Source organism: Streptomyces sp. NPDC055243 (assembly GCF_044544025.1).
Classification (GTDB): domain Bacteria; phylum Actinomycetota; class Actinomycetes; order Streptomycetales; family Streptomycetaceae; genus Streptomyces.
The window spans coordinates 555,038-610,923 of sequence record NZ_JBITWR010000001.1; the positions used below are offsets into that span (position 1 = coordinate 555,038).

Here is a 55,886-nt window from a genome sequence, read left to right on the forward strand (position 1 = left end):
GCCGCGGCGGCGGGCCAGGAACCCGTGCTCGATCCCGTGGGCACATCGTTCAGGCGCTGGGCGAACCTCCTGGCCGCACAGGCGACGGAACCGGACCGGGTGGCGGAGCTCGACGCGTGGACGGCCCTGCTCGACGGCGTGGAACCGCTCCTCGGCCGACGTGCGCTCGACCCGGCGGTGGACACCGCCGGGACCACGCGCCGCGCGTCCTGGCAGGTCCCGCGAGAAGAGGCGGCCACGCTGGCGGGCCGGACCCCCGCGCTGTTCCACTGCGGGGTCCACGAGGTGCTCCTGGCGACGCTCGCGGCAGCCGTCACGCGCTGGCGCGGCACGGGCGGGCACGTCCTGCTCGACGTGGAGGGCCACGGCCGGGAACCGGTCGAAGGCGCCGAACTCTCGCGCACGATGGGCTGGTTCACCAGCACCCACCCGCTCCGCCTCGCCGTCGCCGCCGTGGATCTGACCGAAGCGGCGGACGGCGGTCCGGCGGCCGGAGCACTCCTGAAGGCGGTCAAGGAACAGGCGCGGGAGGTCCCGGGCGACGGACTCGGCCACGGCTTGCTGCGCCACCTGAACCCCGAGACGGGCCCGGTGCTCGCCGCCCTGCCCGGCCCGCAGATCGGCTTCAACTACCTGGGCCGATTCACGGCGGGCAACGCGGGTGACGCGGACGCGGGTGACGTGGGTGACCCGCCCGCCGGCCGCACCGTCACGGCGTGGCAGCTGGCCAAAGACACGGCGATCGGCGGGTCGGCCGACCCGGACATGCCGTCCATGCACGCCCTGGAGGCGGGCGCGGCCATCGTGGACACTGCTGACGGGCCCGAGCTGACCATCTCGCTCAGCTGGGCGGGCCAGGTCGTCGACGGCGCCGCGGCCGAACGCATCGGCCGGCTCTGGCTGGACATGCTCGGCGGCCTCGCCGCCCACACCACCGATCCCACGGCCGGTGGACACACACCCTCCGACTTCCCCCTCCTCGGCCTCGCGCAGAGCCAGATCGAGGAGCTCGAAGCCGGATTCAACCCGCTCTGAAGCCCTGAAGCCTGAAGCCCCGGCCAAGAGGCGCCGAGGCCCAGAGGCTCCGAAGCTCCGAAGCTCCGAGGAGAGAAGAGATGACCCGATCACCGGTCGAGGACGTGTGGCCGCTGTCGCCGCTACAGGAAGGACTGCTCTTCCACGCCGCCTTCGACGACCAGGGTCCGGACGTGTACACCGTGCAGTCCGCGTTGGACATCGAAGGCACGGTGGACGCGGACCGGTTACGGGCATCGTGGCAGGCGCTCCTCACCCGGCACGCCGCGCTGCGCGCCTGCTTCCGGCAGGTGAGCGGGGCGCAGATGGTGCAGGTCATCGCGCGTGACGTGGTGCTGCCCTGGCGTACGGAGGACGTGTCGGGCCTGGCCGAGTCCGATGAGCCCGCCGCGCTGGAACGCCTGGCGGTGAGCGAGCGCTCGGAGCCCTTCGACCTGGCTGTGCCGCCCCTGCTGCGCCTCCTCCTGATCCGGCGCAGCGAGCACCGGCACCGCCTGGTCGTCACCAGCCACCACATCCTCATGGACGGCTGGTCGGCCCCGATCCTCATCGGCGAACTCTCCGAGATCTACGCGGCGGGAGGAGACGCCTCCCGACTCGCGCGCACGACCTCCTACAGTGCGTACCTGAAGTGGCTCGGCCGCCAGGACAGGGAAGCCGCACGGACCGCCTGGCAGGCGGAACTCTCCGGCACGGACGAACCGACGCTGGTGGCACCGGCCGTCCCGGACCGGCTCCCCGTCTTCCCCGACAACGTGAGCTCGGACCTTCCCGAGGAGGTCACGCGGGGCGTGGTGGAACTCGCCCGCGCGGGCGGCCTCACCGTGAACACCGTGGTGCAGGGCGCCTGGGCGCTGGTCCTGGCACGGCTCGCCGGGCGCACGGACGTGGTGTTCGGCGCGACGGTGGCGGGACGGCCTCCCGAGCTGCCGGGCGTGGAATCGATGGTGGGGCTGCTCATCAACACGCTGCCGGTGCGGGTCCGACTCGACGGCGATCAGCCGGTGCTGGAGATGCTCCGTGAGCTGCAGGAGCGCCAGTCCGCGCTGATGGCCCATCAGCACCTGGGTCTCCCGCAGATACAGAAGGCCGCGGGCCCGGGGGCGGGCTTCGACACGCTCCTCGTGTACGAGAGCTTCCCCCAGCCCCCGGCCGACTCCGCGTCTCCGGACCGCGAGAGCCTCGCGCTCAGGCCCGCGGGGTTCACACGCGAGGCGGCGCACTATCCGCTGACGCTGGTGGTCGGCCCCGGCGCACGCATGCACCTGAAGCTGGAGTACCGGCCGGACCTGTTCGACCGCGGTGTCGCCGCATCGGCGCTCGACGCGCTTGCGGGGGTGCTGGAGCGGGTCGCCGTCGATCCCGCGGTCGTGGCGGGACGCCTCGGGGCGATGACGACGGCCGACCGTGAGGCGGCTGTTGCACCGCCGCGCGAGGTCGTGTCCGAGCTGATCGCGGGGCGGGTGGTGTCCGCGCCGGGCGCGGTGGCCGTCCAGGGTGCACGGACTCTCTCGTACGGGGAGTTGTGGGCCGAGTCCGGCCGCTGGGCCCAGTACCTGGCGGGCCTGGGGGTGCGGCGGGGTGACCGTGTCGCGGTGGTGATGGAACGTTCGCCGGACCTGGTGGCGCTGCTCCTGGGGATCTGGCGGGCGGGCGCCGCCTACGTGCCGGTGGATGCGGGCTGGCCGGGGGAGCGGGTCGCCTTCGTGCTGGAGGACGCGGCTCCGGTGCGGGTGGTGTGCACGTCGGAGAGCCGTGGCGTGGTGCCGGACGGAGCTGCCGGGCGCCTGGTGAACCTGGACGATCCGCAGGTGCGGGCGGCGCTGGAGGCGTGCGGCACCGACAAGCCGATCGTGCCGGTGGCGGCGCAGGGCCCCGTGGCGGCGCAGGATCCCGTGGCGGCCCAGGACGTGGCGTACGTGATGTACACATCGGGCTCGACGGGCGTGCCCAAGGGCGTCGCTGTGCCGCACGGGAGTGTGGCGGCGCTGGTGGGGGAGCGCGGCTGGTCGGTCGGCCCGACGGACGCGGTATTGACGCACGCCCCGCACGCCTTCGACGCGTCGCTCTTCGAGGTGTGGGTCCCGCTGGTCGCGGGTGGCCGGGTGGTGATCGCCGAGCCCGGCGTGGTCGACGCCCCGCAGGTGCGCGAGCAGGTGAAGGGCGGCGTGACGGCGGTGCACCTGACCGCCGGTTCCTTCCGGGTGATGGCCGAGGAGTCGCCCGACTGCTTCACCGGACTGCGTGAGGTGCTGACCGGCGGCGACGTCGTCCCCGCCGGGGCGGTGGCCCGCGTGCGCGAGGCCTGCCCGGACGTGGCCGTCCGCCATCTGTACGGGCCGACCGAGACGACGCTCTGCGCGACCTGGCACGTGCTGGAGCCGGGCGACGCGATGGGCTCCGTATTGCCGATCGGGCGTCCGCTGCCCCAGCGGCAGGCTTTCGTCCTGGACGCTTTCCTGCAGCCGGTTCCGCCGGGTGTGACCGGCGAACTGTACGTCGCGGGCGCCGGGTTGGCGCACGGCTACTGGAACGGGCAAGGGCTGACCGCCGAGCGGTTCGTGGCCTGCCCGTACGTGCCGGGCGAGCGGATGTACCGCACCGGAGACCTGGTGCGCCGGATCGAGAACGGCGAGCTGCTCTTCCTCGGCCGTGCGGACGACCAGGTCAAGATCCGGGGCTTCCGTGTGGAGCTGGGCGAGGTGGAAGCCGCCTTGGCCGCTCACCCCTCCGTGGCCCAGGCCGTGGTCGTCGCCCGCGACGACGGCCCGGGTGAACGTCGCCTCGTCGGCTACGTCGTCCCCGAGGGAGCGGAGGTCATAGACCCCCAACTCGTCCGCGCCCACGCCGCCGAGGCCCTGCCCGACTACATGGTCCCGGCCGCCGTACTGGCCCTGGGAGCCCTGCCCGTGACCCGCAACGGCAAGGTCGACCGCAAGGCCCTGCCCGCCCCCGACTTCGCCGACCGCGTCTCCGGTCGCAAGCCGCGGACAGCGGCCGAAGAGGTGCTGTGCCGCCTGTTCGCCGAGGTGCTCGACCTGGAGCGGGTCGGGCCCGACGACAGCTTCTTCGACCTGGGCGGCGACTCGGGCCTCGCCATGCGCCTGGCGGGACGGGTCCGCGAGGAGTTCGACGCCGAGCTCGGCATCCGGCAATTCTTCGGCTCGCCGACCCCGGTCGGAGTGGCCCGGCTGCTCGCCACGAAGGCGCGGCCCGTCCTCCAGCCGGTCGAGCGTCGCGATGAAATCCCTGTCACGACAGGGCAGTTCCGCACCTGGCTGATGTCCCGGCTCGACGACGAGGCGGGCACCGACCGCATCCCGGTGGCGCTGCGGCTCGGCGGCGAGCTGGACCAGGAAGCCCTGCGGGCCGCCCTCGGCGATGTCGCCGCGCGACACGAGATCCTGCGCACCACCTTCGACGGCGTGCGGGGCGGCGTCATGCGCCAGCGTGTCCTGGACACCGCCGCGTCCCGTCCGGAGCCCGCGGTGGTGCGGGCGACCGAGGCGGAGCTGCCGGGCCTGCTGGCCGCCCGCACCGGGCAGGCCTTCGACCTCGGCCGGGAGGCGCCGTGGACGCAGACGCTCGTCCGCCTCTCGGAAACCGAGCACGTGCTGCTCCTCGTGGTGCACCGGATCGTCGCCGACGACGCGTCGCTGGACGTCCTGGTCCGCGACCTGGCGACCGCGTACGGCGCGCGGCGCGAGGGCAGGGTGCCGGAACGAGCGCCGCTGCCCCTCCAGTTCGCCGACTACGCCCTATGGGAACAGCAGCTGCTCCAGGGAGAGCGGGAGCCCGAGAGTCTGGTCAACGACCAGCTCGCCTACTGGCAGGACGCCTTGGCGGGCATCGACGCCGAGATCGAGCTGCCGGCGGACCGGACACGGCCGTCCGTCGCGTCGCACCGGGCCGGGACCGTACCGCTGCGCCTCGACACCGAAGCGCACGGCCGTCTCGCCGATCTGGCGGATCTGGCCGACGGCGACGGAACGACGACGTTCATGGTGGTGCAGACGGCCCTCGTGATGCTCCTCGCCCGGCTCGGCGCGGGCACCGACGTCACCATCGGCACGCGGATCCCGCGCCGGGACGAGCCCGGCCTCGAAACGCTGGTGGGACCTTTCGCCGGGGCTCTCGCGCTGCGTACGGACGCGTCCGGCGACCCCACGTTCCGGGAACTGCTCGGCCGCGTACTGAGGGCCGACCAGGAGGCGCACGAGCACCGTGACGTGCCGTTCGAACGCCTCGTGGACACGCTGGAGTTGCCGCCCTCGCTCGCACGCCACCCGGTGTTCCAGGTCCTCCTGGAGGTCGACGACAGCGTCGACGAGCCATGGGACCCCTGGGAGCTGCCCGGCCTGTCCACCACCCGCCTGGACCTCGGCGCCGAAGCCACCGAACTGGACCTGTCGTTCAGTCTCACCGAGCGGTACGAACCCGACGGCGACCTCGGCGGCATCGACGGTCAACTCCGCTACGCCACCGAGCTGTTCGACCGGCAGACCGCGGAGGCGCTCGCGCGGCGGCTCGTCCGCGTCCTCGAGCAGGTGACGGCCGATCCGCAGCTGCGCCTGAGCGAGGTCGACGTGCTGCTGGACGCGGACGAGCGCCGCCGGCTCGTGGCGGGCGTGAACGACAACGACACGACGGCGGAGCCGCCCACGCGCACCGTGGTGGAGCTGCTGGCCGCGCAGGCGGCACGTACGCCGGACGCGGTCGCCGTCACGGACCTGCACGGCCCCCTGACGTACGGGGCGTTGGACGCGGCGGCGGAGGGGCTCGCCCGTCGGCTGATCGGGCAGGGGGTGGGCCCGGAGAGCGTCGTCGTCGTGGCACAGCCGACCGGGAACGCCTGGGTCGTCGCGCTGCTCGGGGTGCTGAAATCCGGCGCGGCCTGCTCCTTCGCCGAAGATCCCGCACGCCCGCTGGAGGGCGTCGACCTCGCGTCCTGCGCGATGTTGGTCTGCTCCGAAGCAGTCGCCGCGGCCGTGCCCGACGGTGCCGGAATTCCGGTGGTGGTGCTCGACGGCCCGACGCAGGACGAGACCGACAAGACTTCGGCGGGACACCGGGCCCATCCGGGACACCCGGCGCTCGTCCTCGCGGGCGCCGTCATCGAACACCGCACGCTCGCCTCCCACGCGACGTACCGCAGGCATGCCTCCCCGGCGTTGGGAGCGGCACCGCTGTTGGACTCCAGGGCCCCGTTCGCGGCGCTCGCGACGCCCTTGCTCGCGGCGCTCTGCGCGGGAGGGAGCGTGCGGCTCGGCATCCCGGGCCAGGACCTCGCGGCCGAGGAGCCCGGGACGCTGGTGGTCACCACCCCGGAGCTGCTGGACTCCGCCCCCGAGGCCCTGGTCGTGGACCTGGCGGGCGAGCCGCAGGCGGTGGACCGGCTGCGCGACTGGCGGGCGCGGAATCCCTCGACCCCGCTGGTGAGCGGCTACGGATCACCGGAGACGGGCGGCGCCTGGCTGGAGGACAGGACGGGCGTTGAGGCGATGGACGCGTGGGAACCCCGGACCGGCGGCCCGGTCCAGGACACCCGCGCCTTCGTGCTCGACGAACGCCTGCGCCCGGTGCCGCCCGGCGTTCCGGGCGATCTCTACCTGGCGGGCGGCACCCTGGCGCGCGGCTACGCGGTCAGCCCAGGACGCACGGGCGAACGGTTCGTGGCGTGCCCCTTCGGCGCCGCCGGCGAGCGCATGTTCCGGACCGGCGAGCGGGCGAAGCGGACGTACGCGGGTCGCATCGCCGTACAGCCCGAGGGGCAGGGGCACAAGGGGGACGTCGGCGTGGGGCGCCGCCTTGGCAGGCACCGCGGCGACCTGGGCGTCCTGCTGCCCCTGCGGCGGGAAGGCAGCCGCTCCCCGCTGTTCTGCGTGCACACCGGCATGGGCCTGAGCTGGACCTACGCGGCCCTCCTGCCGCACCTCCCGCAGGACCAGCCGGTGTACGGCGTGCAGGCGCGCGGCATCGCGCAGCTCGGGCAACTGCCGGGCAGCATCGAGGAGATGGCGGCCGACTACGCGGACGAGATCCGCACCGTGCAGCCGGTCGGCCCCTATCGACTCCTGGGGTGGTCCGTCGGCGGAACCATCGCGCAGGCCGTCGCCGCCCGCCTGGAGGAACTCGGCGAAGAGGTCTCGCTCCTGGCGCTGCTCGACGCCTATCCCGGCAGCGGCGCCCCCAAGTCGCGCTTCCGCGGCGAGAAGGGGGAGGCGGGACAGGAGACGGAGGGCTACGGCGTGCTGCGGCCGGGGGAGCAGGGGCAGGGCGCCGACGTGGCCTCCCTCTACCGCTCGTCGGGCATGAGCGAGCAGGCCCTGTCGAACCTGGAGACAGTCGTTCGCAACATGTCCGGGTTCGTGCCGGACCACACGCCGCGCCCCTCCCATGGCGACCTGCTGCTCTTCGTGGCGACCGCCGAATCGGCCGGTAGGCGGCCCGTGGCGGATGCCGTCGCGAGCTGGCGGCCCTTCATCGGGGGCGACATCGAAACGCACGAAGTGCCCGTCGGTCATTACGACATGCTCAAGCCCGAAGCCCTGTCGCGCATTGTGCGCGTCGTCGCGCGCAAACTCGGCGCGACGAGGGAGAAGGCAATGGAAAAGAATCCCGAACACCGGAACAGCGGACAGCGGACATCAAACGAAAAGGACTGAACGATGACCAACCCGTTCGACAACGAAAACGGCACCTTCCTGGTTCTCGTCAACGACGAGGGACAGCACTCCTTGTGGCCCGCGTTCGCCGAGGTCCCCGAAGGCTGGACCACCGCGCACGGCGAAGGCACCCGGCAGGAATGCCTCGCGTACATCGAGGAGAACTGGACGGACATGCGCCCGAAGAGCCTCGTCGCGGACATGAACAGGAACGAGACGGCGGTGCCCTAGGTGGACACGGAATCACTGGTGACCGTGGCGATCGGCGATGTGGCCGTCATCGTCATCGTCTCCCGCCTCCTCGGAGCGCTGGCGCGCCGCTGCGGCCAGCCGGCGGTCATCGGCCAGATCGTCGCCGGTATCGCCCTGGGCCCTACCCTCCTGGGCCGGCTGCCCGGAGATCCGACCTCGCGGCTCTTCCCGCCGGAGGTGCTGCCGTTCCTGACCGTGCTCTCGCAGATCGCCATCGTGATCTTCATGTTCGTGGTGGGGTACGAGATGGACTGGCGGCAGCTGCGCCAGGGCGGCAGAGCGGCGGCCACCGTGGCCCTGTGCGCGTTCCTGGTGCCGGCGAGCCTCGGCGTGGGCGCGGTGGGGGTGTTCCACGGCGCGTTCGACGCGGTCCAGCCCGCTCACGCGGACGGCAGGACGTTCTGGCTGTTCATGGCCGTGGCGGTCTCCGTCACCGCGCTGCCCGTGCTCGCGGCCATCGTCCGTGAGCGGGGGCTCGCGGGCAGCGCCGAGGGCACCGTGGCCACCACCGCCGCCGGGCTCATGGACGTGGTGGCGTGGCTCGTCCTCGCCGCCGCTCTGGCCGGCACCGGGCATGCCACCGGCCGCTCGTGGCAGCTGACGCTGCTGCTGATCTCCCTGTTCGTGGCGGCCCTCTTCCTGGTGGTGCGCCCGGTGCTCGGATGGTGGCTGCGGCGCTCCCGGGTGGTGATGGCCAGCCAGCTCACGATCGCGCTCGGCCTCGCCCTGGGCAGTGCCTGGGTGACCGCGGAGCTCGGCCTGCACCCCGTGTTCGGCGGTCTGCTCGCGGGCCTCGCGATGCCCCGCAGGGACGGCGTGCCGGACGCCGACGTGCTGCGGCCGATGGAGCAGACATCCGATCTGCTGCTCCCGCTGTTCTTCGTGACGACGGGACTGTCCTTCAACATCGGCTCGCTGGACGGCGACGGCGGCATCCTGCTCCTGCTGATCCTCGCCGTCGCCATCCTGGGCAAGCTGGGACCGGCGTACGCGGCATCCCGGATCAGCGGCATGGACACGCACCGGTCGGCGACCGTGGCCGTGCTGGTGAACACCCGCGGGCTCACGGAACTGATCGTCCTGAACGTCGCGTTGGACGCCGGGATCATCGGCCCGGCGCTATTCACCGTTCTCGTACTCATGGCATTGGTCACCACCTTCATGACGGGACCTCTGCTGACTCTGATAGGGCGCAGGCAGAAACGGGAAACCCCGAGCGGTCCGGAAAAGGGGCCGAAAGAGAAGGTCGTTCCCGCGCTGACGGATGGACAACCTTGACGCTCGGGCAGTGCGATTTCAGACTCGATTGAGCAATGGGCTCCCTGGGCGGGCGCCGCACCTTTCGGTTTTCCCGTCCGGGAGAAAAGGGGAGGAGGGATGACCTTGCCGGATTCCGAGGAATTCGACGTGGTGGTGGTCGGCGGAGGGCCCGCCGGATCGACACTGGCCGCACTGGTGGCCATGCAGGGGCGGCGGGTGCTGGTCCTGGAGAAGGAGTTCTTCCCGCGCCACCAGATCGGTGAGTCGCTGCTGCCGTCCACCGTGCACGGCGTGTGCAGGCTGACCGGTGTCGCGGACGACCTGGCCGAGGCGGGCTTCCCGCGCAAGCGCGGCGGCACCTTCCGGTGGGGCGCCAATCCGGACCCCTGGACCTTCTCCTTCTCCGTCTCCCCGCGCATGAGCGGGCCGACGTCGTTCGCGTACCAGGTGGAGCGCTCCAAGTTCGACGACATCCTGCTCAAGCACGCCCGCAAGGTGGGCGCCGAGGTGCGCGAAGGCTGCGCGGTGCTCGACGTCGTCGCCGACGACGAGCGGGTCCGTGGCGTCACGTACACCGACGCCGACGGCAACGAACGCCGGGCGCTCGCCACGTTCGTCGTGGACGCCTCGGGCAACAAGAGCCGCGTGTACCAGCGGGTGGGCGGCAGGCGCGAGTACTCGGAGTTCTTCCGCAGCCTCGCCCTGTTCGGCTACTTCGAGGGCGGAAAGCGGCTGCCGGAACCCAACTCGGGCAACATCCTCTCGGTCGCCTTCCCGAGCGGCTGGTTCTGGTACATCCCCCTGAGCGACACCCTGACGAGCGTCGGCGCCGTGGTGCGGCGCGAGATGGCCGAGAAGATCCAGGGAGACCAGGAGAAGGCGCTCATGGCGCTCGTCGACGAGTGCCCCCTGATCGGCGAGTATCTCGCGAACGCCAAGCGGGTCACCACCGGGCAGTACGGCCAACTGCGGGTCCGCAAGGACTACTCGTACCACCAGACGACGTTCTCGCGCCCCGGCCTGGTCCTCATCGGCGACGCGGCGTGCTTCGTCGACCCGGTGTTCTCGTCCGGCGTCCACCTGGCGACCTACAGCGCGCTGCTCGCGGCACGCTCCATCAACAGCGTCCTGTCCGAACGTGTCGACGAGGAGCGGGCGTTGAAGGAGTTCGAGTCCCGCTACCGGCGCGAGTACGGCGTCTTTTACGAGTTCCTCCTCTCCTTCTACGAGATGCACCACGACGAGGACTCCTACTTCTGGCAGGCCAAGAAGGTCACCAAGACCGAGCGTCCCGAACTCCAGTCGTTCGTCGAGCTCATCGGCGGTGTCTCCTCCGGCGATCGCGTCCTGACGGACGCCGAGATCCTCGCCAAGCGGTTCTCGTCGGACTCCGCGGAGTTCGCCGCCGCGGTCGACGACCTGGCCGGCAGCGAGGACGGCAGCATGGTGCCGCTCTTCAAGTCCTCGGTGGTGCGCGAAGTCATGCAGGAGGGCGGCCAGGTCCAGATGCGGGCGCTGCTCGGGGAGGACGCCGAGGACGAGGCGCCCCTGTTCAGCGGCGGTCTGGTGCCGTCGCCGGACGGCATGTTCTGGCAGCTGCCCGTGTCCGCCGCCCAGAGCCCGGCCGAGTAGGCCGACCGAAAGCCGGTAGAAGCCGAGCAGAAGGAGGTCCGCGCATGGCGCGGCCGTCAGACCTCTCCATGCACAACCGCAGGGACCGCCTGGACCCGTTGCCCGAGCTCAGCGAACTCAGCGCGCGGGCGCCGCTCTCCGAGGTCGAACTCGGCGACGGGCCCGGCTCGTCGACGGGCTGGCTCGTCACGGGCCACGACGAGGTGCGCGCGGTCCTGGGCGACGCGGAGCGGTTCAGCACGGCCCCGCCCGCGGGCGGCAGCAGGCCGGTCCAGGCGGGCAACCTCATCCAGTACGACCCGCCCGACCACGCCCGGCTGCGGCTGCTGCTCACACCGGAGTTCACGGTCCGCCGGATGCGCGGCCTTCAGCCCGCCGTCGCATCCGTCGTCGCGGACTGCCTGGACTCCCTGGAGAAGGCAGGTCAGCCCGCCGACTTCATGCGGCACGTGGCCTGGCCCGTGCCGGGCCTGGTCATGTGTGAGCTGTTCGGCGTGGAGCGCGACGACCGGGCGGAGCTCGCGCGGCTGCTCAAGGTCAGCAGGCCCGCCTTCCGCGGCCGGCGGTTGCAGATGACCGCGGGCGCGGCCTATCTCGCGTACGTCGACCAGCTCGTCGCCCGCAACCGGCGCGCACCGGGCGACGACCTGCTCGGCAGGCTGGTGCGCGAGCACGGCGACGACATCGACGACGACGAACTGGTCGGCCTCACCGCGTTCGTCATGGGCTCGGGCGTCGAGAACATGGCCAGCATGCTGGGCCTCGGCATCCTCGCGCTGCTCGAACACCCTGACCAGCTGGACCTGTTGAGGCAGTGCCCGCACCTGATCGACCAGGCGGTGGAGGAGTTCATCCGCTACCTGTCGATCATCCCGACGGCATCGCCGCGGACCGCCCGCGAGGACGTACCCCTCGCGGGCAGGGTGATCAAGGCCGGGGACCAGGTGGCCTGTTCGCTGTTCGCGGCCAACCGCGTCCGGCCGCCCGGCACACCGCCGGACGTCCTGGACATCACCCGTGAGCCCGCCGCCCACGTGGGGCTCGGCCACGGCATCCACTACTGCATCGGGGCGTCGCTGGTGCGGATGGAGCTCAGGAGCGCCTACCTGGCGGTCCTTCGCCGCTTTCCCGGGCTGCGCTGTGCCGTGCCGCCGGAGGAGATCCGCTTCCGGACGCAGGCGCCGTACGGCGTGGAGACACTGCCGGTCACCTGGTAGGGGAGCGATGACACCGACGACGGAGACGAACAATGCGCCCGGAGCGACCGACGCGACCGCGACCGGACTCGTGCACACCCGGCGCGCACGCTTCGGCCCGGCCGAGGAACTGCGCCGGCTCTCCGAGGGGCGCCCCGTCACCCGGATCGACGTGGGCCCCGGCACGGACGGGATGACCGTCTGGCTCGTCACGGGCCACGCGGAGGTGCGCCAGGTCCTCGGCGACCACCGGCGGTTCTCCACCCGGCGCCGCCTCGGACCGCGCCCGGCGGCGGGACGGGACGAGGGCAAGCGGCCCGACGAACTGATCGGGCAGCTCATGGACTACGACCCGCCCGAACACACCCGGCTCCGGCAGATCCTCACCCCCGAGTTCACCCTGCGCCGCATGCGCAGGATCGAGCCGGGCATCACCGGCATCGTCACCGAGCACCTCGACGCCATGGAGCGCACGGGCCCGCCCGCCGAACTGGTCGCGGCCTTCGCCTCGCCCGTCCCCGGCGCCGCCCTGTGCGAACTGATCGGGGTGCCCCGCGACGACCGCGGCGACTTCCTGCGCCGCTGCCACGCCTTCCTCGCGCCCGGCCGGGGACGGCAGCGGCGGGCGGCATCCGGAGAACTGCTCTCGCGGTACGTCGCAGCGATGGTCGCCCGGCAGCGCACCGACCCCGACGAGGGCTTCCTGGGCATGCTGATCCGCGACCATGGAGACGAGGTCACCGACAAGGAACTGCGGGGCGTCTGCGTCCTGTTGGTGCTGGCGGGCCTCGACAACATCTCGGGCATGCTGGGCCTGGGAGCCCTCCTGCTGCTCGACCACCCCGACCAGCTCGCCGCCGTGCGCGACGACCCCGCGGCGGTGGACGGCGCGGTCGAGGAACTGCTGCGCTACCTGACGGTGCCGCACGCCCCGACGCCCCGGACCGCCCTGGAGGACGTCACCGTCGGGGAGCAGTTCATCAAGGCCGGTGAGCACGTCCTGTGCTCGCTGCCGACGGCCAACCGCGACCCCGCGCTGCTCGCCCGGCCCGACCGCTTCGACATCACGCGCGAGCCCGTGCCCCATGTCGCCTTCGGCCACGGCATCCACCACTGCCTGGGCGCGGCACTGGCCCGGATGGAACTGCGGATCGCCTACCCGGCGCTGCTGCGGCGCTTCCCCGGCCTGCGCCTGGCCGTGCCCGAGCACGAGGTGCCGTTCCGCGTGCACGCGCTCGCCCACGGCGTGGACCGGCTGCCGGTCACCTGGTGAGCGGGTACCAGCGACCACTTGGTGCATCCAGTGAAAGAGAACGCGGAGGAGGAGCACATGCACGTACGGGTCGACCGCGATCGATGCGCGGGTTCCGGGCTCTGCACGGCCCAGGTCCCCGCCGTCTTCGACCAGTCGGATGAGGACGGCAAGGTCCTGCTCAACGCCCCGGCCCCCGGCCCCGAGCTGGCCGGTGCCGTGCGCGCGGCGGCCGCGCGGTGTCCGTCCGGCGCGATCACGCTGCACGAACACGACACCGCCGACCACTGACGCCCACTCAGGCGCTCACTCACGCCCCGCCGCCCGGCCGCCCTGCGGCAGACGCACCGTACGCAGCCGCCTGGCCGCCCCGACACCGGCGCAGCCCGCGAGCCCCAGCGCGTCGCGCAGTTCGTCGGCCAGCAGGTCGAGCACGTGGCGCACGCCGGCCTCCCCGGCGGCGGCGAGGCCCCACACGGGCGGGCGCCCCACCAGGACCCCGTCGGCCCCCGACGCCAGTGCCTTGAGCACGTCCGTGCCGCCGCGCACGCCGCCGTCCACCATGACCTCGCACGCGCCGCCGACCGCGTCGACCACATCGGGAAGGGCGTCGATGCCGGGCAGTGCGCCGTCCAGCTGACGGCCGCCGTGGTTCGACACGACGACGGCGTCCGCGCCGATGCCGGCCGCCCGCACCGCGTCCTCGGCGGCCAGGACGCCTTTGACCACCAGCGGGAGCCGGGTGGCGGCCCGCAGCTCCTCCACGCACGACCAGGTCACCGCCGGCGAGAACGCCTCGGCGGTGTGGGCGGCCACCGCCGAGCCGTTCCCGGCGGAGCGGTGCGCCGCCGATGCCGCACCGCCGTCCAGATGCGCGGCCCGCACATGGCCGGGCAGCGCGAAGCCGTTGCGCACGTCCCGCAGCCGGCGGCCCATCCAGGGCACGTCGACGGTGAGCATCAGCGCCTCGCAGCCGGCGTCGTCGGCCCGGCGCGCCAGGTCCAGGGTGCGCCGCCGCTCGCGCAGCCAGTAGAGCTGGAACCACACCGTGCCGCCGACCGCCGTGACCTCCTCGACCGGGACGCTGCTCAAGGTGGCCACCGTGAAGGGCACGCCCGCCGCCTTCGCCGCCCGCGCGGTGGCCAACTCTCCCTCGGGGTGCACCAGGCGGTGGTACGCCACCGGGGCGACCGCCACCGGCATCCGCACCGGACGCCCCAGAAGCGTCGCGTCCGTGGTGCACCCCGAGACGTCCCTGAGCACCCGGGAGGCGACGAAGACGCGGTCGAACGCCTCCCGGTTCGCGCCAAGCGACCGCTCGCGCCCGCTGCCACCCGCGACGAAGTCCCACACCTCGGGTGGCAGGGCCGCGGCCGCGGCTCTCTCGACGTCGCTCAGATCACGCGCGGCCGCGGGATCAGCGCGCCGCACGCTGCCCGGTCCGTTCCAGCTCCACGGCCTCGTACAGCGCCTTGATGTTGGAACTGCCGAAGGTCTGCGCGCCCTGGCGCTCGATGACCTCGAAGAAGATCGTGCCCCGTGGGTGCGTGGACGCGGTGAAGATCTGGAACAGCTGGCCGTCGTGGTCCTCGTCGACCAGCAGATTCGTCGCCCGCAGTTCGTGCAAGGTGTGCGACTTGAGCCCGATCCGTTCGGAGAGCAACTCGTAGTACGCCGACGGGGTCTGAAGGAATGCGACACCGCGCGCGGACAGCGTGCGCACCGAACGCACGGCGTCCTTGCTGGAGAAAGCCAGATGCTGCACACCGGCGCCGTGGTGGCTCTTGAGGAATTCGTCGATCTGACCGGGCTGCGCCAGCGGATCGGGCTCTATGAGCGTCAGCGTCACCGCCCCGGTCGACGCGCTCTGCACGACCTTGGAGTCCATTGCCTGGGCGCCGACGACGATGTGCTCCTCGAAGACCTCACGGAAACCCAGGGCCTGTTGATAGAAGAGGGCCGTCGATTCGAGATCACCCGCGTTCAGGCACACCGCGACGTGGTCGATGTCGAGAAGCCCCACCTCGCTGGTGCGCGCCTCGCGCGAGCCGAGCGCGGGAACGAATCCGGGCGGGAGCCCGGGGCCTTCCCCCGGCGTCCGCTCGACCAGCGTATGCACCACGTCGCCGAAGCCCGAAATGGCAGCTGTGACCGCCGGTCCTTCGCCCGCGTGCCGGGTCGGTTTCCGCAGGGGACGCGCGCCGCCCGCCACCGCGGCGGCGAAGGCCGCGGACACGTCCGCGGTGCGCAGGGCGATGTCGGCGACGCCGTCGCCGTGCGTGCTGACGTACGTGGTGGCGGGGTGGCGCCCCGCCGTCGCCTCGGTGAGCACCAGGGTCATCCGCCCCTGGCGCAGGGCGATGCTGCGGTGCTCGGCGGAGCCGCCGGTGCCGACCACCGTGAAGGCGTACTTGTCGACCCAGGCGAACACCGCCGCCTCCAGGCCGTCGACGTACATCTCGACATAGTCGATCGCGAGATCCGCGAGATCGTTGTTCGAAGCCGTTGCGGGTAAATCCGTCATCGGAGTCCTCGTGGGAAGAAGAATGCGGATTCATGCCCTCGCGCCGGATCGCGGAATGCCGGACCACAAAGGTGCTGCGGAAATCCGGGCCATTGCCGCCGGCCGCGAGGCAGAATTCTCTTTGCGGCCCCGATGGTACGACCGCCTTCGCGCTTCCCGCACCTGTCAAGCCATTGCTGTGGAGCTGCTCTCGGTGGACGCTGAAGCGATGGAAATCCTGCAAACGGAAATCGCCGTCGCCGAGTTGAACGCGGCCACGCTGCACGCGTCGCTCGCCGATGTGTCGATGGAGTCCATGAACCTCCTCAACCAGGTCGCCGACACCTATCCCGACGCGATCTCGTTCGCGGCGGGGCGTCCCTACGAGGGCTTCTACGACGTGGCCCAGATCCACGAACACCTCCAGGTCTTCTGCGACCACCTCCGCACCCGCCGCGGCCTGGGCGAGGCGGAGATCGCCCGCACGCTGTTCCAGTACGGCGCGACGAAGGGGATCATCGGCGACCTCGTGGCGCGCAGTCTCGCCGTGGACGAGGGCATCGACGCCGACCCCTCGTCCGTGGTCGTCACGGTCGGCTGCCAGGAGGCGATGTTCCTGCTGCTGCGCGCGCTGCGCGCCGACGACCGCGACGCCGTGCTCGCCCCGAGCCCGACCTATGTCGGCCTGACGGGCGCCGCGTTGCTCGCCGACATGCCCGTGCTCCCGGTGCGCACCGCGGCGCACGGCATCGACCTCGACGACCTGCTGCGCCGGCTGCGCACGGCACGCGCCGAGGGAAAGCGGGTCCGCGCCTGCTACGTCACGCCCGACTTCGCCAACCCGGTGGGCGTCAGTCTGCCGCTCGCCGACCGGCACCGCCTCCTGGACATCGCCGCCGGCGAGGACCTCCTGCTCCTGGAGGACAACGCGTACGGCCTCCTGAACAGCGCCGCCGACCGCCCGCCCACGCTGAAGTCCCTCGACCGGCACCGACGCGTCGTCTATCTCGGCTCGTTCGCCAAGACCGGGATGCCGGGCGCCCGCGTGGGCTACGTGGTCGCCGACCAGCGGGTGACCGGCCACGGCGGCGGTGACGTCCTGCTCGCCGACGAGCTGTCGAAGCTCAAGAGCATGCTCACCGTGAACACCTCACCGATCGCCCAGGCGGTGATCGGCGGCAAACTCCTCGCCCACGACTGCAGCCTGGTCGCCGCCAACCGCCAGGAGACGGAGGTCTACCGGCGCAATCTGCGCCAGGTGCTCGACGGCCTCGAACAGCGCCTGGGCGATCGCGCCGGAGTCACCTGGAACGCACCGACCGGCGGGTTCTTCATCGTGCTCACCGTGCCGTTCACGGTCGACGACGCCCTCCTGGAGCACGCGGCGCGCCACCACGGCGTGCTGTTCACGCCGATGCACCACTTCTACGGCGCGTCGGCCGGGTTCCGCCAACTCCGCCTTTCGATCAGTACGTTGACGTCCGACCGGATCGAGCAGGGCCTGGACCGCCTGGCCGCGCTGATCGAGGAGCGGCTCGACGAGGGGACGGGGGAGCGGCCGGGGGAGTTCGAGGCGCCTGGGGCGCAGGAGGGGGCCGGGGAGCCGCTCCCGGGTGAGGTCGCGTGACGCTCCGCACCCTGGCCGTCGTCGGCACCGGCCTGATCGGCACCTCCGTGGCCCTGGCGGCCCGCCTGCGCGGCGTGACCGTCTACCTCTCCGACCGCGACGAGTCCGCCGTCCGCGCCGCGGCGGTGCTCGGTGCCGGGCGGCCGGAGCTCCCCGCGGCGCCCGTGGACCTGGCGGTGCTCGCGGTCCCGCCGAGCCAGATCGCCCCGGTGCTCGCCGAACTACAGGCGCGCGGACTCGCGTTGAGCTACACGGATGTGGCGAGCGTGAAGGCGCACGCCGAGCGGGAGATCCTGGACACCGCCCCCGACCCCTCCCGCTACATCGGCGGACACCCCCTGGCGGGGCGCGAGCGCTCGGGCCCGCTGGCGGCCCGCGCGGAACTGTTCCGCGACCGGCCTTGGGTGCTCACTCCGACCCGCCTCACCTCCCGGGCCGCCTTCGGCCGCGCCCTGGACCTGATCGCGCTGTGCGGCGCGGTGCCGCGCGTGATGCGGGCCCGCGCCCACGACGACGCGGTGGCGCTGACCTCCCACGCCCCGCACCTGGTGGCCAGCCTGATGGCGGCGCGCCTGGGCGATGGCCCCGCGGAGGCGGCCCATCTCGCGGGGCAGGGGCTGCGCGACACCACCCGCATCGCGCGCGGCGACTCCCGGCTGTGGAGCGACATCGTCGAGTCCAACGCGGCGGCGGTCGCCGACATCCTCACCCGGCTCCAGGAGGACCTCGCCAGCATCGTCGCCGCCCTGTACGACCTCGCCGACCCCGAGCGGGGGCGGGAGCTGTCCGGCAAGAGCAGGCACACCCTGGTGGACCTCCTGGACCGCGGCGCCGCCGGGGTGGGGGAGCTGGACGAGCCCCGCCCGGCCGGTCCGCTTCCTGGACGGGCCGTCCCCTGCCGTCCGAGGTGAACTCCCCGTATCCGCAGGTTAGTTGGGGTGCCGTCCGTGTCGGCGTCCAGGGTCCGGGCGAGCCTGTACGGGCGGCGCCGCTTGTATCCGCCGTGTGACCGGTGCCCGCGTAGAACTTGGCCCCATGTCCACCACACACAAGCGAACCGCACAGACACTGATAGCGGCGTCGGCGCTCGTCGCCGGCGTCTTCCTCAGCGGCTGCTCCGACGACTCGTCGGACGCGTCGTCGGACGACGCGAAGAAACCGGACGCCTCACCCACCAGCCCCTTCGACCAGGCCCTCGCCTTCTCCGAGTGCATGCGCGAGAACGGCGTGACCGGATTCCCCGACCCGCAGAAGGACGCGGGCGGCGGTATCGCGCTCACCCCCGGCGGCGACGTCGACCCGAACTCGCCGGAGTTCCAGTCCGCCACGGAGGCCTGCCGCGACAAGATGCCCCAGGGCGGCCAGCTCGGCGGAGGCGGAGGCGGCGGTGAACCGCTGGACTCGGCCAAGGTCGCGGCATGGGCCAAGTGCATGCGCGAGAACGGCCTGCCCAAGCTGCCCGACCCGGAGATCAACGGCGGCAACATGTCGCTCGACTTCGGCGCGAGCGGCATCGACCCCGGCAGCGACGAGTTCCAGAAGGCCAGGATCGCCTGCCAGGACAAGTGGCCCGGCGGCGGCCTCACCGGCTCGGGCGGCGGCGCCTGATGACCGCACCGGACGAGACACGCGAGCGGGAACGGGACGAAGAGACAGGGGAGTTCGAGGAGACGGGAGAGCGTGAGGGGACAGGGCGGTTCGAGAAGACCCAGGAGTCGGCCCGCGGCTCAGGAGCCCTCGAACTGCACACCCCCGGAGAGGTCTCCGAGCGGACCCCCGACGGCCTGGAACCCGACCGCGAGGAGACCGCCCCCGAGCCGGGCGACGACGATGGCGGTGAGGGCGACGACGGCGGCGAAGGGGCCACACCCCCGCCCGCGGGCCCCCGCAGGCGCCGCCGCCCCCTGCGGATGTCGCTCATCGTCGTCGCCGCGATCGCCGTGGTCGCGGCCGCGGGCGCCGCCACTACCGGGGTCTTCGGGGACGACGGCTCCGGATCGGCGGGCGACGCCCCCTCGGCGCCCCCGAAGACCGCCGAGGTGGAGCGGACCACGCTGACGCGCACGGAAACCGTGGACGGGAACCTCGGCTACGGCGACGCGACGGCCGTACAGGCTTCGGCCGCCACCAAAGCGGGCGCGGGGATCATCACCTGGGTGCCGGGCGAGGGCGACACCGTCAAGCGCGGCGGGGCCGCCTACAAGGTGGAGGAGCAGAAGGTCCCGCTGCTCTACGGCTCCACCCCCTTCTACCGCCCGCTGAAGACGGGCTCCGAGGGCAAGGACGTCGAGATCCTGGAGAAGAACCTCTCCGCCCTCGGCTACACCGGCTTCACCGTCGACGACACGTACGACGTCGCGACCGCCGAGGCCGTACGGGACTGGCAGGACGACCTGGGCCGTGCGGAGACCGGCACCGTGCAGCCGTCGGACGCCGTGGTCGCCCCCGGCGCCAGGCGTGTCGCCGACGTGAAGGCCACGGCCGGCGCCCCGTCGAACGGACCCGTCCTCACCTGGACCGGCACCGAACGCACCGTCACCGTCGACCTCGACGTGCAGTACGAGGACATGGTCGAGAAGGGCACCAAGGCCACGGTCACCCTCCCCGACGACTCCACCGTCCAGGCCGAGGTGACCGACATCGGGACCCCCTCCACGCCTCCCCAGGAGGGCGGCTCCGAGGACGCCGGAGGCCAGGCGGGCGGCGACGACAAGCCCACCCTGCCCGTGGAGTTGAAGGTCGACGACCAGAAGGGCCTGGGCCGCTACCAGGCGGCGGCCGTGCAGATCTCCCTGAAGGCGGAGACCCGCAAGGACGTGCTCGTCGTCCCCGTCAACGCCCTGGTGGCACAGCGCGGAGGCGGCTACGCCGTGGAGGTCGTCGGAGCGGACGGCGACGTGACCTCGAGGACGGTCGAGGTCGGCATGTTCTCCGACAGCATGGTCGAGGTGTCCGGCACCGGTATCACCGACGGCACGGTCGTGGGGGTCCCCAAGTGACCCGAGCGCCCCAAGCGCCCCGAGCGCACCAAGTGACCACGGCGGCGCACCCGGTGGTCGAGCTCGCCGGAGTCTCCAAGACGTACGGAGAGGTCGAGGCGCTCAAGGGCGCCGATCTCGTCATCCGGCGTGGGGAACTGCTCGCCGTCGTCGGCCCCTCCGGCTCGGGCAAGTCCACGATGCTCAACATCATGGGCACCCTCGACCGCCCCACCACCGGCACCGTGCGCATCGACGGGCACGACGTCGACCGGCTCAGCGACCGGGAGCTGTCCGCGCTGCGGGCCGGGACGATCGGCTTCGTCTTCCAGCAGTTCCACCTCGCCCCCGGCGTCCCGGCGCTGGACAGCGTCGCGAACGGGCTGCTCTACAGCGGCAGGCCCCGGGGCGAGCGGCGCAGGCTCGCCGAGCGCGCCCTGCGCCGGGTCGGCCTCGGCCACCGGCTGTTCCACGAGCCGCATCAGCTCTCCGGCGGCGAGAAGCAGCGCGTGGCCATCGCCCGCGCGGTCCTCGGCGATCCGCCGCTGCTCCTCGCCGACGAGCCGACCGGCGCCCTCGACTCCCGTTCCGGGGCGGTGGTGATCGAGCTCCTGCACGAGCTGCACCGGGCCGGGACCACGGTGGTGGTCATCACCCACGACCGGGACATCGCGGGCTCGCTGCCGCGCGAGGTCCGCATCAAGGACGGCCGCATCGAAGAGGACGCGACCGGTGCGACCGGCACGGCCGGTGGGACCGGTGCGGCTGGTGCGATCGACGTGACCGACGCGTCCCACCTGCTCCCCGTCCCCGAGGAGGCCCTGCGATGAGCCCGACGAAGGAGCTGAGCACGACGGGGGAGCCGGGCGCGGCGCACGAGCTGCCCCGCCCCGCGCCGCCGCCGCGCCCCAAGCCGGCCCGGATGGGCCCGGCCGACGTGCTGCGGGTCGGTGGCTCGGGGCTGCGCTCGCGCCCGATGCGGGTCTTCCTCTCGGCGCTCGGCATCGCCATCGGCATCGCGGCGATGGTCGGCGTGGTGGGCATCTCCACCTCCAGCAGCGAGGACCTCGACCGGCGGCTCGCCGCCCTCGGCACCAACCTCCTCACCGTCTCGCCGGGCCAGTCCTTCGCCGGTGACGCGGCCCATCTGCCCGACGCGTCCGTCGACATGATCGGCAACATCAAGGACGTCGAGTCGGTCTCCGCCATCGGCAAGACGCAGGCCAAGGTCTACCGCAACGACCACATCAAGAAGGAGGAGACCGGCGGCCTCAACGTCTACGCGGCCCGCACCGACCTGCCGAGGACGGCGGGCGCACGGATCGTCGAAGGCCGCTGGCTGAACGCCGCGAACCAGCGCTACCCGGCCGTCGTGCTCGGCCCCAAGGCCGCCGAACAGCTGGGCGTCTTCCGGGCCGGTCCCGACACGAAGGTGTGGCTCGGCGGGCAGTGGTTCACCGTCGTGGGGCTGCTCGCGCCCAACGAGCTCGTGCCCGACCTGGACTCGGCCGCGCTGGTCGGCTGGCCCGTCGCGGAACAGGAGTTGGACTTCGACGGCTACCCGACGACGGTCTACACCCGTGCCGAGGAGGCCGCCGTGGGCGACGTCCAGTCCGTGCTCGGCGCCACCGCCAACCCGGAGAACCCCAGCGAGGCCAACGTCTCGCGCCCCTCCGACGTCCTGGAGGCCAAGGAGGCCACCGACGACACCCTCAGCGGTCTGCTCCTCGGCCTGGGCGCGGTCGCCCTGCTCGTCGGCGGGGTCGGGGTCGCCAACACCATGGTCATCTCGGTCCTGGAACGCCGCTCAGAGATAGGCCTGCGCCGCTCCCTCGGCGCCACCCGCGGCCAGATCCGTACGCAGTTCCTCTGCGAGGCACTGCTGCTGTCCGCGCTCGGCGGCCTGGGCGGCGTCCTGCTCGGCATCGCCGTCACCTCCGGCTACTCCACCTACCAGGGCTGGCCATCGGTGGTGCCGGTCTGGGCGATGGCGGGCGGCGTCGGCGCGACCCTGGTCATCGGCGGGCTCGCCGGCTTCTATCCCGCCGTCCGTGCGGCGCGGCTGCCTCCCACGGAGGCGCTGGCGACGACGTGACCCCACGAAGCTGTGACCCCACGAAGCTGTGACCCCATAGAAGGAGCTGCGAACCCAGAGAGCTGCAACGCCATCAGACGCGGTGCCTTCGTCAGCCTAAATCCCCCGCGGGCGACGAGGGCATCGCTTTGCGCCGCTCGCGATGCTTGCGCCCGTGTGCCCTGGCTCCGCCGCCTGGACGGCCCCCGCCTCTCGTATTCTCGCCGCATGACTGAGCACTTAGGGAAAGTCGACGAAAGTGCCCTGCTCGACCTGCTCCAAGAACAGCGCATCGGCACGCTCGTCACCCTCAAACGCGACGGCCGCCCGCAGCTCTCCAACGTCGGCTACGCCTACGACCCCGAGGAGCGCGTCATCCGCCTCATGGTCACCGACAGCCGGGCCAAGACCCGCAATCTGCGCCGCGATCCGCGCGCGAGCTTCCTCGTCACCGACGGCGCGGGATTCTCGTACATGATCGCCGAGGGCGACGCCGAGCTCACGCCGGTCGTGACCGACCCGCACGACGCGGTCGCCGACGAACTGGCCCTGGTCTTCCGGGGGTTCCAGGGCGAGCACCCCGACTGGGAGGGGTTCCGTGCCGCGATGGTGAAGGAGCGGCGCCTGGTGATACGGCTGCACGTCAAGCATCTGTACGGAGCCGCCGGGAAGCGCGTCCTCGTGGGCCCGGGCCCCCAGGGCCCCGGCCCCGCCGTGGCGGTGGCGGGGCGTCCCGGTCTTCAACTCGGCACGGACGGGCCGCCGCCTCACGTCCGGTAGAGGTCCGTCAGGAGCGCCACGGCCGCGTGCGTCACCGGATGCGGGTCGTGGCGGCGCCAGATGAGATGTACGGCGATGGGGTCGGCGTCCCGCAGCGGGCGGAACACGACGCCGTCGCGGCGGTACTGGTTGGCGGTGCTCTCCGGGGTGAGGCCGACGCAGCGGCCCGACGCGACGATGGCCAGCCAGTCGTCGATGTCCTGGGTGTACTCCACCGGTGGGCGGGCCTCTTCGGGCCACAGCTCGGCGCTGGTGGTGCCGGTGCGCCGGTCCACGAGGAGCGTCCGGTCCCGTATGTCGGCCAGCGGAATGGAGCGCCGCCTGGCCCACGGGTCGTCGCTCGCCAGCGCGCAGAAGCGCCGCTCATGACCGACGACGGCACTGGCGAAGCGTGCCTCGTTGAAGGTGGTGCGGACGACGGCGAGGTCGCAGAGGCCCTCGGCGAGGCCGCCGGACGCGGAGTTCGTCCGGATCAAGTACAGCTCCACGTCGGGGTGTCCCGCGGCCCAGCGGCGCTGGAACTCCGCGGTGTGGCGGCCCATCGCCGACCAGGCGTGGCCGATGCGCAGCCGGGTGTGTCCGGTGGTCGCCTCGCGGATGAGGTCCTCGGCCTCGGCGAGCAGCTGCCGGGCCCGCGCGAGCACCTGCACCCCGGCCGTCGTGGGCGTGACGCTCCGGCTGGTGCGGTGCAGGAGGCGCACCCCGAGCACCTCCTCGAGCCCGCCGAGGGTGCGCGAGACCGCAGCTTGCGAGACGCCCAGCTCGGCGGCGGCATCGGTGAAGCCGCCGGTGTCGACGATGGCGACCAGGCAGCGCAGATGCCGCAGTTCCAGATCCATGGCCACAGCGTAGGGACAACCGGAGCCAATGAATAACCAGAGCGTATAGATGAACGCCGGCATGCATTTTTCGTATGCCCGCGGGTGACGCATCCTGCGGTGCATGCGAACGTCTCGGAGCGAAGGCAGGACCACCGCGAACCTGGGGGAACCGGCGGAGAGTTCCCGAGGTCGGCTGCCGGGCATGGCGATGATGTTCGGCAGCGGCCTGTCCAATCAAGTCGGCGCCGCCACGGGCGCCTTGGCGTTCGAAGCCATCGGTCCCGCCGGTGTCGTGGCCGTGCGGCAATGGGTCGCGGGAGCCGTACTCCTCGCGGTCGGCAGGCCCAAGGTGCGCGCCTTCACCTGGCGCCAGTGGTGGCCGCTGCTGTGCCTGGCCGCTGTCTTCGCCACCATGAACCTCTCCCTGTACACCGCGATCGACCGCGTGGGCCTCGGCCTGGCGGTGACCCTGGAGTTCCTGGGCCCGCTGACGGTCGCCCTCGCCGCCTCCCGCCGTGCGGTGGACCTCGGCTGCGCGGTCGTGGCGGGGGCCGCGGTGGTCGCCCTGGCCCGCCCGCGACCCAGCGCGGATTACGTCGGCATCGGGCTCGGCCTGCTCGCCGCGGCCTGCTGGGCCTCGTACATCCTGCTCAACCGCACGGTCGGGGCCCGCCTCCCGGGCGTCGAGGGATCGGCCGCCGCCGCGGGAGTCTCCGGGCTCCTCTACGTGCCGGTCGGCATCGCGGTGCTGGCCCACCACCCGCCGACGGCGACGGCCCTGGCCTGCGCGGTGACCGCGGGCGTCCTCTCCTCAGCGGTCCCGTTCCTCGCCGACCTGCTCGCCCTGCGCCGGGTCGACGCCCGTTTCTTCGGGATCTTCATGAGCGTCAACCCGGTCCTCGCGGCGCTGGTGGGCATGGTCGTCCTGGGGCAGTCCCTGGAGGGGGTGGAGTGGCTGGCCATCGCGGCGATCGTCTCGGCCAACGGGGTCAGCGTCCTGAAGTAGGCGCGAGGCGCCCGCGATCAGTCCAGGCCGAGCTGCCGCTTCGCCGCCTCGACCGTCTGGGCGAGGAGCACGGCGATGGTCATGGGACCGACACCGCCGGGCACGGGAGTGATCAGGCTCGCGCGCTCCAGGGCGGAGTCGAAGTCGATGTCGCCGACGTTGCCCGGGTTGTAACCCGCGTCGATCACCACGGCGCCGGGCTTGATGTCCGCGCCGCCGATGAACCGCGGCCGGCCGACGGCGGCGATCAGGACGTCGGCCTGCCGGACGATCGAGGAGAGGTCGGCGGTGCGCGAGTGGCAGTACGTGACCGTGGCGTCCCTGCCCAGGAGCAGCATGCCGGCGGGCTTGCCGAGGATGGCGCTGCGGCCCACGACGACGGCGTGCTTGCCGGTGAGGTCGACGTCGTACGCGTCGAGCAGGCGCATGATGCCGCCGGGCGTGCAGGACACGAAGCCGGGCAGGCCGAAGCCCATCGCCGCGAAGGAATGCATGGTCACTCCGTCGACGTCCTTGGCCGGTGCGATCGCCTCGAAGGCGGCGCGCTCGTCGATGTGGGGCCCCACGGGGTGCTGCAGCAGGATGCCGTGCACGGTCGGGTCCTGGGAGAGGCCGGTGACCGTCGCGACCAGTTCCTCGGTGCCGACCGAAGTGGGCAGGGCCACGTGCCGTGACTCGATGCCCGCCTTTTCGCAGCGGGCGCGCTTCATGCGGACGTAGGTCACCGAGGCGGGGTCGTCGCCGACCAGGACGGTCGCCAGGCAGGGGGAGTTCCCGGTGCGACGGCGGATGTCCGCCGCGGTCGCGGAGGTGGTGTCGACGAGGCGGCGGGCGAGGCCGGTGCCGTCCATCAGGCGAGCAGTCTGAGTCTGGGGCATGTGCCACTCCTGGACTTCAGGGTGAGTCGCCCAGGCGCGCGGCATCGACACGATGTCAGGCCGCTCCCCGGTGGTACTCCACCTCAGCGCCAGTCACGGCCCGCCTCTCACCCTAAGGGACGGGGCGGGGCGGGAAGCGGCCGGCATTGAGGATGTAGCTGAGCTTAATGAAAGTTCAAAACTTGTTGCTTGTCCTTTCGTGTCGGCGACGGCATCGTTCCCTGACAACGGCCCGAGGGCGAGGGCCCGCCATCAAGGCCCCGACCAAGGAGAGCGACAGTGAACGGCGTCCCCGGACGAACGTGGGCAGCGGCCAGGGTGGGCGTACTCGCCCTCCTCTGGGGATCGACCTTCCTCTGGATCGAACTGGCCCTGGAGGGCCTGTCTCCCGTGCAGGTCACCCTCCTGCGCTGCACCCTGGGGGCCGCGACCCTGACGGTCGTGCTCTTCGGTACGCGCAACCGCCTGCCCCGCGGCCTCAAGACGTGGAAGCACGTCTTCGTCGCCGCCTTCTTCTGCAACGCCCTGCCCTTCGGCCTCTTCAGCGTCGGCCAGCAGACCGTCGACTCCGGAGTGGCGGGCGCGCTGAACGCCACGACCCCGCTGTGGTCGGTCCTGATCGGCCTCGCCATCGGCACGGAACGCGGACTGCGCCCCGTACGCCTCGCCGGACTCCTCATCGGTTTCGCGGGTACGTCGCTGATCTTCGCCCCGTGGCAGCAGTCGGGCATGACGAGTTGGGGCGCCCTCGCGATCGTGGGCGCGGCGGCGAGCTACGCCGTCGGCTTCGCGTACATGGGGCACCACCTCGTCGGGAAGGGCATGCCCACCCTCTCCCTCTCCGCGGCCCAGCTCATGGCGGCCACGGGCCTGACGTCGCTCGCCCTGCCGGTCGGCGGCCTGGAGGCGATCCACGTGGACCGCACCGCCCTGATCGCCGTCGTGGTCCTGGGCGTCTTCGCCACCGGTGTCACCTTCCACCTCACCTACCGGATCATCGCGGACGAGGGCGCGACCAACGCCGCGACCGTCGGCTATCTGCTGCCGGTGGTCTCCGTGGCGCTGGGCGCGGTCGTGCTCGACGAGGCCTTCAGTCTTCGGGTGGCCGCGGGCATGGCGGTCGTACTCGTCGGGGTCGCCATGACGCGACGGCAGAAGCGCGACCCGGCACCGACGCGCCAGGTGGCGGCGGCTCCGGCAGGCGCCGCGGAGGCCCGCAGGGCGTGAACGCCCCGTCCGAATCCCGCCAGCACGCGCGATCGCGACACCTCAGTGTGGGAGGTGGAAAGAAGCGAAGAAGCGCGGAACGGAAAGGGAAGAGGGTGGCCACGATGACCGTCCACACGACCGTCAGCAGCCCGCTCGGCGAACTGCTGCTGGTGGGGGAGCCGACATCGGACGGCGTCTCGCTGACGTCACTGTCCATGCCGGGCCAGCGGAACGCCCCAGCCGTGCACGGGAGTTGGATGCACGACCCGGATCGATTCCCGGAGATCGCACGGCAGCTCGCCGCCTACTTCGCCGGTGAACTCACCCGGTTCGACATGGAGTTCACCCCCGGCGGCACCGACTTCCAGCGGCGCGTCTGGAGCGCCCTGGAGGAGATCCCGTACGGCACGTCGACCACCTACGGCGCGCTCGCCGAGCGGCTCGGCATCGAGCGCGGGCGGGTCCAGGCCCTGGGCGCCGCGATCGGCGCGAACCCGTTGCTGCTGGTGCGCCCGTGCCACCGCGTGATCGGCGCGGACGGCTCGATGCGTGGGTACGCGGGCGGCGTGCGGCGCAAGGTCGAACTCCTCACCCATGAGGGCGCCCTCCAGCCCACCCTCGTCTGACCCGCACGACCGCGAAGGACCTCATCATGATCGACACCACTCACCCGGCGGACGCCCGCGTCGGCGAACGCGTGGCGGCCGGGGACTGGGACGCGCTGACCGCCGAGCTCGACGAGCACGGCAACGCTCTCACCGGCCGGCTCCTGACCCCCGGCGCCTGCCGCGACATCGCCGCCCTGTACGACGAGACCGACCGCTTCCGCACCACCATCGACATGGCCCGCTACCGCTTCGGTTCCGGCCAGTACCGCTACTTCACCCATGAACTGCCCGATGCCGTACGAGAGTTGCGCGAGGCGTTCTACCCTCGGCTGCTGCCCGTCGCCCGCGGCTGGGCCGCGAAGCTCGACAAGCCGGCCCCCTGGCCCGACAGCCTGGGGGAGTGGGTGGAGATGTGCCACGCGGCCGGGCAGGCCAAGTCCGCGCAGATCCTGCTCCGTTACGGACCCGGCGACTGGAACGCCCTGCACCGTGACGTCTTCGGCGACATGCTCTTCCCGCTCCAGGTCGTCGTCGGTCTCGACGCCCCTGGAACCGACTTCACCGGCGGCGAGTTCATCATGACCGAGCAGCGCCCCCGCGCCCAGTCGCGCGGATCGTCCACGACGCTGCCGCAGGGCCACGGGCTCGTCTTCACGACCCGCGACCGGCCCGTGGCCTCCAAGCGCGGCTGGTCGAACGCGCCGATGCGGCACGGCGTGAGCACCGTGCGCTCCGGGCGGCGGCACACGCTCGGCCTGGTCTTCCACGACGCGGCGTGAACCCCGCCCCGGCCGGGCGGCCGGACCCGCGCAGGTACACGCTGTGCGGCCCGGACGGAGAGCCGTACCCCAGCGGCACACCGGGCACCCTGGGCGGACACCGCCGCGGACGGCTGTACGGCCGCCTCGACTGCCCCTCGGCGCTGCGGGCCGTCGCCCGCGGCGGCTACGCCACCCACCGGGTGTTCTTCCCCGACGAGGCCACCGCGCTCGCCGCCGGATACCGCCCCTGTGCGGTCTGCCTGCCCGATCAGTACGCTCGCTGGAAGGCAGACCCAGAAAGCACCGGCACACCATGAGCATCCTGACGGAGCGGGAGTCATCCCGCTCGCCCCTGATCGGCGCCGCCGAGCAGGCCGCCCACGCGGACCTGCCCGCGCCCGCCCCGCACACCGACGCCGAACTCGCCGCCCTCATCGGCCTGTTGACGCTCCCGAAGGCGCGGATCGAGACCGTCACCATCGGCCACGGCCGCGACACGGCCTCCCGAGCCGCCGCCGAAGCCTTCACCGCGGCATGGACGGCCCGCGGCGGCACGGTCCTGACCACGGTGAGCTGGCCCGAGACGGCCGCGTCCTGGCTGCGCCCCGCGATCCGCCTGACCGCGGCGGCGCCGGACGCCTGGGTCCTGGCCGCGGCCCCGCTCGGCCTCGCCCAGCTGGCCCGCCGTCTGCGCCACTCCACCGACTGGGACCCGGCCCGCAGCTACGCCTTCGCCTCCCTCCAGGACTCCCGCGTCCCCGCGCTCGCCGGGGACGACGTGCTCCACGGCCTGCGGGGCGCCACCGCCGACGGCGCCACCTGGGACGTACGCCACCGCTGGGTCACCACCTGTCCGCCCGCCGAGGTGACCGCGTGAGCGCCCTGATTCCCCGCCCCACCACGGAGATCGCGCCCGGCGCGGTGCACGTGCCGCAGTGGCTCACCCCGGACCAGCAGCGCGCACTCGTCACGGCGTGCCGGGAGTGGGCCACCGGGCCGGTGCCGATCCGCCACACCGAGCTGCCGCGCGGCGGGGTCATGTCGGTGCAGACGGTGTGCGTCGGCTGGCACTGGCGGCCCTACCAGTACACGCGCACCGCCGGTGACGTGAACGGCCGGCGGGTCGCCGCGTTCCCGGACTGGATGGTCGACCTGGGCCGCCGGGCGCTGACGGCGGCGTACGGGGACGTCTCGTCCGCGGCCGACTACACCCCGGACACGGCGCTGATCAACTTCTATGACGGGCAGGCCAAGATGGGCATGCACCAGGACAAGGACGAGCGGTCGTCGGCCCCGGTGGTCTCCCTGTCCATCGGCGACAGCTGCGTCTTTCGCGTGGGCAACACCCAGACCCGCACCAAGCCCTACACCGACATCGAACTGGCCTCCGGCGACCTGTTCGTCTTCGGCGGGCCTTCGCGCTACGTCTTCCACGGCGTGCCCAAGGTCCACGAGGGCACCGCGGACCCCGCCACCGGCCTGACCTCGGGCCGCCTGAACATCACGATGCGGGTCACCGGCCTCACCGGCTGAGCCCACGCCTGGCCGGAGGGGCTACTCGAACCGCGAGGTGTCGCCCGCTCCGTGGCGCACGATCTGGGCCTCGCCGTCGGAGAAGTCGATGACCGTGGTGGGGCTGGTGCCGCAGTCGCCCGAGTCGACCACGGCGTCCACCACGTGGTCGAGCCGTTCCTTGATCTCCCAGCCCTGCGTCAGCGGCTCCTCCTCGTCGGGCAGGAGCAGTGTGCTGGAGAGCAGCGGCTCGCCGAGCTCGGTGAGCAGGGCCTGCGTGACGACGTGGTCGGGGATGCGGACGCCGACGGTCTTCTTCTTCGGGTGCAGGAGCTGGCGCGGCACCTCCTTCGTCGCGGGAAGGATGAAGGTGTAGCTGCCCGGCGTCGCGGCCTTGATCGCACGGAACACGTCGTTGTCGATGTGCACGAACTGACCCAGCTGCGCGAAGTTCTGGCACACCAGGGTGAAGTGGTGGCGATCGTCCAGGTTCCGGATCTTCCGGATGCGGTCGAGGCCGTCGCGGTTGCCCAGCTGGCAGCCCAGCGCGAAACAGGAGTCCGTCGGATACGCGATCAGCGCGCCGGAGCGGATGCTGTCGGCCACGGTGCTGATGCTGCGGGGCTGGGGGTTGTCGGGGTGCACGTCAAAATACTTCGCCATCCGCCGAGCGTACGTGATCGCACCAGTGGTCCCCGGCTTCTCGGTGGGCACGACCGGCCGGGCGGCTAGTCGTCGTCGACGACGCTGATCAGCGCGAGCGTGATGTTGTCGGGGCCACCGGCGTCGATGGCGGCCTTCCATAGTTCGAAGACCGCCCGGCCGCCGTCGTGGGCCGTGAGGATCTCGTCGAGGGTGTCCTCGGGCACGGGGTCGGTCAAGCCGTCGGAGCAGACCAGGAAGCGTTCACCCCCGACGAGCGGCACCGTGCTGACGTGCGGTGTGACCGCGCTGAACCGGAGGGCACCGCCGAGCGCCTGCGTGACGATCGACGTGGTGCGCCGGCCCGGAGCGGGCGGCGGGCTGTCGTCGACGCTCATCCGGCGAAGCGTGTCGCGGGCGCCGCCGCGGCTCACGTCGAGCACCCTGCTGTCACCGACGTTGAACACCAGGAGTTCCTTGCCGATGACCACGACACCCGCGACCGTCGTCCCCATGGTGGTCAGCTCCGGGTCGATCTCGGCGGCCGCGTACACGGCGTGATTGCAGACGTCCAGCGCGTCACGAACGGCTTGTTCGCCGTCCAGCGAGGCGCCGAGCGACGCCAGCTGCCGTACGACGATGCCGCTGGCCACCTCGCCGCCGGGCTGGCCGCCGATGCCGTCGGCGACCGCGACGACGAGGGGGTTGCCGAGCGGGAACCCCAGCGTCTGCGGGTTCTCGGTCGTGGTCCCGCACAGCGTCCACGGGCCGACGGCCAGACTGTCCTCGTTGTGATCGCGCACGAGCCCGGGGTGGCTCAGAGCCGTGACTGTTATGTAGGGCATTCCTGTCCCGCCTCTCCGCAACGGCAGGCGTGCTCCGCACCACCATTGTCACGCCGGGAGCCCCTCTCGGCTCAGTGGCGGACCGTGGTCACCCCCTGCCCACCGGTGACCCGCGCATGCCATGGTGGGGGATTCGGCTGGTCTGGACCAGCCGCCGGTCGTGGTGGGGAGCGTACGCATGCGCGGCACAACGGTCTTGCCCGGCGAGGGGAACAGCGGGTTACCGGGCAGCGGGCCACCCGGTGAGGAGGACATGCCGACGCATCGTCTTGAAGTGCCGATGCCCAACGCGCTGCCGTTCGCCATCGGCACCTTCGACACCATCGGGCCGATGTCCCGCGCGGCGTTCCCGCACCGGCACACCTTCCACGAGATCGTCCACGTCACCGGCGGCACCGGCAGCCATGTCGTCGATCTGACCCGCTTCGCGCTGCGGCCGCCCGCCCTGTGCTTCATCGCGCCCGGCCAGGTCCACCACTGGGAGAACGCCGACGGCCTGGACGGGCACGTCATCCTCTTCACCGACGACTTCCTCCTGGACCACCCCGCGGACCGCCACGCGCTGCGGGGGCTCGGCCGGCGCTCCTGTCTCGAACTCCCCGCCGACGCGGCCGACCGGACCGCGCGCCTGGTCGCCGAGCTGGACGCCGAGTACCGAACGGGCGCCGACGGATTCCAGAGCGTGCTGCGGGCCCTGCTGCACGTCCTGGTGGTGCGGGCGGCGCGGCTGCCCGCACACCACCCGGTACCGGACGCGCCCGCCCCGCGCTCGCGGCCCGGCTCGGTCGCCGCGGAGTTCGTGCTGCTGCTCGGCACTCCAGAGGGGGCTCTGCGGTCCGTGCGCGGGTGCGCGCAGCACCTGGGCGTCTCCGTGAGCTACCTCAGCGAGGCGGTGAAGGTGTCCACGGGCCGCACGCCCGGCGAACTGATCCGGCAGGCCCGGGTGCACGAGGCCAAGCGCCTGCTGCTGCGTACGGAGTTGTCGGTCCGTCAGATAGCGGCCCGGGTCGGCTTCGGCGACCCGGCCTATTTCTGCCGCTTCTTCCGCCGCGAGACCGGCGCAAGTCCCGGGGACTTCCGGCGCGGCGGTGGCGATATTCACCACGACCACCGCCTTGAGTCCATCGCCCGCGCCGGGCCCTCCGCATAGCTTCGGAGCCGATCCGGAACCCACCCCACCCCCCCAGGAGGAGCGATGGAGCGCGAGATCGGCACGACCGGAGACGGCATACCTGACGACGGCTCACGTGCCGACGGCTCACGTGCCGACGGTGAGGGCGGCGGCGGCCCCAGCCGCAAGACCGTCCTGAGAGCGGCCGCCGCGGTGGGCATGTCCCTGCCCGTGGCCCTCATGGGCGTCCCCGCCCTGGCCAGGACCGCGGGCGACCGGGGCGTGGCCCCGGAGGCGACCCCGGCCTGTGACGACGGCGACGACCCGACGCCCCCGCAGATGGAGGGGCCCTACTTCAAACCCAACTCCCCCCGGCGCACCTCGCTCCTCCAGCCCGGCACACCGGGCGTACGGCTCACCGTCACCGGCTACGTCTTCGGGCGGGCCTGTCGGCCGATTCCCCGGGTCCTGATGGACTTCTGGCAGGCCGACACCTACGGGACGTACGACAACACGGGATTCCGCTTCCGCGGGCACCAGTTCACCGACGCCAACGGCGCGTTCAGGCTCACCACCATCGTGCCCGGCCTCTATCCGGGCCGCACCCGGCACCTGCACGTCAAGGTGCAGGCCCCGGGGCGCCCGGTGCTCACGACCCAGCTGTACTTCCCCGGTGAGCCGCGCAACAACACGGACCCGATCTTCGACGCCCGGCTGCTCATGAACGTACGCACCGTCGGCAACACGAAGGAGGCGGACTTCGACTTCGTCCTGAACGTGCCGCAGTAGTCCCGGCGGGTGGGGCGGCTGAGCGGCGTGGGGCGGCATACAACCTTTGGTGGCCGTGGAGGGTCAAGTGATCGGCCGTCATGAACCGGCGGTGAACTCCGCCGGGCGGCCGACCGGCCGAACTCTGAACCAAAGGGAACCCGTATGTCGCGAGCCAGTCGCTCAGCCCGTCGCACCCTGCCCCTGATGGCCGCCTCGCTGCTCGTGGGCAGCGGCCTCTCGGCCCTGGCCATCGGGGCGGGCAGCGCCCAGGCGGCCACCCCGGCCGCCGACGCGGGCCGCGCGAGCGCCGCCGCGGAGAAGGCGACCGACGACTTCAACGGCGACGGCTACGCCGACCTCGTGGTCGGCGCCCCGGGCGGCACCGTCTCCGGCCAGGCCAAGGCCGGGTACGTCGTGGTGACCTACGGCTCCAAGGACGGTCTCGACCCCGCCAACAAGAAGATCATCAGCCGCTCCACGAGCGGGGTGCCCGGCGCGGCCACCGCCAAGCAGGAGTTCGGCAGGCACTTCACCAAGGCCGACCTGGACGCGGACGGGTACACGGACGTGGTGATCGGCACGCGGCCCGCCGGCGTCGGCTCGGTGATCCTGTGGGGCTCTCCGAGCGGCTTGACCGGCGGCACCGGCATCAGCACCTTCGGATTCTCCCCGCGGGCCGGGGACTTCGACGGCGACGGCACCACCGACCTGGCCCTGTTCGACCTGGTGGGCTCGCACGGCGACGACCCGGTCGAGCAGAAGGCCCGCCTGTGGAAGGGCCCCATCGCGCGCACCGGCGCCCCGGCCGCGACCCTCGACTTCATGGACAAGTCGCAGTGGTGGAGCTACGACAGCGACGAGCGCCCCAACCCCGTCTGCCGGGAGAAGCCCGAGACGTGCGTCGACGGACCGCTCTCCGTCCAGGGCCCGGTGATCCCGGAGGCCGTCGGCGACATCAACGGCGACGGCCGCACCGACATCGCCGTCAACGACTACGCGGGCGACGGCGAGTGGGGCAACAGCATCCTGTACGGCAGCCCCACCGGCTTCAAGCGCGGTGACGCGCCGGGATCCAGGGGAGCACTCGGCGTCGGCGACGTCAACGGCGACCACTACGACGACCTGGTCGTCGGCGACGGAGACTACGAGTCCAAGGTCATGGTCGCCTACGGCTCGGCGGACGGCCTGAAGGCGGGCGTCCAGAAGTTCGACCAGGACCTGCCCGGCATTCCCGGCGCCGAGGAAGAGGGCGACCGCTTCGGCAGTTCTCTCTCCGTCGCCGACGTGACGGGTGACGGCTACGCGGACATCGCCCTCGGTGTCGTCGGCGAGGACGTCAAGGCCGTCGGCGACGCGGGCGCCGTCGTCCTCGTGCACGGAAGCGCGAACGGCGTGACGGGCTCCGGAGCCCAGGCCTTCCACCAGGACACGGCAGGCGTTCCCGGAGTCGCCGAGGCGGACGACCAGTTCGGGCAGGCCGCGGCGCTGCTCGACGTCACCGGCGACGGACACCGCGACCTGGCGGTGTCCTCCGCCCGGGAGAACGCCCAGGCGGGCGCCCTCTGGTCGCTGCGCGGCACCTCCACCGGCCTGACCGCCACGGACTCCGTCGCCTTCGGCCCCAAGGACGTCGGGGCCCCGGACGTCGCGGCGATCTTCGGCACCACCCTGCGCTAGGAGCCGAGCGGGTCACGCGCGAGCCCGCGCCCGGGGACGATGGATCGTCGCCCCTACGGGCGCGGGCTCGCGCGTTCCTCCTCAGTCGTTTCCGCTCAGTCGCTCCCGCCGCCTCCGCCCCCACAGCCGAAGCCGGAGTCAAAGTGGTCGGAGTCGTGCTCCAGGGCTTTGCCCATCCGGATCAGGGTCCGGCCCAGGGTGGACGGGACCAACTGCGCCTCCGTGACGCTGCGTTGGACCGTCCCCTTCGGGAGGACCTCGGGTCCGCCGAACACGTAGTCCGGCAGGCTCCCGTCCTCCTCGGCCGTCTGGAGCCGCTGCCTGCCGACCCGGGTCGGCAGGTGCCGGGCCCTGGTCACCAGGCCCCACTCCGCGAGCCGTTCACCGATCTCCTCCACCTCGGGAGACTCCCGCAACTCCGCGCACACGGCCGCCGCGCCGCGGCTGCGCAGGCACGCCGTGACCAGGGCGCGCTCGACCGGGTGCTCGGGCAGCTCCCCGTCCACGGCCTGCACCCGCGAAGCCCTGAGCCTGAGCAGCCCGCCCTCGGCCAGCGCGATCATGGCGCACTCCACCACCCGTCGCGCCCCACCCGCCAGATAGGCGACGTCGTGCACCCCAAGGGCCCGTCGCCCGGCCACCGCCGTCGTGGCCCGCCTGAAGTACATCCGCATGCCCCCACCCCCTTCGGACACCCCGTCCTTCGGCTGTGGTGCCCGACGGCAGGAGTGCACATCCCTCCAACTCGCCTCTTCAGAGCTAAACTTGAGGGTCCCCGCCCCATTGGTGCCGCCAGGCCCCGCGGTCATCATGAGGGCATGCGGGAATACGAGGACGTCGATGCTGCCGGCACGGACGGCGAGGCCCTCTGGAGCGCCGCGGACGGGGAAACGCATCTGCGCCGGCTGCTGGGCGCCGTCGCCACGACAATGGCGGGGCTCGGCTTCGGCGGGCTGCTGCTCGCCGCCGACGAGCCCGTCGCCGCCGCCGTGATCGCGGGCTTCCTTCTGCTCATCGGGCTGCCCATGATCGTCCACTGGCTGCGCGAGAGCCGCTCCGTCGTCGAGGTGCGCGTGGTGCCCGGCGACCGGTCGGCCTTGCGGCTGCGCCGCGCCGGCGGAGGGACCGTGGAACTCCCGGCGGCCTCGGTCAGCCGTGTGCACATGGTGACCACGCCGTTCCAGGAGCCCGACACTCCCGGCGACGGGTCGGTGGTACTGCACCTGTACATCCGTCACGACCCGCACAGTCGTCAAGGCCGCCGCTACCGGTGCCGATTCGCGGGGATGGACACACAGAGGCGTGCCCGCTCCCAGGAGGCGTGGAGCAGGGTGTGCCCCGCCGCTTCCTTCACCACGGGAGTGCGGAGCTGGCCGCTGCCGTCCGGCGACTACGACTGATCAGTGACGCGGCGGGCAGAAGAAGGCCGGTTACGGGGGACAGGGGGAGAGACAGGCCATGTTGCGGGTGCACTTCACGGCCGAGGACCTGGCGCGGGTGCGGGTCGCATCGGGGCCGGACTTCCTGTGGGAGATCAGCAACAGCGTACAGACGCTGCAACGGCGCGACGGGGCGCGGGTGTTCGGTGAATGGAGGCGGTGGGCGAGACCGCGACTGTCGGACAGCTGCCGCCTCCTCTCGCCCCTCCTGCCGCCGCACGGCTGCTCTCCCGACTTCCTCACCCCCACCCACGGGGAAGACGAGACGCTCCGCGCGGCGGTCGACACGCTCGTGCGCACGCCCCGCCCGCGGTTGCGCACCGATCTGACGCGGGTGGCCGCGTCGCGTCGCCTTCCGGGCTGGACGGAGTCCCTCGCGCGCGGTGACGCCGCCGCGCTGCGGCAGTTGGGGCAAGCTCTCCACACGTACCACCTGGAGGCGCTCGCGCCGTTCTGGTCGCGCATCCACGCCCAGATCGACGCCGACCGCATCATCCGGCTGCACAGCCTCCTGGACGGCGGGACCGACGGGCTGCTGGCGGGTCTGGGGCATCAACTCCGCTGGCGCCCACCGGTGTTGGAGGTCGACTATCCCGTGGACCAGGACCTGCGGCTCGACGGCCGGGGGCTCACCCTGCAGCCCTCCTTCTTCTGCTGGCCCACGCCCGTCACGCTCGCCGACGGTGAACTGCCCCCCGTCCTGGTGTATCCCATCGACCACGCGATGGACTGGACCCATCCCACGCCTCCCGACCGCCCGGACGACGGCGCGCTGGGGCCGCTCATCGGGCAGACGCGCGCCGCCGTCCTCAAGGCGGCCCGCACCGGGGCGTCCACGGTCGAGCTCGCCCGTCAGCTCGCGGTCACCCACCCGGCCATAAGCCAGCACGTCAAAGTCCTGCGCGCGGCAGGTCTTGTGACCACGGTCCGCAGAGCGGGACGCTCGCTGCATGTCGCGACCGCGGAAGGGCGAGCGCTGCTGCGCAGTTGCGGGTCGTAAGTCTGGGCTTTCATCGATTGCGCCTGGCATGGCCATGCCAGGAAGCTGGCCGCGCTGTTGTTGCCCACGCATCCCCCCACCGCGTTGCGTCCCGACATCCCGCCCTGCGCTTCCTAGGTCAACGCGCGTCCACCTGTGGACCCGTGCGCACGGCACGAGGGACGCATCGACGATCCGATGAAGGAGTGGCGTTGCGCACTACTACTCGTATCCTCACCCGCCGCGCGGCCGTGGCCGCCTCGCTCGCCGTGCTCGGCACCCTCTGCGCCGTGCCCGGCGCCGCAGGGGCCTCCGAACCCCCCAGGGCCTCCGCGGAGGCCTCCGGGCACGGCCTGAAGTGGTTCCAGGAACGCCACGGGCTGCCCCGGACCGGCTCGGTCGACGGCGCGACGGCCAGGGCCCTTCAGCGGGCCTCCGATGCCGAACTGCACCGGACGTTCCGGACCGCGGCCGACCTCGGCCCCGAGGAACTCGCCAACGCTCGCACCGTCATCGGTGTCGGCAAGGGCGCGCAGATCCCCGAACAGGGCCTGGTCATCGCGCTGATGACCGCCATGCAGGAGTCGAAGTTCGTCAACTACCTGACGCCCGTCGACCACGACTCCCTGGGGATCTTCCAGCAGCGCCCCAGCACCGGCTGGGGCACCCCCGAGCAGATCACCGACGTCGCCACCTCGTCCAAGTCCTTCTACGGAGTGGCGCCCTACGGCAGCAACCCGGGGCTGATCCAGATCGACGGCTGGCAGACGATGCCCCCGGGCGACGTCTGCCAGGCCGTCCAGGTCTCGGCCTACCCCGACCGTTACGCCCAGTGGGAGCAGTTCGCCCGCGACCTGCTCGCCCAGGAAGGCCCCTCGGTCCCGCCGATCCCCTGACCCCCGGGCGCCGGGTCTCGCATCCCGCACGCCCCCGCACTCTTCACGCCCCCCACACCAGGAGCCCGTATGCGCAAGAGACTTGTCTCCACAGCGATCGCCGCAGCCGCGGTCGGCGCCCTCGTCACCCCGGCCGCCGCCCAGGCCGAACCAGCGCACCCGCACAGCGTCTCCGTGCTCGGCCACGGCTCCAAGGCCGGGACCGCGGTCGTCAGCGGTCAGAACGAGCCCGGCACCCGCCTGCGCGTCGGCGGTGCGAGGACGGCGAGCGCCCACACGCTCCCGGTCGACTACCAGGTCCAGGAGACCGGCTACTGGTGCGGACCCGCCGCCACCCGCATCGCCCTGTCCGCACGGATCGCCCCGCCGAGCCAGGGCGCCCTGGCCGCGCAGCTCGGCACCACCGAGGCGGGCACCGACCACATCGGCCAGGTGACCGGCGTGCTCAACGCCAACCTCGGCACCGGTTGGTACGAGACCAAGGAGATGCCGAACGATCCGCCCACCCAGGCCCAGAAGGACCTGTTGTGGAACGACATCGTCCTGGACATCGACAACAACTACCCGCTGGTGACCAACATCGTGGCCCCGCCCGGCAACCAGCCGCCCGGCTATCCGTCGGACCAGACGATCTACCACTACTTCACGGTCATCGGCTACGACGACGCGAACCGCACGGTTCTCATCGCCGACCCCGCCTCTTTCGGCGGCAACCAGATCTACTGGCTCTCTTTCGCCCAGCTCGCCACCCTCATCCCGCCGAAGGGCTACGCAGCCTGAGACGCGGCCGTGGGCGGCGCCGCACGACACGTGCGCCGCCCACGGCCCGCTCGGTCGCCGTTTCGGGGGCAACGACGACGACAAGCCTCAGCGGCACCGACTCCGCTGAGGCCGAACAGGAAGCAGGGTCCGGGCGATCCTGCCGACCTCAAGCTCACAGCGGATATGACGAGCTGAGCTACCCCTTGCTTCCGTCCGCACGGGCCGCGCGGATGCACCCGCGCGAGGAATTCTTCATTCGTCGTCCTGCGCGCCCTCAAGGCGGAGGCGCAGACTGCGCATGCCGCGCCGCGCATGGCTCTTGACCGTGCCCAGCGGCCACCCCGTGCACTCGGCGATCTGCGGATGCGTGAGGTCCTCGTAGAACGCCAGGCGCAGCACCGTCCGCTGCGGGCCCGGGAGCCTCGCCAGCTCCTGTTTCATCAGGGTCCGGTCGACCGTCGAGTCCATGCCCTCCTGGGCGCGGTGATCCATGGCGGCGTACTGCACCCCGGCACCCTCGACGAGAGCCGCCCGGCGGCTGCGCGCCGCCAGCGCGTCCGCGATCCTGTGCCGCGTGATGCCGGTCAACCAGGCCGCCAGGCTGCCGAGTTCGGGACGGTACCCCGCCCCGCCGCGCCACGCGGCCAGGAACACCTGCTGCGTGATGTCCTCCGCCTCCCGGCTGTCGCCGAGCGCGCGCTGGGCCAGGGCGTGCACCAGCGGCCCCCACCGGCGGTACACCACCGCGAGGCTCGCCTCGTCCCCGCCGGCCAGGCCCCTGGCCAGATCCGGGGCCCGCTCACCGGCGGGGACTCGCATCGGCTGTTGCACCGGTGTGCTCATCGACGCTTCGTCAGCTCCTCGTGGCGATCACACTCGCCGTACGACCGATCGGAAACGGGCAGTCGCGCCTTCGCCGTAGCCGCGATCCGGTCATCCTGGAAACAGCCGCTCACGCTCTGCAACTCGCATCGGTTGTGCGTCGTATCGTGGCCGGATGAGCGAGGGGCAACACCACGGTCAGGACGGCGAGTCGGCGAGCACGGGAGTCACCACCGGTGCTCTGGCGCGACGGCTGGGGGTGTCACCGACGACGTTGCGCACCTGGGACCGCAGGTACGGTCTGGGCCCCGCCCGGCGCGACCCCGGTCACCACCGGCGCTGGTCCACGCGGGACATCGCCATGGTGGAGGAGATGGGCCGCCTCACCTCGGCGGGGGTGCCGCCGGCCGAGGCCGCCCAGGAGGCGCTCAAGCTGCTCGACCCCGAAGCCGCCGCCGAGACCGCCGCAGGGCCGGCCGCCGTGCCGCGGCCCAGGCGGACTCGGCGCCCGGCGCCGGCGGGGTCACCCGACGCGTTCGTGCGCCAACGACGGGGACTTTCGCGCGCCGCCGTACGGCTCGATGCCCCCACCATGGAGGATCTGCTGACCGACGCGGTGGAGAACCACAGCCTGGTCACCGCCTGGCAGGAGGTGATGGTGCCGACCCTGCACGCGGTGGGCCGCAAGTGGGAAGAGGCCGGCGACCGTTACGTGGAGGTCGAGCACCTGCTGTCCTGGCACGTCTCCCGCACCCTGCACCGCTGCGCCACCGCCCCGATCCCTGCGACCCCACCGAGCGCGCCCGCCGCGAGCACCCCCCTCGTCCTGGCCTGCGTACCGGGTGAGCAGCACTCCCTGCCGCTGGAGGCGCTCAGCGCGGCGCTGGGCGAACTCGGCGTCCCCCAGCGCATGTTCGGCGCCGCCGTGCCGGTCGAGGCGGTCTCGGCGGCCGTGCGCAGGACGGGCCCGGCCGTCGTCGTCCTGTGGGCACAGGCCCGCTCCACCGCGAGCGTCCCGCTGGCCCGGCACATCGCCGACACCCGCTGGGGCGTACGCGGGGCCCGCGGCCGTCCCGTGGTCATGCTGGGCGGGCCCGGCTGGGCCGGTCCCGCGGTGCGCGGCGCGCTGCGGCCCACCAGCCTGCGGGAGGCGCTGGCCCAGATCGGCAAGGTGCGCGGGGAGGCCGTGTCCGCACACGCGAGGTGATGCTCGCCTCGGCCCGCCGTCGTCAGCCCGCCGTCGTCAGTCCGGCCGCCGTCAGTGCGTCGGTGTCAACGGCTCGCGCAGGGCGCTGCGTTCGTCGCGCCAGGCGGCCAGGAACCGTGCGCCCAGGCGGTCCTCCAGGAAGCCCGTGGACTCGATGCCGAAGACCACGTCGGACTCGAGGCCGGGTTCGCTCTCCAGGAGACCGCCGATCACGTCGCGGCGCACCACCTGCTCATGCACGGCGTCGGCCTCCACATGCTCGTCGTAGAACCGCTCGGCCGCCTTCCCCGCGCCGCTCCTGCGCATGGCCTTGGCCAGCCGCCGCGAGCCCGGCGACGAGGTCACCTCGACGGCGGCGAAGTGCCCCACAAGCGCGCCGCGCAGCGCCCGGTGCAGGCCGAGCAGGGACATCAGGTTGACCGTCGCGAGCACCTCGGCAGGAGCGGCGTCGAGGTAGTACCCGTACGCCGTCTCCAGCGCGAGATCCTCCATGAGGTCGGCGAAGAGACGGGCATGGATGTCCTCGGCACGCCCGGCCCCGAACTCGTCGAACTCGACGGCCACCATCGCCGCCTTGGCCCGGCCGTGCAGCCGCGGGATGACCCAGGCGTGCGGGTCGGCCTCCTTGAGGTGGTACAGCGAGCGCGCCGCCGCGTACTCCCGCAACTGCCACAGTTCCCCGTCGCGCTGGAGGTGGTGGCTGACGCTGGTGTCGCTGTGCCCGATGGGCTCCACAAGCAGGTCGGCCAGGGCGCGTTCGGCGCTGTCCGTGGAACGGCAGTTGGCGCGCAGGGCACCCAGGAAGCGCCCTTCGAGCGCGCGGCGCAGGCCAAGGAGCTCCGGGTCCCATTCGAGGTCCTCGCGGACGCCGTCGAAGCCCTGGTAGTGCAGTTCGTAGAGCGTGTAGAGAGCGAGCTGGAGGTCGTCCCCGTAGGGGTCGGCGTCGTGGGTGTCGATGGGCAGCGGCCCGGGGCTGCCCCCGGCGCGCAGGGTGCTGATCACCAGACGGGACAGCACCCCGCGGGGCTCGGGCAGGGCGGGGCTCGCGCGGCGCGACTCGCGCGCACCGCCGACGAGGGAGGGACTCTGGCTCTCAGCGGACATCGGGTACGTCCTCCCCCTCGGTGTTCTCGGCGGCCTCGGTGTCGGTGTCGCCCTCTGGTTCTTCCTCGGACGTGGTCTCGTCGTCTCCCCTGACGCGGCGGCGGTGGCTGGTGTCGCACCACGGGTAGGTCCGGCTGCGGCGGCAGGTACAGATCGCGGCGGTGAAGCGCCGGGAAGCGACGACCTTGCCGTCGTCGCCCACCACTTCGACAGGCCCCTCGACGAGCAAGGGACCTTCGGGGTCGATGGTGACGCGGCGGGGGCGCTGGTCCCGTGCGGTCGGCGCGGGGTCAGGTGCGTTCGGCACGGACGACCACCAGCTCCTCCATGTTCTCGCCGTTCTCGCCGTTCTCGACGCTTTCGCCGTTGTTCTCGCCGCTCCTATCGTCCAGCAGTCCCTGTCTGCGCAGGAAGGCCCGGCGCGAGCGAAGGACGGGACCGAACGGTATGAGGGCGCGGTCGACGACCGAGGCCTCCAGACCGACCTTCGACAGACGGCGCAACGTGGCGTCCGTGTCGCACATCGCGGAATGGACCATGAGCAGCACGCCTCCGGGGCGCAGCGCAGCCGGCGCCGCGTCGCAGATGCGGTCGACCACCGCGCGACCGTCCCGCCCCGCGTCCCAGGAACGCGCCGCGCCGCGCCGTGGCAGCAGGACGGAGGGAGAGGGCACGTACGGAGGGTTGCTCGCCACGAAGTCGAAGGACCGGCCGGGTACGGCGGCCGTGAGGTCGCCCCGCAGGACGGTGATGCGCTGGCGCGTCACCCGCGCGTTGAGCCGTGCGGTCAGGACGGCACGCCAGGCGATGTCCACGGCCGTCACCTGGGCACCCAGCCGCGCCGCATGGACGGCCAGCGCACCGCTGCCGGTGCCGAGGTCCAGCAATTCCGTGCCCGGACCGATGGCCTCGCGGCACAGTGCGCGGGCGAGGAGGCCCGTGTCGTCCTGCGGCGCGTACACGCCGGGAAGGGTCAGCAGGCGTACCGGGGGCGTCGGTGCGGCCGTGTCGGCGACCATCACGCACCTCCGCTCTCTGTGGGCCCCACGGGGCGAAGCCCACTCCTTGGCCCTCTCACCACACTCCGCTGTTCCGGGGCCGCCCACCACTCGGGTGATGACGCACAGTGATGTGCCGGACCGGCTGGGTGCACCTCTGGCCTCATGGATTCCTTGGATGCTCGGGGCTCGCTCCCGCGACTGTCGTCGTCCCTGGTGCCCGGCGAACCGTGCCGCACACGTGCCCCACTCCCCGTGGATCACTGGACGGGGGAGCCGGGGCCTGCGTGGAAGGAGGGTGGTGATTGCGCCACCGCGGCGTGGGTACGCGGCCATCCCTGCCACTCAGCGCACCTGCTGCCGGCACCCCGCGATCGAAAGGGCGCCATGCCGCACAACATCTTCGTACTCGGTCTCGACGAGGCCAACCTGCCCACGCTGCGCGCCGTGCCCGACGCGCAGGACTACGTCTTCCACCCGCTGCTCACCATCGACGAGCTCCAGAACGGCGAGGTGTCGGTCCCCGGACTGCTCGCCGAGGCCGAGCGGATCCTCGACGCGTTCGACGGCCACATCGACGCGATCGTCGGCTACTGGGACTTCCCCGTCAGCACGCTCGTGCCGATCCTCAGCGAGCGCTACGGCACGCGCAGCACCAGTCTTGAGTCCGTGGTCAAGTGCGAGCACAAGTACTGGAGCCGTCTGGAGCAGCAGCGGGTCACCGACGCGCATCCGCCCTTCGGCCGGGTCGACATGGAGAGCGCCGACCCCAAGCCCCCCGAGGGCATGGACTTCCCGATGTGGCTCAAGCCGGCCCTGTCCTACTCCTCGGAACTGGCCTACGGGGTCGGTGACCAGACCGAGTTCACCGAGGCCGCCGACCGCATCCGGGAAGGCATGGGGCGCATCGGGCGGCCGTTCGAGGACATACTCGCCCGCGTCGAGCTGCCCCCGGAGATGGCCGACGTGGGCGGCCAGGTGTGCCTGGCCGAGGGCGCGCTGAACGGCATCCAGGTCGCGGTCGAGGGCTATGTCCACGAGGGACAGGTCACCGTCTACGGCATCCTCGACTCGATCCAGTACCCCGACTCGTCGTGCTTCCTGCGCCACCAGTACCCCTCCCGGCTCCCCGAGCCCGTCCTCGAACGGCTGCGGGACGTGTCGGAGCGGGTCATGCGGCAGATCGGCATGGACGCGGCGACCTTCAGCATCGAGTACTTCTACGACCCGCGGTCCGACGTGCTCAACCTCCTTGAGATCAACCCGCGCCACTCCCAGTCGCACGCGGAGATGTTCCAGTACGTCGACGGCGTGCCCAACCACCACTGCATGCTGAGCCTCGCGCTCGGCAAGGACCCCGCGCTGCCGCACCGCCAGGGTGAATACCGCACGGCCGCCAAGTGGTACCACCGCTGGTTCGCCGATGCCACGGTGCACAATGTGCCCTCCCGCAAGGACATCGAGAGCATCGAACGCCGCATCCCCGGCGTGCGCATCGACGTGGTCGTCGAGGAGGGCCAGCGCCTCTCGGACGCCTCCCAACAGGACAGCTACAGCTACGAGCTGGCGCACATCTTCACGGGCGGCGAGGACGAGGAGGACATGCGGGCCAAGTACGACCAGTGCGTGGCGGCCCTCGGCCTCACCTTCGACGAGGCCGAACCCGGCAGCCGCGAGACGAAGAACGCCTGACGCGCGCTCGACGCACGAGCACCGCCGCAACACGAAGGAGCGTCCCCGGTTTGCGCTATGTGAACGACCTTCCGTACGAGACCAAGGAAGAGGAGAACGTCACCATCCCCGCGGCGGACGGAACCCGCCTCGCGGCCCGCATCTGGCGGCCGACGTCCTCCGACCAGGACCCCGTCCCCGCGATCCTGGAGTACATCCCCTACCGCCAGCGCGACCTGACCGCCGAGCGCGACTCCATCCACCACCCCTACATCGCCGGGCACGGCTACGCCTGCGTCCGCGTCGACCTGCGCGGCACCGGCGACTCCGAAGGGGTGCTCAAGGACGAGTACCTGGAGCAGGAGCAGACCGACGCCGAGGACGTCCTCGCCTGGCTCGCCGACCAGCCCTGGTGCGACGGCACCACCGGCATGATGGGGATCTCCTGGGGCGCCTTCGCCGCGCTCCAGGTCGCCGCGCGGCAGCCCGAGAGCCTGCGCGCCATCGCCATCGCGTCCTTCACCGACGACCGGTACGCCGACGACATGCACTACATGGGCGGCGCCCTCCTCTCGGACAACCTCGCCGAGGCGGGCACCATGTTCGCCTACGGCACCATGCCCCCGGACCCGGCCATGGTGGGGGACCGGTGGCGCGACATGTGGCACGAGCGCATGGAGGGCACCCGCCCCTGGGTGCTCGAATGGCTGCGGCACCAGCGCCGCGACGACTACTGGCGCCACGCCTCGGTCTGCGAGGACTACCAGGCCGTACGCTGTCCCGTCCTCGCGTCCAGCGGCTGGGCGGACGGCTACTCGAACGCCGTGACACGGCTCCTGGGCAACCTGGACGTGCCGCGCAAGGGGCTGATCGGCCCCTGGTCCCACAAGTTCCCGCACCTCGGCGAACCGGGCCCCGCCATCGGCTACCTCCAGGAAGTGGTGCGCTGGTGGGACCACTGGCTGAAGGGCGTCGACAACGGCGTCATGGACGGCCCGATGCTTCAGGCGTGGATGCAGGACAGCGTGCCGCCCTCCACGTCGTACGAGGAGCGTCCGGGCCGCTGGGTGGGGGAGCCGTCCTGGCCCTCCCCGCACATCACCCCCGTCGTGCGGCGCCTCACGCGCCACAGCCTCTCCGAACCGATCCCTGAGTCCGAGGCGCGGGCCGAGGCCGCGCGGGGTGCGAGTCCCGCCGAGGGCGCGGGTCCCACCGAGGGGCTATCCGTCCAATCACCGCTGTCCGTAGGCCAGTTCGGCGGGAAGTGGGCCTCCTACAACGCGCCCCCCGACCTGCCCTACGACCAGCGTGAGGAGGACGGCGGCTCACTCGTCTTCGAGACCGACCTGCTGACCGAGCGCACCGAGATCCTCGGCTCGCCCTGCGTCGAACTGGACCTGAGCGTCAGCCAGCCCGTCGCCATGGTCGCGGCCCGCCTCTCCGACGTGGCCCCCGACGGCAGCGCCACCCGGGTCAGCTACGGCCTGCTCAACCTCACCCGCCACGAGGCGCACAACGACGATCCGCGCCCCCTGGAACCCGGGCGCCGCTACCGCGCGGTCATCCCGCTCAACGGCGTCGCCCAGGCCTTCCCGCCCGGCCACCGGATCCGCCTGTCCCTGTCCACCTCGTACTGGCCGCTGGCCTGGCCGCCGCCCAAGCCGGTGCTCCTGACGGTGTACGAGACCTCGAGCACCCTCACGCTCCCGGTCCGACCGGTGACCGAGCCCGATGAGCTGCCCGAGCAGCCCTTCGGCGACCCGGAGGGCACGCGGCCCGTCAGCCCGGTCCAGCTGACCGCCCCCGAGCAGCGCTGGCAGGTCAAGCGCGACCTGGTCGACTACGCAGCGGAGCTGGAGATCGTCAAGGACCGGGGGACGGTGCGGATGGAGGACATCCGTCTGGACGTCGGCCGCCGGGCCTACGAGCGCTACACGTCCGTGGCCGAGGACTTCACCTCCGCCACCGGGGAGTCGGCCTGGACGATGTCCTTCCGCCGCGACGACTGGGACGTACGGGTGGAGACCCGCACGGTCCTCAGCTGCGACGAGGACACCTTCCGGGTGGACGCCACCCTGGACGGCTACGAGGGCGACCGGCGGGTCTTCTCGCGGTCCTGGAACGAATCCGTGCCCCGCGACTTGCTGTGACACGTCCACGGTGCCCGCCGGGGAGAGACGGCCGGAAGTTTCTGTTTGGCCTCTTTCCGGCAGGGCACCCGGTGCTTTGGAGGTTGATCATCCCCTCCCGTTATTTGAATCCCTGCCTTTCAGGGAAAACCAATTGAGGAGTTCTCGATGAGCAACGAAATCTGGAGCTACGCTCCCACCGCCGGGCACGGCCCGGACAACGACCTGACGGGCTACAAGGTCGAGGCCGCGGACGGCCACATCGGCAAGGTCGACAAGCACTCGAACGATGTCGCCAACCAGTACATCGTCGTCGACACCGGCGTGTGGATCTTCGGCAAGGAGGTGCTGCTGCCCGCGAGCACCGTCACCGCCATCGACCACGAGGCGCGGAAGATCCTGGTCTCGCGCACGAAGGACCAGATCAAGGACGCGCCCGAGTTCGACAAGGAGAAGCACTTGGGCGACCCCGCCTACCGCGACCAGCTCGGCGGCTACTACGGCGGCCTGGGCCCGGGTCACTGACCGACCCGTCGCGGAGGCGTGCGCACGCCTCTTCACTCACACTGATGGCGTCCGAGGCACCTGGTGCCCCGGACGCCATCAGGCGTTCCGGCGAGGCTCAGTGGCGGCCAGACGAATTGCCGTGCGTCACCGCGCGGCCTCGTAACCCCGGCTGCCGTGCGAAAGCTCGGGGAAATGGTTCTCCTCGATCGCATTCGATGCGCGGGTGATTCGATGCGTGAGTGTTTCGATGCGTGGGTGTGCCGAAATGGCTGGGTGTGGCGAAATGGCTGGGAGTTCTGAAAAGAACGACTTCGACGGCCTCAGGCGGCGTGGACGACGCGGGCGGCGATGGCTCGCGCGCACTCCAGGGACTCGGTGTGCGTGGTGTCCACCTCCATGTCGTAGAGCACGCCGCGGTGGACCAGGTCCGCCTGGGCTGCGGCCATCCCGGAGACGCGGTCACCCCGTGCCGTCTCCCGGCCCGTGGCGACCCTGCTGTCGCAGCGGACGCCGACCCACAACACCCCGAGATCGCCGAGGGACTTCTGCCACCGCTGCTGGGACGCCGCGCCGCCGAGGAAGACCTCGTCGACGATGACGCGGGCACCGGCCCGCGCCATCGTCGCGATCCCCTCGATCCACGCCGCCTCCAGCGTCCGGAACTCCGGGCCGACGGTCACCGCGCCGTCCGCGGCGAACTCGATTCCCTCCGACGCGGTCCGCATGGACGCGGGCATCGCCTCGACCAGCGTGTCGCATCCGAAGGCCAGCCACGGATCGGGCAGCACCGCCTGAAGGCACCGCGCGATGCCGGACTTGCCCGAGCTGGAACCACCATTGAGAACGATCACTTGAGTCGTCACCGCGCCACAGTAGGAGCACCACCGGGCCACGGGAAACGGATTTCGGCGACCGACGTCGGCCGCGGGGTCAGCCCGTGCCGTCGTACGGGCTGACGCGGCGGTACGCGGCGCGCGCGTGCAGGACGCGGCCCGCGGCCGTGCCGACGAGAGCCGCGGCCAACAAGCAGGCCATCCACTCGGGGTCCCGGTGCCCGGCCCAGGAGATCTCTCCGATGGGGTGGGCGGCGAAGAAGTTCAGCAGCATCCAGCACAGCAGGGCCGTCCCCGGCGCCGCGACGAAACGGCCCCGCAGTCCGAGCAGCGCGGCCAGCACCGAGAGAGCCGCCAGCGCGAGCCCCGTGCGGTCGAGCGCGCCGAGCAGATCGAGCACGGTCACCAGGGCGAACGCGCCCGCGTACGCGCCCGTCCAGATGAAGGGCGTGGCCACCGGTTCGGGAACGACCCGCACGCCCTTGGCGATGTATCGCCACTCCACCACCATCGACTCCTCCCCACCGCCGGTCCGCCGGGGCGCCGATGCCCCGGGGACGTCCGTGACCGGCGCTTCCCGCAACGGGACCGACGCGCCGGAGACGGGGCACAGGGCGTGGTCCTGGGCAGATTGTCGCACCACATCCGGGGGAGGCCGTCCGGCTCGGCGTATCCGCCCACGACGGACCCTTCGGTGGAAAAGCGGTCGTCGGGCACCGTCGGGATGGTCTCTACTCTCGTCGTGTCCGCGTCATAATTTCCGGATGAACCTCGCCTCGACCCCCGAGCCCTCCGCGCCACCACGCCGCGCCCGCGTCGTCGTCGTAGGAGCCGGACCGGCCGGACTCACCGTCGCCAACATCCTGCGGGCCGCCTCCGTCGACTGCGTGGTTCTGGAGACGGAGAGCAGAGAGTTCATCGAACAGCGGCCCCGCGCCGGCTTCATCGAGGAGTGGGCGGTGCGCGCCCTGGAGGAGCGAGGCCTCGCCGACCGGCTGCTGGCCCACGCGCAGACGCACGGCGAATGCGAGTTCCGCTGGGCGGGAGAGGCCGACCGGTTCTCTTACGGCGAGCTGTCCGGCCACCGCCACTTCGTCTACCCGCAGCCGCTGTTGGTGACCGACCTGGTGCGTGCCTACGCCGACCGCGCGGGCGGCGACATCCGTTTCGGCGTACGCGAGGTGGAACTGCACGGCATCGACACGGACCGCCCCTCGGTCTCGTACACGGACCCGGGGACGGGCGAGCGCGTACGCATCGACTGCGACGCCGTCCGGGCTGCGACGGCGCGCGCGGCGTGACGCGCACCTACCTGGGGCCGGAGCGGGCCACCGTCGCCCGGCACGACTACGGCATCGGCTGGCTTGCCCTCCTCGCCGAGGCGCCGCCGTCGTCGGACTGCGTCGTCTTCGGCCTCCATCCGCGCGGCTTCGCCGCCCACATGGCCCGCAGCCCCGAGGTCACCCGCTACTACCTGGAGTGCCCGCCCGGCGACGACCCCGAGAACTGGCCGCACGAGCGCGTCTGGTCCGAGCTGCACGCCCGCCTCGCGGCGGCGGGGGCGCCGCCGCTCACCGAGGGGCGACTGATCGAGAAGCGCGTCCTGGACATGCACAACTACGTCGTGGAGCCCATGTCCTACGGGCGGCTGTACCTCGCGGGCGACGCCGCCCACCTCGCCGCCCCGATCGCCGCGAAGGGCATGAACCTGGCGCTGCACGACGCGCTGTTCCTCGGCGACGCACTCGTCGCCTCCTGCGCGGACGGCGACGACAGTGATCTGAGCGGCTACTCGCAGGCCTGCCTGCCGCGGGTCTGGCAGTACGAGGAGTTCTCCCAGTGGCTCTCGGAGCTGCTGCACGGGACGTCATCGGGTGACCCGTTCAAGGCGGGCGTCGCGGCTGCCCGGCTGCGCAGGATTCTGCGCTCGCCGGCCGCCGCTGCCGCGTTCGCCGAGATCTACATCGGCAAGGGCGCCGACCACTGACACCCGTCGCGGGGGAGACGCTCACGCGATGACGGATGGTGCGCGCGGGTAAGATCGACGGATGCCGGGGTCGGCTCGCGTGCCGCCCCCACCAGGGTGCGGGACACCTTCCGTGACCTCAGCCGCGTCGCAGCCGCCGAGCGCAGCGCTTCCGGCGCCCCTTCACGCACGCCCAGGGTCATGCCCGGCGCTGCCCGAGCACGACAGGTACCTCTCTTGTCCACGTCCGCACCGTCCCCGGCCGCCCGGCTGCGTGGCCTGCGCCCCGACTGGCTCTCCGACCCGAAGGTCTGGCGCACCGAGGTGCTCGCCGGTCTGGTGGTCGCGCTGGCGCTGATCCCCGAGGCGATCTCGTTCTCGATCATCGCCGGGGTCGACCCCGCGATCGGTCTGTTCGCCTCCTGCACCATGGCCGTGACGATCTCGCTCGTCGGCGGACGCCGCGCGATGATCTCCGCGGCGACCGGCGCCGTGGCCCTGGTGATCGCCCCGCTCAACCGTGAGCACGGCCTCGGGTACCTGGTCGCCGCCGTCATCCTGGCCGGTGTCTTCCAGATCGTCCTCGGCGCCGTCGGCGTCGCCAAGCTGATGCGGTTCGTGCCCCGCAGCGTGATGGTCGGCTTCGTCAACTCCCTCGCCATCCTGGTCTTCATGGCGCAGGTCCCCGAGATGCACGACGTGCCCTGGCCCGTGTACCCGCTGATCGCGGCCGGTCTCGCCCTCATGGTGTTCTTCCCGAGGGTCACCAAGACGGTCCCGGCCCCGCTCGTCTCCATCGTGATCCTCACGGTGATCACGGTCGCCGCCGGGATCGCCGTGCCGACCGTCGGCGACAAGGGCGAGCTGCCGTCCGCGCTGCCGGTGCCGGGCCTGCCCGATGTGCCGTTCACCCTGGACACGTTGACGACCGTCGCGCCCTACGCCCTCGCCATGGCGCTGGTCGGTCTCATGGAGTCCCTGATGACCGCCAAGCTGGTCGACGACATCACCGACACCCGCTCCTCCAAGACCCGCGAGTCCATCGGCCAGGGCATCGCCAACATCGTCACCGGCTTCTTCGGCGGCATGGGCGGCTGCGCCATGATCGGCCAGACGATGATCAACGTGAAGGTGTCCGGGGCCCGCACCCGCCTGTCCACCTTCCTCGCGGGCGCCTTCCTGCTGGTCCTGTGCATCGTCTTCGGACCCGTCGTCTCCGACATCCCCATGGCAGCACTGGTCGCCGTGATGGTGATGGTCTGCTTCGCGACCTTCGACTGGCACTCCATCGCGCCGAAGACCCTCAAGCGGATGCCCGCCGGGGAGATCACGGTCATGGTCGTCACCGTGGTCTGCGTGCTCGCCACGCACAACCTCGCCGTCGGCGTGGTCGCGGGATCGGTCACGGCGATGGTCGTCTTCGCCAAACGCGTCGCCCACCACGCCGAGGTCACCGCCATCACCGCCCCCGACGGAGGCAGCGCGGTCTACTCCGTCACCGGCGCACTGTTCTTCGCCTCCGCCAACGACCTCGTCGGACGGTTCGACTACGCGGGCGACCCCGACCAGGTCGTCATCGATCTGACGGCCGCCCACATCTGGGACGCCTCCTCCGTCGCCGCCCTGGACGCGATCGGGGCCAAATACGCCCAGCGCGGCAAGACGGTGGAGATCATCGGCCTGAACAAGCCGAGCGCCCGCATCCACGAGAAGCTCAGCGGCGAACTGACCGGCAGTAACTGACCGCCCTCGCGGCGAGGGCCACGCATACGGCGGGGTCCACCAATCGGCGCGGGGTCACGAATACCAGGTGGGTTCCGGGAGTTCACCGGTCAGGACGTGCCGCCCGACCTCGCGGCGCTTGTAGGCGACCGGGTCGTGCAGGGTGTGGGTGCGTACGTTGCGCCAGAACCGGTCGAGCCCTTCGGCGGAGGCCGTGGCGCGGGCGCCGGTCACCTCGAAGACCTGGTTGGTGATCTCCAGGGCGACCTCGGTGGCCCGCGCCTTCACCGCCGCGACCCGCACCTCGAACGCCCCGCGGGACTGCTCGGTCACCGCGTCCGGCTCGTCGTGCAGCGCCTGGCCCTCCAGGGCGACGGCGTCGGCCAGCGCCTCGACGGCCCAGAGCTTGGCGGTGAGATCGCCGTAGATGTCGATGACGTACGGCTCGTCGACTGCCCGGTCGTGGCCTCCGTGCAGCCAGGGGCGGGACTTGGCCGTGGTGTACGCGGCGGCGGTCTCCAGGGCCCCGGCGGCGATGCCGAGGTAGAAGCTGACGAAGACCAACTGGATCGTGGGGACGTTGAGCGTGTTGTAGACACGCGGCGTGAACTCCTTGTCGACGTATCCGGCGGCCGAAGCCCACGGTGTGCGCACGCCGTCGAGGGTCACGCCGCCGCTCTCGGTGAGCCGCTGGCCGATGTTGTCCCAGTCGTCGTGGAAGGTCAGGCCCTCGCTGTCGGAGGGAACGATGGCGAAGACGTGCTTGTCCGTGCCGTCCAGCACACCTTCGAGCACGGTGACGTCCGAGACCTTGCTGCCGGTCGAGAAGGTCTTGCGACCGGTGAAGACCAGGTCCTCGCCGTCCTCGGTGACCACGACGTCGTGGTCGCGCGGGTTGACCGCGCCGCCGAAGAACCACCGCTCGCGGGCGGCCTCGGCCTCGACGTGCTCCCACTGCTCGCGGGTGCCGACCAGGCGTGCGGCCCAGTTCCACAGATAGTGGTAGCCGAGCAGCTGGCCGATCGAGCCGTCGGCCTTGGCGACCTCGCGCACGACACGGTAGGCCGTCGGCCAGTCCTGACCGGCTCCGCCGTGCTCGACCGGCCCCAGGAGGGTGACGAGGCCGGCGTCCTTGAGCAACTGGACCTCGGCGTACGGGGTTTCACCCGCCTTGTCGCGGGCGACGGCGTCGGTGGCCAGTACGGCCGCGACCTCGGAGGCGCGGTCGATCCAGGCCCGGGAGTCCTTGGGCGCGGGGAGGGTCTGCCAGTCGGCGGGTGCGACGGTGCTCATGTTGATGCCTCTCTACGGGAGTTGGAGCGAGGGAAGGAAGGAGCGATGGGGGTGTGTCAGTGGTCGGCTGCGGCGGCCTCGAGCTCACGGACGATCGGGAGCACCTTCTTGCCGAAGTACTCGACCTCTTCGAGGTAGTGCAGGAAGCCCAGGAGGAAGAGATCCACGCCGAGCCGCTTGTAGGCGACGATGCGTTCCGCGATCTGCTCCGGGGTGCCGATCAGCCCCGTACGGAAGCCGTCGTTGTACTGGACGAGGTCCTCGAAGCCGGAGTCCTGCCACATGCCCTTGCCGTCGGCGGCGGAGCGCCCCGCCTGCTTGACGGCCGCGCCGAAGCCCTCCACCGCGTCGGAGTCGGCCTTGGCGACGATCTCGCGCAGCGTCTCGCGGGCCTCGGCCTCGGTGTCGCGGGCGATGAGGAAGCCGTTGAGGCCGAAGCGGGGCGTGGTGCGCCCGGCGGCCGTGGCCGATGAATGTACGTCCTGGATCTGCTCGGTGACGCCGTCGAAGTCCTTGCCGTTGGAGAAGTACCAGTCGGAGACGCGGCCGGCCATGGCGCGGGCGGCGGTGGAGTTGCCGCCCTGGAAGATCTCCGGGTGCGGGCGCTCGGGGGTGTTGAGCGGCTTGGGCTTGAGGGAGAAGTCGCGGATCCGGTAGAAGTCCCCGGCCAGTTCGGCGTGGTCCTCGGTCCAGACCGCGCGCAGCGCCCGGATGAACTCCTCGGAGCGGCGGTAGCGCTCGTCGTGCTCCAGCCAGGGCTCACCGAGCGCGGTGAACTCGTCCTTGAACCAGCCGCTGACCACGTTGACGGCGAAGCGCCCGCCCGAGAGATGGTCGGCGGTCGCGCCCAGCTTGGCGAGCACACCCGGGTGCCACAGGCCCGGATGGACGGCGGCGATCACCTTCAGGCGCTGGGTGGCGAGGAGCAGGGCGAGGCTGAAGCTGGTCGACTCGTGCTGGAACTCGGCGCCGTAGCTGGCCATGTAGCGCACCTGGCTGAGGGCGTAGTCGAAGCCGTTGTTCTCGGCGAGGACGGCCAGTTCGCGGTTGTAGTCGTAGCCCCAGTCGGTGCGCTGCTCGATCTTGCTGGTGACGAGGCCACCGCTGACGTTGGGCACCCAGTAGGCGAAGCGTGCGGGCTCGGGGAAGGCAGGGGTGGATGACATGGAGAACTCCTGGGGAGCGCAGGGCAGGGCAGGGCGAGACGGCGGGTCGAGGGATGAAGAGGGATGAAAGGGATGCGCACCGGGACGCGTTGATCACACGGCGTCGCTCAGGCGCGGCAGGCATGGCAGGCGCGGCAGACCACCCGCGGATCGCGTCCGCAGTGGATCAATGAAGGGGAAAGGAAAGGGGAAAGGAAGGGCCGAGCGGAGGCCGGAGGCCAGAAGTCAGCGGCGACAGAAGGCGCCGGCGAGACGTCCGAGGTCGATGTGGCGGCGCTGCGTGAGCCTGCGCATATCGATCAACTCCTCGCTGGACAGGGCCGGATACCGCACACCGAACGGTGTGGAGAGGCCGGTCCGTCCACACGTTAGCGAGCCGCACCGCTCGCGGTCGATTCGGCATTGGCGAGGGGCTGATAGGGCATCCCTTCCACCCGGCGCCGTGGACGGTGACATTTGTACCGGGGGACCGGCGACATCCGAATCTGCCCGCCGTCTCGCCGCGCAGGCACGATGAGTCAGGTGACCGCGGTGGTGGCCGAACCGCCGCGGAGGGCGCGAGAGGGAGGTGCGGGGCCATGGTCCTGCCGATGCGGAGGGACCTGAGGGTTCCGGAGAGCGGTACGTACGAGATCGACGCGGCGGCTTCGACGGTGCGGTTCCGTACGCGCGCGGTGTTCGGTCTGTTCCCCGTGCGGGGCACCTTCGGCATCGGGTGGGGGCGGATCACCGTGGCCGATGCCGTCGAGAACTCCGCGGTGGACGTGACCGTCCGGGCGGGCACCTTCGACTCGGGTCTGGGACGCCGTGACCGGCACGTCGTATCCGCCGACTATCTCGACGCGGCCGAGTATCCGGAGATCGAGTTCCGCGGCGGGCGGGTGACCCGGGCCGCGACGGGTCCGGCGGCCCTGCAAGGGGAGTTGACGGTCCGAGGCGTCACGCGGCCACTCGATGTCATGGTCGGGACGATCACGCAGGACGGCCCGCGGCTCACCGTCGAGGGCACGGCCACCGTCGACCGGTACGCGTTCGGCGTGACCACGGCGAAGGGCATGACCGGCCGCCACCTGAAGATCGACCTCGCCGTCGAAGCGGTCGCCCGCTGACGGGAAAAGTGTGGTCCTGCCAGCTCCGGCGGGACGCGTGGCGAACGCCGTCCAGGCAGCCCGCGGGCGGGCGCGATCGCACTCTCGGGCGGGGCCTCCGTGAATACGCGTGAGGCGCGTGATGGACTCGGGGCATGGCTGTGAAGGCTCTCGTCGTCGTCGACATGATCAACCTGTACGACCACCCG

The 55,886-nt window shown here is 71.8% G+C and carries 51 protein-coding genes, 2 pseudogenes and 1 riboswitch (2 of these 54 running past the window's edge); of the genes and pseudogenes, 37 read left to right on the plus strand and 16 right to left on the minus strand.

All coding sequences use genetic code 11. From position 1 onward, the window contains the following. The 8 genes from ACIGXX_RS02755 to ACIGXX_RS02790 all read left to right on the plus strand — a co-directional run. On the plus strand, positions 1–1,035 hold the 3' end of the coding sequence (locus ACIGXX_RS02755) for an amino acid adenylation domain-containing protein (RefSeq protein WP_399972029.1). Its footprint begins 13,116 nt before the window's first position; the window shows 1,035 of its 14,151 coding nt (coding positions 13,117–14,151); its start codon lies off the left edge, out of view; the stop codon is at positions 1,033–1,035. A gap of 80 nt (positions 1,036–1,115) precedes the next feature. After that, positions 1,116–7,700 carry an amino acid adenylation domain-containing protein gene (locus ACIGXX_RS02760; protein ID WP_399972032.1) on the plus strand — a complete coding sequence of 2,195 codons (6,585 nt, stop codon included), beginning with the start codon at positions 1,116–1,118 and terminating at the stop codon, positions 7,698–7,700. A gap of 3 nt (positions 7,701–7,703) precedes the next feature. Next, on the plus strand, positions 7,704–7,931 hold the full coding sequence (locus ACIGXX_RS02765) for an MbtH family protein (protein WP_351156669.1): 228 nt from the start codon (positions 7,704–7,706) through the stop codon (positions 7,929–7,931). Continuing rightward, positions 7,932–9,230 (plus strand): cation:proton antiporter, encoded by a 1,299-nt coding sequence (locus tag ACIGXX_RS02770; RefSeq protein ID WP_399972035.1) that lies wholly within the window; start codon positions 7,932–7,934, stop codon positions 9,228–9,230. It begins immediately after the preceding gene. Between the two features lie 99 nt (positions 9,231–9,329). After that, complete coding sequence (locus ACIGXX_RS02775; protein WP_351156665.1) at positions 9,330–10,844, plus strand: tryptophan 7-halogenase; 1,515 nt, start codon at positions 9,330–9,332, stop codon at positions 10,842–10,844. A gap of 44 nt (positions 10,845–10,888) precedes the next feature. Further along, positions 10,889–12,061 carry a cytochrome P450 gene (locus ACIGXX_RS02780; RefSeq protein ID WP_399972039.1) on the plus strand — a complete coding sequence of 391 codons (1,173 nt, stop codon included), beginning with the start codon at positions 10,889–10,891 and terminating at the stop codon, positions 12,059–12,061. A 7-nt stretch (positions 12,062–12,068) separates the two neighbouring features. Continuing rightward, complete coding sequence (locus ACIGXX_RS02785) at positions 12,069–13,313, plus strand: cytochrome P450 (protein WP_399972042.1); 1,245 nt, start codon at positions 12,069–12,071, stop codon at positions 13,311–13,313. 57 nt (positions 13,314–13,370) lie between these two features. Continuing rightward, complete coding sequence (locus ACIGXX_RS02790; RefSeq protein WP_351156658.1) at positions 13,371–13,583, plus strand: ferredoxin; 213 nt, start codon at positions 13,371–13,373, stop codon at positions 13,581–13,583. 15 nt (positions 13,584–13,598) lie between these two features. Here the strand turns inward: ACIGXX_RS02790 and ACIGXX_RS02795 are convergent, their stop codons facing one another. Together ACIGXX_RS02795 and hppD are read right to left on the minus strand one after the other, a co-directional pair. Further along, positions 13,599–14,723, minus strand: a complete 1,125-nt coding sequence (locus tag ACIGXX_RS02795; RefSeq protein ID WP_399972045.1) for an alpha-hydroxy acid oxidase — start codon at positions 14,721–14,723, stop codon at positions 13,599–13,601. Next, positions 14,710–15,816, minus strand: a complete 1,107-nt coding sequence (gene hppD, locus ACIGXX_RS02800) for a 4-hydroxyphenylpyruvate dioxygenase (RefSeq protein WP_399972048.1) — start codon at positions 15,814–15,816, stop codon at positions 14,710–14,712. The genes ACIGXX_RS02795 and hppD overlap by 14 nt, the downstream gene beginning before the upstream one ends. Positions 15,817–16,024: 208 nt before the next feature. Between hppD and ACIGXX_RS02805 the strand changes: the two genes are divergently transcribed. The 7 genes from ACIGXX_RS02805 (at position 16,025) to ACIGXX_RS02835 (ending at position 23,254) form a co-directional block, all read left to right on the plus strand. Beyond that, positions 16,025–17,422, plus strand: a complete 1,398-nt coding sequence (locus tag ACIGXX_RS02805; protein ID WP_399972051.1) for a PLP-dependent aminotransferase family protein — start codon at positions 16,025–16,027, stop codon at positions 17,420–17,422. Continuing rightward, a complete protein-coding gene (locus tag ACIGXX_RS02810; protein WP_351156648.1) occupies positions 17,419–18,333 on the plus strand; it encodes a prephenate dehydrogenase in 915 nt (304 codons plus the stop codon). Before ACIGXX_RS02805 ends, ACIGXX_RS02810 begins: the two co-directional genes overlap by 4 nt. 124 nt (positions 18,334–18,457) lie before the next feature. Beyond that, positions 18,458–19,030, plus strand: a complete 573-nt coding sequence (locus tag ACIGXX_RS02815; RefSeq protein ID WP_351156645.1) for a hypothetical protein — start codon at positions 18,458–18,460, stop codon at positions 19,028–19,030. Continuing rightward, positions 19,030–20,421 (plus strand): peptidoglycan-binding protein, encoded by a 1,392-nt coding sequence (locus tag ACIGXX_RS02820; RefSeq protein ID WP_399972055.1) that lies wholly within the window; start codon positions 19,030–19,032, stop codon positions 20,419–20,421. Before ACIGXX_RS02815 ends, ACIGXX_RS02820 begins: the two co-directional genes overlap by 1 nt. A gap of 32 nt (positions 20,422–20,453) precedes the next feature. After that, positions 20,454–21,230: an ABC transporter ATP-binding protein gene (locus ACIGXX_RS02825; RefSeq protein WP_399972058.1), complete on the plus strand. Its 777-nt coding sequence runs from the start codon at positions 20,454–20,456 to the stop codon at positions 21,228–21,230. 92 nt (positions 21,231–21,322) lie between these two features. Further along, positions 21,323–22,495: an ABC transporter permease gene (locus ACIGXX_RS02830; RefSeq protein ID WP_351157949.1), complete on the plus strand. Its 1,173-nt coding sequence runs from the start codon at positions 21,323–21,325 to the stop codon at positions 22,493–22,495. Between the two features lie 207 nt (positions 22,496–22,702). Next, complete coding sequence (locus ACIGXX_RS02835) at positions 22,703–23,254, plus strand: PPOX class F420-dependent oxidoreductase (RefSeq protein WP_351156638.1); 552 nt, start codon at positions 22,703–22,705, stop codon at positions 23,252–23,254. Here ACIGXX_RS02835 and ACIGXX_RS02840 read toward each other — a convergent pair. Beyond that, positions 23,242–24,093, minus strand: a complete 852-nt coding sequence (locus ACIGXX_RS02840; RefSeq protein ID WP_399972062.1) for a LysR family transcriptional regulator — start codon at positions 24,091–24,093, stop codon at positions 23,242–23,244. The two genes, ACIGXX_RS02835 and ACIGXX_RS02840, sit on opposite strands and share 13 nt — an antisense overlap. Positions 24,094–24,196: 103 nt before the next feature. On the opposite strand from ACIGXX_RS02840, the gene ACIGXX_RS02845 reads away from it, so the two are divergent. Next, the gene (locus ACIGXX_RS02845; RefSeq protein WP_399972064.1) at positions 24,197–25,081 is read left to right on the plus strand and encodes an EamA family transporter; all 885 of its coding nucleotides are present in this window, start codon (positions 24,197–24,199) and stop codon (positions 25,079–25,081) included. Positions 25,082–25,098: 17 nt separating this feature from the next. On the opposite strand, the gene ACIGXX_RS02850 is transcribed toward ACIGXX_RS02845, so the two are convergent. Next, positions 25,099–25,959: a bifunctional 5,10-methylenetetrahydrofolate dehydrogenase/5,10-methenyltetrahydrofolate cyclohydrolase gene (locus ACIGXX_RS02850; protein ID WP_399972067.1), complete on the minus strand. Its 861-nt coding sequence runs from the start codon at positions 25,957–25,959 to the stop codon at positions 25,099–25,101. A 21-nt stretch (positions 25,960–25,980) separates the two neighbouring features. Further along, positions 25,981–26,066: riboswitch (ZMP/ZTP riboswitch) on the minus strand. Positions 26,067–26,238: 172 nt separating this feature from the next. On the opposite strand from ACIGXX_RS02850, the gene ACIGXX_RS02855 reads away from it, so the two are divergent. From ACIGXX_RS02855 to ACIGXX_RS02880, 6 genes are all read left to right on the plus strand, one after another. Continuing rightward, positions 26,239–27,186 (plus strand): DMT family transporter, encoded by a 948-nt coding sequence (locus ACIGXX_RS02855; protein ID WP_351156631.1) that lies wholly within the window; start codon positions 26,239–26,241, stop codon positions 27,184–27,186. Between the two features lie 104 nt (positions 27,187–27,290). Further along, entirely contained in the window at positions 27,291–27,794 is a 504-nt protein-coding gene (locus tag ACIGXX_RS02860; protein WP_366463538.1) for a methylated-DNA--[protein]-cysteine S-methyltransferase, read from the plus strand. A gap of 26 nt (positions 27,795–27,820) precedes the next feature. After that, on the plus strand, positions 27,821–28,555 hold the full coding sequence (locus ACIGXX_RS02865) for a 2OG-Fe(II) oxygenase (RefSeq protein ID WP_399972072.1): 735 nt from the start codon (positions 27,821–27,823) through the stop codon (positions 28,553–28,555). After that, positions 28,552–28,854: an Ada metal-binding domain-containing protein gene (locus ACIGXX_RS02870; protein ID WP_361463900.1), complete on the plus strand. Its 303-nt coding sequence runs from the start codon at positions 28,552–28,554 to the stop codon at positions 28,852–28,854. The genes ACIGXX_RS02865 and ACIGXX_RS02870 overlap by 4 nt, the downstream gene beginning before the upstream one ends. Continuing rightward, positions 28,851–29,414, plus strand: coding sequence for a hypothetical protein (locus ACIGXX_RS02875; protein ID WP_399972076.1), 564 nt, complete (start codon positions 28,851–28,853; stop codon positions 29,412–29,414). Before ACIGXX_RS02870 ends, ACIGXX_RS02875 begins: the two co-directional genes overlap by 4 nt. Further along, positions 29,411–30,070 (plus strand): alpha-ketoglutarate-dependent dioxygenase AlkB, encoded by a 660-nt coding sequence (locus tag ACIGXX_RS02880; protein WP_351156618.1) that lies wholly within the window; start codon positions 29,411–29,413, stop codon positions 30,068–30,070. Before ACIGXX_RS02875 ends, ACIGXX_RS02880 begins: the two co-directional genes overlap by 4 nt. A 21-nt stretch (positions 30,071–30,091) precedes the next feature. Here the strand turns inward: ACIGXX_RS02880 and ACIGXX_RS02885 are convergent, their stop codons facing one another. Beyond that, on the minus strand, positions 30,092–30,712 hold the full coding sequence (locus ACIGXX_RS02885) for an L-threonylcarbamoyladenylate synthase (RefSeq protein WP_351156616.1): 621 nt from the start codon (positions 30,710–30,712) through the stop codon (positions 30,092–30,094). Positions 30,713–30,777: 65 nt separating this feature from the next. Further along, positions 30,778–31,536, minus strand: a complete 759-nt coding sequence (locus ACIGXX_RS02890; RefSeq protein WP_399972081.1) for a PP2C family protein-serine/threonine phosphatase — start codon at positions 31,534–31,536, stop codon at positions 30,778–30,780. A gap of 178 nt (positions 31,537–31,714) precedes the next feature. Between ACIGXX_RS02890 and ACIGXX_RS02895 the strand changes: the two genes are divergently transcribed. The 3 genes and pseudogenes from ACIGXX_RS02895 to ACIGXX_RS02905 all read left to right on the plus strand — a co-directional run bounded on the left by ACIGXX_RS02895 (position 31,715) and on the right by ACIGXX_RS02905 (position 35,095). Then, positions 31,715–32,686: an AraC family transcriptional regulator gene (locus tag ACIGXX_RS02895; protein ID WP_399972084.1), complete on the plus strand. Its 972-nt coding sequence runs from the start codon at positions 31,715–31,717 to the stop codon at positions 32,684–32,686. A gap of 180 nt (positions 32,687–32,866) precedes the next feature. Next, positions 32,867–33,433: pseudogene (locus tag ACIGXX_RS02900) on the plus strand (dioxygenase); the annotation flags it as partial. 147 nt (positions 33,434–33,580) lie between these two features. Beyond that, positions 33,581–35,095: an FG-GAP-like repeat-containing protein gene (locus tag ACIGXX_RS02905; RefSeq protein ID WP_351156607.1), complete on the plus strand. Its 1,515-nt coding sequence runs from the start codon at positions 33,581–33,583 to the stop codon at positions 35,093–35,095. Positions 35,096–35,190: 95 nt separating this feature from the next. On the opposite strand, the gene ACIGXX_RS02910 is transcribed toward ACIGXX_RS02905, so the two are convergent. Continuing rightward, positions 35,191–35,769 carry a TIGR04222 domain-containing membrane protein gene (locus ACIGXX_RS02910; RefSeq protein WP_399972087.1) on the minus strand — a complete coding sequence of 193 codons (579 nt, stop codon included), beginning with the start codon at positions 35,767–35,769 and terminating at the stop codon, positions 35,191–35,193. Between the two features lie 144 nt (positions 35,770–35,913). On the opposite strand from ACIGXX_RS02910, the gene ACIGXX_RS02915 reads away from it, so the two are divergent. The 4 genes from ACIGXX_RS02915 to ACIGXX_RS02930 all read left to right on the plus strand — a co-directional run bounded on the left by ACIGXX_RS02915 (position 35,914) and on the right by ACIGXX_RS02930 (position 39,189). After that, positions 35,914–36,495: a hypothetical protein gene (locus tag ACIGXX_RS02915; protein WP_399972090.1), complete on the plus strand. Its 582-nt coding sequence runs from the start codon at positions 35,914–35,916 to the stop codon at positions 36,493–36,495. A 58-nt stretch (positions 36,496–36,553) separates the two neighbouring features. Continuing rightward, on the plus strand, positions 36,554–37,534 hold the full coding sequence (locus ACIGXX_RS02920) for an ArsR/SmtB family transcription factor (protein ID WP_399972092.1): 981 nt from the start codon (positions 36,554–36,556) through the stop codon (positions 37,532–37,534). Between the two features lie 191 nt (positions 37,535–37,725). Further along, positions 37,726–38,409 carry a peptidoglycan-binding protein gene (locus ACIGXX_RS02925; protein ID WP_399972095.1) on the plus strand — a complete coding sequence of 228 codons (684 nt, stop codon included), beginning with the start codon at positions 37,726–37,728 and terminating at the stop codon, positions 38,407–38,409. Positions 38,410–38,478: 69 nt separating this feature from the next. Continuing rightward, on the plus strand, positions 38,479–39,189 hold the full coding sequence (locus ACIGXX_RS02930; RefSeq protein ID WP_351156598.1) for a C39 family peptidase: 711 nt from the start codon (positions 38,479–38,481) through the stop codon (positions 39,187–39,189). 234 nt (positions 39,190–39,423) lie between these two features. On the opposite strand, the gene ACIGXX_RS02935 is transcribed toward ACIGXX_RS02930, so the two are convergent. Beyond that, the gene (locus ACIGXX_RS02935; protein WP_366465066.1) at positions 39,424–40,014 is read right to left on the minus strand and encodes a sigma-70 family RNA polymerase sigma factor; all 591 of its coding nucleotides are present in this window, start codon (positions 40,012–40,014) and stop codon (positions 39,424–39,426) included. 154 nt (positions 40,015–40,168) lie between these two features. Here ACIGXX_RS02935 and ACIGXX_RS02940 point away from each other — a divergent pair, with 154 nt between their 5' ends. Continuing rightward, a complete protein-coding gene (locus tag ACIGXX_RS02940; protein WP_361463882.1) occupies positions 40,169–41,200 on the plus strand; it encodes a MerR family transcriptional regulator in 1,032 nt (343 codons plus the stop codon). Positions 41,201–41,251: 51 nt separating this feature from the next. On the opposite strand, the gene ACIGXX_RS02945 is transcribed toward ACIGXX_RS02940, so the two are convergent. Genes ACIGXX_RS02945 through ACIGXX_RS02955 form a run of 3 tightly spaced genes read right to left on the minus strand, consistent with a single transcriptional unit; the run spans position 41,252 to position 43,323 of the window. Then, a complete protein-coding gene (locus tag ACIGXX_RS02945) occupies positions 41,252–42,304 on the minus strand; it encodes an iron-containing redox enzyme family protein (RefSeq protein WP_399972099.1) in 1,053 nt (350 codons plus the stop codon). Further along, positions 42,294–42,611, minus strand: coding sequence for a CDGSH iron-sulfur domain-containing protein (locus ACIGXX_RS02950; protein WP_399972102.1), 318 nt, complete (start codon positions 42,609–42,611; stop codon positions 42,294–42,296). Before ACIGXX_RS02950 ends, ACIGXX_RS02945 begins: the two co-directional genes overlap by 11 nt. Next, a complete protein-coding gene (locus ACIGXX_RS02955; RefSeq protein WP_399972105.1) occupies positions 42,595–43,323 on the minus strand; it encodes a HemK2/MTQ2 family protein methyltransferase in 729 nt (242 codons plus the stop codon). The genes ACIGXX_RS02950 and ACIGXX_RS02955 overlap by 17 nt, the downstream gene beginning before the upstream one ends. Before the next feature lie 366 nt (positions 43,324–43,689). Here ACIGXX_RS02955 and ACIGXX_RS02960 point away from each other — a divergent pair, with 366 nt between their 5' ends. The 3 genes from ACIGXX_RS02960 (at position 43,690) to ACIGXX_RS02970 (ending at position 47,627) form a co-directional block, all read left to right on the plus strand. After that, a complete protein-coding gene (locus ACIGXX_RS02960) occupies positions 43,690–44,994 on the plus strand; it encodes an ATP-grasp domain-containing protein (RefSeq protein ID WP_351156582.1) in 1,305 nt (434 codons plus the stop codon). A gap of 50 nt (positions 44,995–45,044) precedes the next feature. Further along, positions 45,045–47,123, plus strand: coding sequence for a CocE/NonD family hydrolase (locus ACIGXX_RS02965; RefSeq protein WP_399972108.1), 2,079 nt, complete (start codon positions 45,045–45,047; stop codon positions 47,121–47,123). Positions 47,124–47,270: 147 nt separating this feature from the next. Further along, complete coding sequence (locus ACIGXX_RS02970; protein WP_351156577.1) at positions 47,271–47,627, plus strand: PRC-barrel domain-containing protein; 357 nt, start codon at positions 47,271–47,273, stop codon at positions 47,625–47,627. Between the two features lie 302 nt (positions 47,628–47,929). On the opposite strand, the gene cpt is transcribed toward ACIGXX_RS02970, so the two are convergent. Continuing rightward, complete coding sequence (gene cpt, locus ACIGXX_RS02975; RefSeq protein ID WP_399972112.1) at positions 47,930–48,472, minus strand: chloramphenicol phosphotransferase CPT; 543 nt, start codon at positions 48,470–48,472, stop codon at positions 47,930–47,932. Between the two features lie 67 nt (positions 48,473–48,539). Further along, positions 48,540–49,082 carry a hypothetical protein gene (locus ACIGXX_RS02980; RefSeq protein WP_351156572.1) on the minus strand — a complete coding sequence of 181 codons (543 nt, stop codon included), beginning with the start codon at positions 49,080–49,082 and terminating at the stop codon, positions 48,540–48,542. A gap of 124 nt (positions 49,083–49,206) precedes the next feature. Here ACIGXX_RS02980 and ACIGXX_RS02985 point away from each other — a divergent pair. Together ACIGXX_RS02985 and ACIGXX_RS02990 are read left to right on the plus strand one after the other, a co-directional pair. Next, positions 49,207–50,429: pseudogene (locus ACIGXX_RS02985) on the plus strand (4-hydroxybenzoate 3-monooxygenase). A 180-nt stretch (positions 50,430–50,609) separates the two neighbouring features. After that, entirely contained in the window at positions 50,610–52,151 is a 1,542-nt protein-coding gene (locus ACIGXX_RS02990) for a SulP family inorganic anion transporter (RefSeq protein ID WP_399972115.1), read from the plus strand. A 54-nt stretch (positions 52,152–52,205) separates the two neighbouring features. Here ACIGXX_RS02990 and ACIGXX_RS02995 read toward each other — a convergent pair whose 3' ends face one another. The 3 genes from ACIGXX_RS02995 to ACIGXX_RS03005 form a co-directional block, all read right to left on the minus strand. Continuing rightward, a complete protein-coding gene (locus tag ACIGXX_RS02995) occupies positions 52,206–53,423 on the minus strand; it encodes an acyl-CoA dehydrogenase family protein (RefSeq protein ID WP_399972118.1) in 1,218 nt (405 codons plus the stop codon). 56 nt (positions 53,424–53,479) lie between these two features. Further along, a complete protein-coding gene (sfnG, locus tag ACIGXX_RS03000; RefSeq protein ID WP_399972121.1) occupies positions 53,480–54,589 on the minus strand; it encodes a dimethylsulfone monooxygenase SfnG in 1,110 nt (369 codons plus the stop codon). A 225-nt stretch (positions 54,590–54,814) separates the two neighbouring features. Then, positions 54,815–55,045 (minus strand): putative leader peptide, encoded by a 231-nt coding sequence (locus tag ACIGXX_RS03005; protein ID WP_366464215.1) that lies wholly within the window; start codon positions 55,043–55,045, stop codon positions 54,815–54,817. A gap of 122 nt (positions 55,046–55,167) precedes the next feature. Here ACIGXX_RS03005 and ACIGXX_RS03010 point away from each other — a divergent pair, with 122 nt between their 5' ends. Next, a complete protein-coding gene (locus ACIGXX_RS03010; protein WP_399972125.1) occupies positions 55,168–55,698 on the plus strand; it encodes a YceI family protein in 531 nt (176 codons plus the stop codon). A gap of 134 nt (positions 55,699–55,832) precedes the next feature. Continuing rightward, positions 55,833–55,886, plus strand: partial view of an isochorismatase family cysteine hydrolase gene (locus ACIGXX_RS03015; RefSeq protein WP_361463867.1) — the 5' end (the start) only. It continues 495 nt past the right edge of the window; only the first 54 of its 549 coding nucleotides appear in the window; it begins with the start codon at positions 55,833–55,835; the stop codon falls past the right edge of the window.

Bases quoted from the DNA above. Each gene is read 5' to 3' on its own strand.
- ACIGXX_RS02760 (WP_399972032.1), top strand. From the start codon at position 1,116: ATGACCCGATCACCGGTCGAGGACGTGTGGCCGCTGTCGCCGCTACAG.
- ACIGXX_RS02765 (WP_351156669.1), top strand. From the start codon at position 7,704: ATGACCAACCCGTTCGACAACGAAAACGGCACCTTCCTGGTTCTCGTC.
- ACIGXX_RS02775 (WP_351156665.1), top strand. From the start codon at position 9,330: ATGACCTTGCCGGATTCCGAGGAATTCGACGTGGTGGTGGTCGGCGGA.
- ACIGXX_RS02780 (WP_399972039.1), top strand. From the start codon at position 10,889: ATGGCGCGGCCGTCAGACCTCTCCATGCACAACCGCAGGGACCGCCTG.
- ACIGXX_RS02785 (WP_399972042.1), top strand. From the start codon at position 12,069: ATGACACCGACGACGGAGACGAACAATGCGCCCGGAGCGACCGACGCG.
- ACIGXX_RS02790 (WP_351156658.1), top strand. From the start codon at position 13,371: ATGCACGTACGGGTCGACCGCGATCGATGCGCGGGTTCCGGGCTCTGC.
- hppD (WP_399972048.1), bottom strand. From the start codon at position 15,816: ATGACGGATTTACCCGCAACGGCTTCGAACAACGATCTCGCGGATCTC.
- ACIGXX_RS02805 (WP_399972051.1), top strand. From the start codon at position 16,025: ATGGAAATCCTGCAAACGGAAATCGCCGTCGCCGAGTTGAACGCGGCC.
- ACIGXX_RS02815 (WP_351156645.1), top strand. From the start codon at position 18,458: ATGTCCACCACACACAAGCGAACCGCACAGACACTGATAGCGGCGTCG.
- ACIGXX_RS02820 (WP_399972055.1), top strand. From the start codon at position 19,030: ATGACCGCACCGGACGAGACACGCGAGCGGGAACGGGACGAAGAGACA.
- ACIGXX_RS02830 (WP_351157949.1), top strand. From the start codon at position 21,323: ATGGGCCCGGCCGACGTGCTGCGGGTCGGTGGCTCGGGGCTGCGCTCG.
- ACIGXX_RS02835 (WP_351156638.1), top strand. From the start codon at position 22,703: ATGACTGAGCACTTAGGGAAAGTCGACGAAAGTGCCCTGCTCGACCTG.
- ACIGXX_RS02840 (WP_399972062.1), bottom strand. From the start codon at position 24,093: ATGGATCTGGAACTGCGGCATCTGCGCTGCCTGGTCGCCATCGTCGAC.
- ACIGXX_RS02845 (WP_399972064.1), top strand. From the start codon at position 24,197: ATGCGAACGTCTCGGAGCGAAGGCAGGACCACCGCGAACCTGGGGGAA.
- ACIGXX_RS02850 (WP_399972067.1), bottom strand. From the start codon at position 25,959: ATGCCCCAGACTCAGACTGCTCGCCTGATGGACGGCACCGGCCTCGCC.
- ACIGXX_RS02860 (WP_366463538.1), top strand. From the start codon at position 27,291: ATGACCGTCCACACGACCGTCAGCAGCCCGCTCGGCGAACTGCTGCTG.
- ACIGXX_RS02865 (WP_399972072.1), top strand. From the start codon at position 27,821: ATGATCGACACCACTCACCCGGCGGACGCCCGCGTCGGCGAACGCGTG.
- ACIGXX_RS02875 (WP_399972076.1), top strand. From the start codon at position 28,851: ATGAGCATCCTGACGGAGCGGGAGTCATCCCGCTCGCCCCTGATCGGC.
- ACIGXX_RS02885 (WP_351156616.1), bottom strand. From the start codon at position 30,712: ATGGCGAAGTATTTTGACGTGCACCCCGACAACCCCCAGCCCCGCAGC.
- ACIGXX_RS02890 (WP_399972081.1), bottom strand. From the start codon at position 31,536: ATGCCCTACATAACAGTCACGGCTCTGAGCCACCCCGGGCTCGTGCGC.
- ACIGXX_RS02895 (WP_399972084.1), top strand. From the start codon at position 31,715: ATGCGCGGCACAACGGTCTTGCCCGGCGAGGGGAACAGCGGGTTACCG.
- ACIGXX_RS02905 (WP_351156607.1), top strand. From the start codon at position 33,581: ATGTCGCGAGCCAGTCGCTCAGCCCGTCGCACCCTGCCCCTGATGGCC.
- ACIGXX_RS02910 (WP_399972087.1), bottom strand. From the start codon at position 35,769: ATGCGGATGTACTTCAGGCGGGCCACGACGGCGGTGGCCGGGCGACGG.
- ACIGXX_RS02915 (WP_399972090.1), top strand. From the start codon at position 35,914: ATGCGGGAATACGAGGACGTCGATGCTGCCGGCACGGACGGCGAGGCC.
- ACIGXX_RS02920 (WP_399972092.1), top strand. From the start codon at position 36,554: ATGTTGCGGGTGCACTTCACGGCCGAGGACCTGGCGCGGGTGCGGGTC.
- ACIGXX_RS02930 (WP_351156598.1), top strand. From the start codon at position 38,479: ATGCGCAAGAGACTTGTCTCCACAGCGATCGCCGCAGCCGCGGTCGGC.
- ACIGXX_RS02935 (WP_366465066.1), bottom strand. From the start codon at position 40,014: ATGAGCACACCGGTGCAACAGCCGATGCGAGTCCCCGCCGGTGAGCGG.
- ACIGXX_RS02940 (WP_361463882.1), top strand. From the start codon at position 40,169: ATGAGCGAGGGGCAACACCACGGTCAGGACGGCGAGTCGGCGAGCACG.
- ACIGXX_RS02945 (WP_399972099.1), bottom strand. From the start codon at position 42,304: ATGTCCGCTGAGAGCCAGAGTCCCTCCCTCGTCGGCGGTGCGCGCGAG.
- ACIGXX_RS02955 (WP_399972105.1), bottom strand. From the start codon at position 43,323: ATGGTCGCCGACACGGCCGCACCGACGCCCCCGGTACGCCTGCTGACC.
- ACIGXX_RS02960 (WP_351156582.1), top strand. From the start codon at position 43,690: ATGCCGCACAACATCTTCGTACTCGGTCTCGACGAGGCCAACCTGCCC.
- ACIGXX_RS02970 (WP_351156577.1), top strand. From the start codon at position 47,271: ATGAGCAACGAAATCTGGAGCTACGCTCCCACCGCCGGGCACGGCCCG.
- ACIGXX_RS02990 (WP_399972115.1), top strand. From the start codon at position 50,610: ATGCCCGGCGCTGCCCGAGCACGACAGGTACCTCTCTTGTCCACGTCC.
- ACIGXX_RS02995 (WP_399972118.1), bottom strand. From the start codon at position 53,423: ATGAGCACCGTCGCACCCGCCGACTGGCAGACCCTCCCCGCGCCCAAG.
- sfnG (WP_399972121.1), bottom strand. From the start codon at position 54,589: ATGTCATCCACCCCTGCCTTCCCCGAGCCCGCACGCTTCGCCTACTGG.
- ACIGXX_RS03005 (WP_366464215.1), bottom strand. From the start codon at position 55,045: ATGTCACCGTCCACGGCGCCGGGTGGAAGGGATGCCCTATCAGCCCCT.
- ACIGXX_RS03010 (WP_399972125.1), top strand. From the start codon at position 55,168: ATGGTCCTGCCGATGCGGAGGGACCTGAGGGTTCCGGAGAGCGGTACG.